We start from the raw sequence: 57388 nt of genomic DNA on the forward strand, positions 1-57388 counted from the left end.
CCGCGATCTTGCACTTGGGGCCCGCGAATCGCGCCTTTTGGCCCCAAATGTCGGGGCCACTACTGCAAGATCGCGGGTGCGGGTGCGGGTGCGGGGTGCGGGGTGCGGGGGTGCGGGGGTGCGGGGGTGCGGGGGTGCGGGGGTGCGGGGGTGCGGGGGTGCGGGGTGCGGGGTGCGGGGTGCGGGGGTGCGGGGTGCGGGGTGCGGGGTGCGGGGTGCGGGCGTGCGGGCGTGCGGGCGTGCGGGCGTGCGGGCGTGCGGGCGTGCGGGCGTGCGGTGGGGGGTGTGGGCCTGGGGGTGGGGGTTAGGGGGTGGGGAGGCGGGAGAGCCAGGTGGTGTGGGGGGAGGGGGCGGCTGGGGGGAGGCGGTGGAGGGTGGTGGGGTCGCCGTAGAGGGTCCAGCGGAGGAAGTCCGTGGTGGCGGCGAGGACCTCGGGGAAGCCGGGGCGGCCGGGGGTCAGGTACGCGCCGTGGTCCCCGGCGGTGACGGTGAGGAAGGCGGCCGGGCCGGGCGTGCGGGCGTACGCGGCCCGGCCGACGGTGACCGGCACCACCGGGTCGGCGTCGCCGTGCACGAACAGCACCGGCGCGGAGGGGCCGGCGAACGCGCCGGCCAGGCCGCCTCCGGCGATCACGATGCCCGCCCGGAGCCGGGGCGGGTGCCCCGAGGTGAGCATCCCGGAGGTGGTGAATCCGCCCGCCGAGTGCCCGGCCGCGGCGAACCGGGCGGTGTCCAGGTGGCCGGCGAACGGGTCGCCCCGCCGGGCGCCGAGGAGGACCAGGTGTCGGATCAGCCGCCAGCCGTCGGCCGGCTGGTTGCGCACGTCGGCCCGGCTGAACCGGGCGGCCCCGCGCCGGGTGTGCGGATACGCCGGTGCGGCCACCACGAAACCGGCGGCGGCCCACCGGGTGGTCAGCGGGGCGTGCAGCCCGGGGAGGCTGTCCAGCCCGTGGCTGAACACCACGACCGGGAAGCGCCCCCGGGCCACCCCGCCCGGGGCAGCCGGGTACCAGACGGTCACCGGCAGCGGGCGTGCGCCGGTGGGATCGAGGGTGAAGGTGCGCACCCCGACCGGGTACGCCCCCGTCGGGGCGGACCGGGCCGCCGAGGCGGTGCCGGGGGCGGCGGGGCTGGCCGTGCCGCAGCCGGCCAGCAGCGTCGCCATCAGCACGGCGAGCAGCCGTCGGACCTTCACGCCTCCACGGTAGGTGGCCCGGGGGTCGGCCCGGCCCCACCGTCCGGACCGGTCGGGAAGGCCACCCGGTGGGAGTGGCTCCGCCGATCCGGCGGTCCTGCGGCGCGTCGCCGGGGCGAACGGTGCGGGGTGGGCCGCCTTGGCTATGGTCAGGCCATGTCTGACAAGTACGTGGACCAGAGCGGCAACACCGAGCAGTTCCGTGCGTTCGCCGACGCTCCGGAGGTCGCCTCCGCGACCGGTCCGGCGGTGTCCCGGACGCCGCTGCTCTTCGGCGCTGCGGTCGTCGTCGTGGTGCTGCTGCTGGCCGTGGTCGCCTGGCTGGCCCTGAGTTAGACCTGGCTGGCCCTGACCTGACCGCACTCCCCGGTCAGGCGGCCGGGGTCACCCGGGTCGCTTCGATGACCGTGCGGGTCTCCCGGGCGATCTCGCGCTCCTCGTCGGTGCCGATCACGCAGACGGCGACCTCCGCGCCGTCCGGGGAGATCAACCGGTCGCCGCTGCCGGCGTTGCGTTCCGGGTCGACGGTGATGCCCAGCCGCTCCAGGCCGGCCAGCGCGGCGGCCCGCACCGCGGCGGCGTGCTCGCCCACCCCGGCGGTGAAGGTGACCGCGTCCACCCGCCCGAGCAGGGCGTAGTACGCCCCGACGTACCCGGTGATCCGGCGGCGGTAGACGTCGAAGGCGAGCACGGCGGCGGCGTCCCCCGCGTCGCGGCGGGCCAGCACCTCGCGCATGTCGTTGACCCCGGTCAGGCCGAGCAGGCCGCTGCGGTGGTTGAGCAGGTCATCGATGTCGTCCACGCTCATGCCGCCCTCGCGACGCAGGTGGAAGATGATCGTCGGGTCGAGGTCGCCGCTGCGGGTGCCCATCACCAGGCCCTCCAGCGGGGACATCCCCATCGAGGTGGCCACGCTTCGCCCGCCGGCCACGGCGCAGGCGCTCGCCCCGTTGCCCAGGTGCAGGGTGATGGTGTTCAGCTTCCCGTACGGCCGGCCCAGCAGCTCGGCGGTACGCCGGGAGACGTACGAGTGCGAGGTGCCGTGGAAGCCGTACCGGCGGATGTCGTACCGCGTGGCGGTGTCCCGGTCGATCGCGTACGTGGCGGCGGCCTCGGGCAGGGTGTGGTGGAACGCGGTGTCGAAGACGGCGACCTGCGGCACGCCGGGCAGCGCCTCGCGGGCGACCCGGATGCCGGCGAGGTTCGCCGGGTTGTGCAGCGGGGCGAGCGGGACGAGGCCCTCGATCGCCGCGAAGACCGGGTCGTCGACGAGCACCGGTTCGGTGAAGCGCCGCCCGCCGTGCACCACCCGGTGCCCGACGGCGGTGAGTCCGGCGAGGTCCAGCCGGTCGAGGATCTCCCGGACCGCCGTCTCGTGGTCGGCCGGGCCGCCGCCGGACTCGCCGATCCGCTCGACGGTGCCACGGCCGCGGACCTCTTCGCCGTCGTAGAGCCGGTACTTCACCGACGACGAACCACAGTTGAGGACCAGCACCCGACTCATGACGACTCCCCGGCGGCGGCCTGGATGGCGGTGATGGCGACGGTGTTGACGATGTCCGGGACGGTGGCCCCTCGGGACAGGTCGTTGACCGGGCGGCGCAGGCCCTGCATCACCGGGCCGACGGCCACCGCCCCGGCCGAGCGCTGCACCGCCTTGTAGGTGTTGTTGCCCGTGTTCAGGTCCGGGAAGATGAACACCGTGGCCTGCCCGGCGACGGCGCTGTCGGGCAGCTTGGTGGCCGCGACCCTCGGGTCGATCGCCGCGTCGTACTGGATCGGGCCCTCGACCAGCAGCTCCGGGCGACGCTCGCGGACCAGCCGGGTGGCCGCCGCGACCTTCTCCACGTCGGCGCCCGCCCCCGACGTCCCGGTCGAGTACGACAGCATCGCCACCCGTGGTTCGATGCCGAACCGGGCGGCGGTGTCGGCCGAGGAGAGGGCGATGTCGGCGAGCTGTGCGGCGTCCGGGTCGGGGTTGACGGCGCAGTCGCCGTACACCAGCACCCGGTCGGCTAGCAGCATGAAGAAGACGCTGGAGGCCACCGAGAGCCCCGGCACCGTCCGGATGATCTCGAAGGCGGGGCGGAGGGTGGCGGCGGTGGTGTGGGTGGCCCCGGAGACCATCCCGTCGGCGTGCCCGGTGTGCACCATCATCGTGCCGAAGTAGTTGGGCTGGGCCACCACGTCGTAGGCCAGGTCGAGCGTGACGCCCCGGTGGCTGCGCAGCTTCGCGTACGCCTCGGCGAACTCGTCGCGCCACTCGCTGGTGGCCGGGTCGAGCACGGCCGCGCCGGTGATGTCGATGCCGAGTTCCCGGGTGCGCCGGGCGACGTCGTCGGCGCGGCCGAGCAGGGTCAGGTCGGCCAGGCCCCGGTGCAGCAGGATCTCCGCGGCGCGCAGGATGCGCTCCTCGGTCCCCTCCGGCAGCACCAGGCGCCGACGGTTGGCCCGGGCGCGGTCGATCAGGTCGTACTCGAACATCAGCGGGGTGACCCGCTCGGAGCGGGTGACCCGCAGCCGGCGGGACAGGTCGTCGGTGTCGACGTTCGCCTCGAACGCGCCGAGGGCGGCCTCCACCTTGCGCGGGTTGGCGACGCTGGGCCGGCCCTCGATCCGGCTGGACGCGGCCACCGTGTCGTAGCTGTCGCTGGGCACCGACAGCACCGCGAGCCCGGTGTTCAGCGCCGCCACCAGCCGCATTGCCCGGGGGTCGGGTTGCTCACCGAGGGTGAGCACCAGCCCGGCGACGGAGACCTGGCCGGCGACGTGCGCGGCGCTCGCCGCCACCAGCAGGTCGGCCCGGTCGCCGGGGGTGATCACCAGCGCACCCTCGGTCAAATGGTCCAGCAGGGTCGGCACGTGCGCCGCGCCGACGACGTAGTCGAGCACGTCGCGGCCGAGCGCGGCATCGTCGCCGGCCAGCAGGGTCGCGCCGAGCGCCGCCGCCACCTCGGCCACCGTCGGCGCCGACACGGTCGGCACCTCCGGGATGGCGTACGTGGGGACGGGCAGGTCGGGCATCGTCATCGGCCCCGGCACCCGGTTGGCGATCACCGCCAGCACCGTCGCGCCCAGGTCCAACAGATCGTGGTACGCCCCGCGCGCCGCCGCCGCGATCGCCTCCGGGTCCTGCCCGAAGCCGTCGATGACCGGCACCACCACGCTGCCGAACTCGGTGGCCAGCCGGGCGTTGAAGGCCAGCTCGCGGGGGCCCGCGCCGTCCCCGCCGTCGGCGAAGTCGCTGCCCACCACGACCATCGCCGGGCAACGCCGCTCCACGTCCCGGTACCGCTCGACGAGCCGGGAGATCAACTCCTGCCGCCGGCCGTCGGCGACCAGCGCGCTCGCCTCCGCGTACGTCGTGCCGTGCAGGTCGGCCATCGGAAGGTCGATCCGGTAGCGCTCGGTGAGCAGGGCAAGGATCGGGTCGGGGCCGGAGCCAACGACCAGGGGTCGGAACGCGCCGATCCGCTCGACCTGTCGGGAAAGGAGTTCGGCGAGGCCGAGCGCGATGGTCGACTTCCCCCCGCCGGAACCCACACTGGTCAGATATACGCTCCGGGCCACGTCCCCACGCTACAAGATCGCCGTCGGTAGCGCCGCCTTCCCCCCGCCGGCCTGGGCGGGATCCTCGTCTCAATCGGGCCGCTGACCAGGGGTTTGGTGACCTCTCGCTCCTAGACTCGGCACTCGTGACCGACCGCCGTACCGCCGTCCCTTCCCCGTCCGAGCAGCCGACCGTGGTGCGGCCCCTGACGGACGGTCCGACCGTGGTGCGGCCCCTGACGGACGGTCCGACCGTGGTGCGGCCCCTGACGGACGGTCCGACCGTGGTGCGGCCCCTGACGGACGGTCCGACGGTGGTGCGGCCCCGCACGGACGGTCCGACGGTCGTACTCTCCGTGACGGAACCTCCGACGGTGGTACGGGCCTCGCCCGGCGACGCGACGGTCCCACTTGTGGTGACGGAGGGTCCGACGGTCGTCGTGCCGTCCGTCACCGACGTGCCGACGACCCTCCTGGCCGCGATTCCCGACCTGCCTCCGGTCTTCGTCGACCCGAGCGGGCGGCGCGGGACCCGGCTGCGGCGGATCGCATACGTCGTAGGACTGGCCGGGCTGGCCTACACCGCGCTGGTCGGGGTGAGCTTTGTCGGGGGGCCGGTGCGCCCGGAGAACGTGCTGCCCTTCGTCGAGTCGACGCAGCGCCCCTGGGAAGCGCCCGCCCCGCCGCCCGTCCAACCGGCAGCCCCGGCGACCGCGAAGCCCACCACGCCCGCCCCCGGCCCGACCCGCGCCACGGTGACCCGGAGCGCGCCGGCCGCCACGGCGTCGTCCCGGCCGTCGTCCCCGGCGGCCGGCACCGGCAGCCCCCGCCCCACCCGGAGTACTCCGCCGCCGGGCACCACCGCGCCTCCGGCGACCGCCCCGCCTCCGGCGACCGCCCCGCCCAGCACCGCGCCGCCCACGACCGTCCCGCCCTCGGCCATCGACCCGCCGGCGCTCCCGGAACCGGACGCATAGCGTGCGGACAGCAGCCAACCCGTCCACCGGTCGGCCCCCGCCGCGGGCCCGCCGTACCCGCCGGGTCCGCCGGCCCGCGCCGCCGCCGAGCTGGGCCCTGCTGGGCATCCTGCTCGTCGTCCTGGCCGGCGTGCTCTTCGTCGGGGCGTACGCGAACGCCGCCTTCGTTCCCGACCGCGCGCAGCACGACGACGGCCAGGACCGGGTGCCCACCGAGGTGGTCAACGGCGGCCCGATCATCAACGCCGCCGACGGCCAGCACCGCTCCTACCGGCTGCCCGCCCGCACCGTCGCGCTCACCTTCGACGACGGCCCCGACCCGAAGTGGACCCGCGAGGTGCTGCGGGTCCTCGACGCCCACCAGGTGAAGGGCACCTTCTTCGTGGTCGGGTCACAGGCCGCCCGGCACCCCGAACTGGTGCGGGATCTCATCGCCGACGGGCACGAGGTCGGCGTGCACACCTTCACCCATCCCGACCTGACCACGCTGCCCGGCTGGCGCCACCGGATGGAGTACGCCCAGACCCAGCTCGCGCTCGCCGGCGCGGCCGGGGTCCGGTCCTCGCTGATGCGCTTCCCGTACTCCTCGCACGCCGACGCGATCGACGACCGGGACTGGCCGCTGGTCACCGAGGCAGGCGCGCTGGGCTACCTCACCGTGCTCAACGACACCGACAGCCAGGACTGGGCGCTGCCCGGGGTGGACGCCACCGTCGCCAACGCCACGCCGGCCGGCTATTCGGGCGCGATCAGCCTGTGGCACGACGCCGGCGGGGACCGGGCCCAGACCGTCGCCGCCCTGGACCGCTTCATCCCGCTGATGAAGGAACGCGGCTACCGGTTCACCACCACGACCGAGGGGCTGAACCTGACACTGGCCGCAGCCGGGGTCGACCACCAGGTGACCGGGAACCCGGTCGCGTCCGGGGCGGACCGGTGGCGGGGCCGGATGCTGGTCTGGGCGGTGCAGGGCGCCGACCGTACGCTCACCGCCTTCGGCGTGCTCTTCGTGCTCGTCGGCGTGCTCACCGTCGGTCGCACCGTCCTGCTGCTCCTGCTCGCCGGGCGGCACGCCCGGCGCCGCCGGGCCCGGGACTGGTCCTGGGGGCCGCCGGTGACCGAGCCGGTGTCGGTGATCGTCCCCGCGTACAACGAGAAGGAGGGAATCGCCGCGGCGGTCCGGTCGCTGGCCACCGGCGACCATCGCGGGGGAATCGAGGTCATCGTGGTCGACGACGGCTCGACGGACGGGACCGCGGAGATCGCCGAGGGGCTCGGCCTGCCGAACGTCCGAGTCGTCCGCAAGCCCAACGGCGGCAAGCCGAGCGCGCTGAACACCGGCGTGGCGCTGGCCCGCCACGAGCTGCTCGTCATGGTCGACGGCGACACCGTCTTCGAGCCGGACGCCGTGCGCCGACTGGTCCAGCCGTTCGCCGACCCGCAGGTCGGCGCGGTCGCCGGCAACGTCAAGGTGGGCAACCGGGACAGCCTGATCGCCAAGTGGCAGCACATCGAGTATGTCATCGGGTTCAACCTCGACCGCCGCCTCTACGAGACCCTGCGGTGCATGTCGACGGTGCCCGGCGCGATCGGCGGGTTCCGCCGGCAGGCCCTCGTCTACGCGGGCGGGATGACCGACGACACCCTGGCCGAGGACACCGACATCACCATGGCCCTGGGCCGGGCCGGCTGGAAGGTGGTGTACGAGGAGAAGGCCCGGGCCTGGACCGAGGCGCCGGCGACGATGGGGCAGCTGTGGAAGCAGCGCTACCGGTGGAGCTACGGCACCATGCAGGCGATGTGGAAGCATCGCCGCTCGCTGCTCGACCGCGGCGCGTCCGGCCGGTTCAGCCGCCGCTGTCTGCTCTTCCTGAGCCTCTTCGGGGTGCTGCTGCCGCTGCTGGCACCGGTGATCGACCTGCTCGCCCTGTACGGCCTGTTCTTCCTCGACCGGACCGCGACGGTGGTGGCCTGGCTGGCCATGCTGGCGGTGCAGTTCCTCACCGCGGTGGTGGCGTTCCGGTTGGACCGGGAGAAGCTGGGCGTGCTCTGGGTGCTGCCGTTGCAGCAGTTCGTCTACCGGCAGCTGATGTATCTGGTGATGATCCAGGCGGTGGTCACCGCGCTGACCGGTGGCCGGCTGGGCTGGCAGAAGCTGCGCCGCACCGGCCTGCGCCCGACCGTCCGCGCCGGCAACGGCTGACGGGCCAGCGCCCGAGCGCCCGGGTCAGCGGGCTCGGCGGGCCAGGTCGAGGGCGTACTCGGGCCACCAGGTGCCGCTCGCCGGCTCGCCGGGGCGGCAGGCACCGTCGGACTCGCCCGGGTACTTGACCCAGAGCAGGGCGTCCACCCGGTCCGGGCCGGGGTCGGCCGCCGGCTCTTCGCCGAGCGCCCGGCCCGGCGGGTTGCACCAGCTCGGCGCGGCGTCCACGGTACGGCCCGGGTGTGGGCCGTTGCCGTTTCGGCTGGTGTCGACGACGAACCGGGTCGCCCCGCCGAGCGCGTCGGAGAGCCGGTGACCGTAGCGGACGCTCTCCTCGGTGCCGACGAAGTTCGCCACGTTCAGGGCGAAGCCGGCCGTGTCGGCGATCCCGGCCCGGCGCAGCGTCGCGGCGAGCCGGTCGACGTCGGTGATCCACCCGGGATGCCCGGCGTCGAGGTACACCCGGGTGCTGCCGGTGCTGGCCAGCACGGAGACCGCGTCCCGCAGCAACCCGAGCCGGCCGGCGACGTCGGCTACACAGCCGGCCACGGCGTCCGGGACCGCGCCGGGTTCGAGGATCACGGTGACCGGTCGGCCGGCCACCCCGGCCGCCAGGTCCCGGATCCAGCGCTGGTAGTCCGCCGCGTTCTCGGCACCGCCGGCGCCCTGCCGGGCGCAGTCGCGGCCCGGCACGTTCTGCACCACCAGCACCGGCGTCTGCCCGGCGACGGCCGCCGCCGTCAGGAAGGCGTCCACCTCGGCGCGGACCGCCGGGGTGCCGGTGAGCCACTTCGCGCTCGGGCGACCGGCGATCGCGCGCAGCGCCTCGGCGTCGGCGGTGCGCCCCTGCGCCGCCCAGCGGTCCGCCTGCGCGCCGGCCGGGTTCGCCGGGTCGACGTAGAAGACGGGGGGTAGGGCCGTCGGCGCGCCCCGGCCGTCGCCGTCCGGCCCGGCCCGGGGCGCGGGGTCGGCGCCGCAGCCGGCGAGCAGCAGCGCCAGGGCGGCACCGGCCGCCCCGGCCGCTCGGCGGCTCAGTCCTCGTCCTCGTCGTCGAGGCGGGCCAGCCAGGTGGCGAACCGCTCGATCGGCGTCTCGAACTCGGGGTTCAGGTCCACGAAGTCGCGCAGCCGCTGGCCGAGCCACTCAACGCTGACCGATTCCTCGCCCCGGCGCTCGACCAGTTCCTCGATCCCGCGGTCGGTGAAGTACATCCGTACGTCCTCATTCCTGGGCCCGGCCGGCGGCCGGGTCGGGTGGTCCGCCGAGACGACCGGGGCAGCGGCCCGTCGTGGTGACGGTCGCTGCCCCGGTGCGCGTCGGTGCGGTCAGGTCACGGGCGGGGCAGGGCCGCCTCGATGAGCGCCTTCTGCTCGACCTCGTGCGTCTTGGCCGAGCCCCCCGCCGGGGCGGCGGCGGCCGGGCGGGAGATGCGGCGCAGCCGGACCTCGCTCAGGTGCTCCAGCAGGTTGAGTGCGACGAAGCTCCACCCGCCCTGGTTGGCCGGCTCCTCCTGTACCCAGGCGTAGTCCTCGGCGTTCGGGTACTGCGCCAGAGCGGCCCGGATCTCCTCGACGGGCAGCGGGTAGAGCTGCTCCATCCGGATGATCGCGGTGTCGGTGACGCCCCGCTCGGCCTGGGCCTGGAACAGGTCGTAGTAGACCTTGCCCGAGCAGAGCAGCACCCGCTTCACCTGCTCCGGCGCGGCGACAGCGGTGTCGACCAGCACCGGCTGGAACGTGCCGGTGGTGAAGTCCTCCACCGAAGAGACGCAGAGCTTGTGCCGCAGCAGCGACTTCGGGGTGAACACCACCAGCGGCTTGCGCTTCGGCGACAGGGCCTGGCGACGCAGCAGGTGGAAGTAGCTCGCCGGGGTGGTCGGGATGGCCACCCGCATGTTGTCCTCGGCGCAGAGCTGGAGGAACCGCTCCGGGCGGCCGGAGGTGTGGTCCGGGCCCTGGCCCTCGTGGCCGTGCGGCAGCAGCAGGGTGACCGCGGAGCGCTGGCCCCACTTCACCTCGCCGGAGGAGATGAACTCGTCGATGACCGACTGGGCGCCGTTGACGAAGTCGCCGAACTGGGCCTCCCAGGCCACCAGCGCGTTGATGTTCTCCACCGAGTAGCCGTACTCGAAGCCCATCGCCGCGTACTCGCTGAGCAGGGAGTCGTGCGCGAAGAACCGGGACCGCTCGCCGTCGGCGGTGAGCGACTTCAGCGGCAGGTGGTCCTCGCCGGTCTTGGCGTCCACCACCGAGGCGTGTCGCTGCACGAACGTGCCGCGGCGGGAGTCCTGACCGGCGAGCCGGACGGTCACCCCGTCGTGCAGCAGCGCGCCGAAGGCGATGATCTCTCCGAAGCCCCAGTCGATGTTGCCCTCGACGGACATCTTGGCCCGCCGGTCGAGCAGTTGCTGGATCCGTTTGTGCGGAGTGAAGCCCTCCGGCAGGTTGACGTGCGCGTCGCCGACGGCCTTGACGACCTCGACGGTGGTGGCGGTCTCCACCTGCGGCTCCGGCTCGTCCTCGCGGCGCTGGCGGGCCGGCTGCTTCGGCGCGGAGGCGGCGTCCCGGGTTGCCTTGAAGACCCGCTCGAGCTGCGCCTGGTAGTCGCGCAGCAGTTCCTCCGCGTCCTCCACGGTGATGTCGCCCCGGCCGATCAGCTCCTCGGTGTAGAGCTTGCGGACCGAGCGCTTCGAGTCGATGATCTTGTACATCTGGGGGTTGGACATCGACGGGTCATCGCCCTCGTTGTGCCCGCGCCGGCGGTAGCAGACCATGTCGATCACGACGTCCTTGTTGAACGCCTGCCGGTATTCGAAAGCCAGCCGGGCGACCCGGACCACGGCCTCGGGGTCGTCGCCGTTGACGTGCAGGATCGGCGCCTCGATCATCCGGGCCACGTCGGTGCTGTAGAGGCTGGACCGGGAGTGCTCCGGGGCGGTGGTGAAGCCGACCTGGTTGTTGACCACCACGTGCACCGTGCCGCCGGTGCGGTAGCCCCGCAGCTGCGACAGGTTGAGCGTCTCGGCGACCACGCCCTGGCCGGCGAAGGCGGCGTCACCGTGCACCGCCAGCGGCAGCACCGTGTACCCCTCCAGCTTGAGGTCGATCCGGTCCTGCTTGGCCCGGACGATCCCCTCCAGCACCGGGTCCACGGCCTCCAGGTGCGACGGGTTCGCCACCACCGACACCTTGACCGCGTGCTCGCCGCCCGGAGCGGTGAACTTGCCGTTCTGGCCGAGGTGGTACTTCACGTCGCCCGAGCCCTGCGTGGAGCGCGGGTCGAGGTGCCCCTCGAACTCCGAGAAGATCTTCTCGTACGGCTTGCCGACGATGTTGGCCAGCACGTTGAGTCGGCCGCGATGGGCCATGCCGATGACGACCTCGTCGAGCCCCGCCTCGGCGGAGGACTCCAGCACCTCGCCGAGCAGCGGGATCAGCGACTCGCCGCCCTCCAGCGAGAAGCGCTTCTGGCCGACGTACTTGGTCTGCAGGAAGGTCTCGAACGCCTCGGCGGCGTTGAGCCGGTTGAGCACGTGCTTCTGCTCGTCCGAGGTGGGCTTCTCGTACCTGCGCTCGATCCGCTCCTGGATCCAGCGCCGCTCCTCCGGGTCCTGGATGTGCATGTACTCCACGCCGACGCGTCGGCAGTAGGAGTCGCGCAGGACGCCGAGGATGTTGCGCAGCTTCATCCGCTGTTTCCCGGCGAAGCCGTTGACCGGGAAGACCCGGTCAAGGTCCCACAGGGTCAGCCCGTGCTGGAGGACGTCCAGGTCCGGGTGCTTGCGGATCTTGAATTCCAGCGGGTCGGTGTCCGCCATCAGGTGGCCGCGCACCCGGTACGCGTGGATCAGCTCGTGCACCCGCGCGGTCTTGTTGATCTGGCCCTCGGAGTTGACGGCCACGTCCTGCATCCAGCGCACCGGCTCGTACGGGATGCGCAGCGAGGTGAAGATCTGGTCGTAGAAGCCGTGCTCGCCGAGGAGTAGTTCGTGCATGACCTTGAGGAACTCGCCGGACTGCGCGCCCTGGATGATCCGGTGGTCGTACGTGCTGGTCAGCGTGATGGTCTTGCTGACGGCCAGCTCGGCGAGGGTGGCCTCGCTCATTCCCTGGTACGGCGCCGGGTACTCCATGGCGCCGACGCCGATGATGGCGCTCTGCCCGGTCATCAGGCGCGGGATCGAGTGCACCGTGCCGATGCCGCCCGGGTTGGTCAGCGAAATCGTGGTGCCGGAGTAGTCGTCCATGGTCAACTCGTTGCGGCGGGCGCGTCGGACCACGTCCTCGTACGCCTGCCAGAACTGCCGGAAGTCCAACGTCTCGCAGCCCTTGATGGACGGGACCACCAGGTTGCGGCTGCCGTCGGGCTTGGCCAGGTCGATCGCGATGCCCAGGTTGACGTGCTCGGGGCGGAGCACCGCCGGCTTGCCGCCGACCTCGGCGAACGAGTTGTTCATCTCCGGGTGCTCGACCAGCGCCCGGACCATCGCGTACCCGATCAGGTGGGTGAAGCTGACCTTGCCACCGCGCCCGCGGGCGAGGTGGTTGTTGACCACGATGCGGTTGTCCACCAGCAGCTTGGCCGGGACGGCGCGCACGCTCGTCGCGGTCGGCACGCTAAGCGAGGCGTCCATGTTCTGGACGATCTTCGCGGCGACGCCGCGCAGCGGGGTGGTCTGCGGGCCTTCGCCGGCGGCCTTCGCCGGGGCGGCCTTCGCGGCGGGCTTCGCCGGCGCGGCCTTCGCGGGGGCCGGCTTCGCGGCGGGCTCCGCCTTCGGCGCGGGTGTCGGCGCGGCCTTCGCGGCCGGCTGGGCGACGGTGGCGGCGGCCGCCTGCTGCCCGGCCGGCTCCGGCGCGGCCTTCGTGGCCTTGGTGCCCGGCCCGTCCGGTCGTGCTGTGGCGGCGCCGGGCGCCGGTCGGTAGTCGGCGAAGAAGTCGTGCCAGGCCGAATCGACGCTGCTTGGGTCGGCGAGGTAGCGCTGGTACATCTCCTCGACGATCCACTCGTTCGGGCCGAAACCCGCCAGTGGGTTCTCCTGCGAAGTCTGCTGGGTCGACACGGCCGGTAATCGCCTCTTTCACGCGGGTTTGTGTGTCACGCGGTGTCCGCCACCGCCGGCGATGCGCGGCGGACGGGGGACGGCTCCCAGGCTACGCCGTAGGAATACGCTAAGCATTTCCGCCTCCGGCGGGTGGTCCGTTTCACAGAAGATGCCGAAGTTCGGTATCGACCGGGTGTCCCGTTGACTTCGGCCTCGAAGCCGGTCTGCCGGGTGCGGAAGAGGCCCGGCCCCGGCTGTGATCACCGATCACACCCGGGGCCGGTGCCCGCCCTTCGACGGCAGCGGTCAGGAGATGTCGCGCCGTCGCATGGTGAGGACGCCGATCACACCGGCGACCACGGCGTACGCGATCAGGACCGCCGCGCCGGCCCAGCGCGGCGGGCTGCCCGGGATCTCGGCCCCGGTGACCATCAGCGACGACGCCAGCGACGGCACCGCCACCTGGAGCTGGTTGATCCAGTCCCCGTACCTGGATGCCAGGACGGCGAGCACGGCGACGGCCCCGATCGAGCCGCCCAGGTAGAGCAGGATGCCGGTGACCGTGGCGCCGATCTGGCTGCGGATCAGCACCCCGATGCCGACGCCCAGCACCGACCAGAGCAGGTACGCCAACGCGTTGAGCCCGATCGCCTGCCAGATCGTGCCGCTGCCGAACTGGGTGCCCACGTCAACGCTGTTGAGGATCAGCACACCGAACACCAGGTTGAGCGCCGTGGTGACCAGCCAGAAGAGCATCGCGACCACGGCCGCGGCGACCAGCTTCGCCATCATCACCGTCGTGCGATGCGGCACCGTGAGGAACGTGGTGGTCACCGTCTGGTGGAAGAACTCGCTGGTCACCACGATGATGCCGAGCAACATCACGATGAGCAGCCCGAAGAACTGGCCGTTGGTGTAGAGGTTGGCGGCCAGGCTGTCGGCGGACTGCACGGCCTGGATCTGGTCGGCCTGGTCGGCCGGCACGTCGCCGAGGTTGCCGCTGGCCAGCGCGTCGGTCTGCAACCAGTTGAACAGCAGGGTGAGGCCCCACAGCGGCAGCGTGATGAGTCCGAAGATCCACCAGGTGCTGGTGGTGCGGATCTTGAGCAGCTCGGATCGGACGAGGTTCATCGGATGCCCGCCTTTCCGGCCGTCAGCTCCAGGAAGACCCGTTCCAGGTCGGGTCGCTCCGGGGTCAGTTCGTGCAGCTCCACCTTCGCGGCCAGGGCGGCCCTGCCGATCGCCGGGGCGTCCGCCCCGCTGACCAGCAGCACACCCTGCTCGTCGGTCTCCACGGTCGCGGACTGCTCGCGCAGCGCCGCCACCAGTTCCTCGGGCTGCGGGGTGCGCACCCGCACCCGGCCGCCCTGCGCCATCGAGCCGAGCACCTGCTCGACCGGGCCCTGCCGGATCAGCTTGCCGGCCGCGATGATCACCACGTCGTCGGCGAGCAGTTGCATCTCCGACAGCAGGTGGCTGGAGACCAGCACCGTGCGGCCCTCGTGGGCCAGGCCCTTGAGGAAGCCACGCATCCACCGGATGCCCTCGGGGTCGAGCCCGTTCGCCGGCTCGTCGAGGACCAGCAGCTGCGGGTCGCCGAGCATCGCGGCGGCGATGCCGAGGCGCTGCTTCATGCCCAGCGAGTAGCCCTTGAACTTGCGCTTGGCCGCCGGGGACAACCCGACCAGGGCCAGTACCTCGTCGGCCCGCTGCTTCGGCAGCCCGGCCGCCGCGCAGATCACCCGCAGGTGGTTGACGCCGGTGCGGCCCTTGTGCGCGCTGGACGCCTCCAGCACCGCGCCCACGTGGCGCAGCGGGTCGGTCAGGTCGGCGTACCGCTGACCGCCGATGGTGGCGCTGCCGCCGGTCGGGGTGACCAGGTTCAGCAGCATGCGCAGCGTGGTGGTCTTGCCGGCGCCGTTCGGGCCGAGGAAGCCGGTGACCCGCCCCGGTTCGACCGTGAACGACAGATTGTCGACCGCCCGGACGCTCTTGTACTGCTTCGTCAGGCCGGACACCACGATCTGACCGCTGCCGGTGGTGGGGCTTCGCTGCCCGTCAGACATCGTTCTCCTCCCGTGCGTGGCGCGTGGACGCGCCGACGTGTGCGGCGCTGTTGCGAGTGCGCCGTGGCACAGCCTGGCAAGACGGCGCAACCAGGTCAATCAGGCTCGGCCCCTACGCCCGTCTCCACCTCAGGCAGGAGGAGCCCTCCCCGGAGGTGGGACGGTCTGGTGCCGTCGGGTCGGTCAGGCCCCGTTGAGCGCGATCCAGGTGGCCCGGGCCCGGCCGAGCAGCCGGCCGTCGGGGCCGTACAGGCAGGTGCGTACCAGCGCCTTGCGCCCCTGCGTGTCGTCCGCCACGCCGGTCACCACGCACTCGTCGCCGGGGGCGGGTAGCGCGTGCACCACGGCGGCGATCCGGCCGAGCACGTACGGGCGGCCGGGGGCGATCACGGCCCAGCCACCGGGGCAGTCGAGCGCTGCCCAGACCGTCGCGGCGGTGACCTCGGCCGGGGCGGTGAAGGGCGCGGCCGTCCGCCCGTCCGGCAGCCGGCCTGGGAAGATCCGTAGCCCGTCGGCCCGGTCGGGGCCGCAGACGTAGCAGCCGGGAAAGGGGTGCTCCACCAGGCCGGGGTACGCCCCTGCGGCGGCCCGCGCCGCGTCGAGGTCCACCGATGGCACCGCGTCCGGCGCCTCCCCGGTCGGCCGCACCTGCGCGATCAGTCGGCCCCCGGGGTCGCGGACCTCCCCGCCGTGCACGGTCAGCGGGGTCTCCAGCGGGGGCGGCTGCCGCAGCGTCACCTCGACGGCCCCGTCGTGCCCGGAGGCGGCGGCGAAGACGCCGGCGCTCCAGCCGCCGTTGCCCGAACCGGGCGGCCCGTTGAACCTCGCCGGGATGATCATGGGTAACCTCCTCGGCCTACCCTTGCACGCTCGCCCGCGAGGGTGCGGGAAGGGCCCTCCCGACCCGTCCGGTGGGGCGACTTCCCGCCCACGGCCGTACCCCCACCGCTGTTCTCAGGGATTTTCCAGGAACCGTCCAGCGCGGGCGCAGCGACAGCGCGGATGATGGTCGGCATGGCCGCTACCCAGACCGAGGCGCGACTGCTCGTCGTCGAGGACGACCCCAACATCCTCGAACTGCTCACCGCGAGCCTCCGCTTCGCCGGCTTCGACGTGGCCACCGCGACCAGCGGGAGCGCCGCGCTGAGCGCCGCCAAAGACCACCGCCCCGACCTGGTGGTTCTCGACGTGATGCTGCCCGACCTCGACGGGTTCGAGGTCATCCGGATGCTCCGGGAGGGCGGCACCCGCACCCCGGTGGTCTTCCTGACCGCCCGGGACGCGACCGATGACAAGATCCGCGGGCTGACCCTGGGCGGCGACGACTACGTCACCAAGCCGTTCAGCCTGGAGGAGTTGACCGCCCGGATCCGGGCCGTGCTGCGCCGCACGGCCAGCGGCGCGCCGACCCCGTCCCGGCTCACCTTCGCCGACCTGGAGCTGGACGAGGAGACCCACGAGGTGCACCGGGCCGGGCAGCGGGTGCAGCTCTCGCCGACCGAGTTCAAGCTGCTGCGGTACCTGATGTTGAACGCCAACCGGGTGCTCTCCAAGGCGCAGATCCTCGACCACGTGTGGAACTACGACTTCCGCGGTGACGACAACATCGTCGAGTCGTACATCTCCTACCTGCGGCGCAAGGTCGACAACACCCAGCCCCGGCTGATCCACACCCTGCGCGGGGTGGGTTACGTCCTACGCAAGCCCGCGGCGTGAAATCCGTCGCGCAGGCGAAGGGGCGGCTGCGGAGCGTACCGCTGCGAGTGAAGCTGGTGGCGGCGGTGCTGACGCTGGTCGCCGCCGCGCTCGTGGTGATCAGCTCGCTGACCACCTTCTTCCTGCGTGACTACCTGGTCGCCCAGGTGGACGGCGAGCTGCACGCCTACGCCGACGACATCCAGACCTTCGTGGTGAGCCCGCGCGCCGTGGACCCGGCCATTCCCAGCGACTACCTGGTCGTGGCGCCCGACCTGACCACCGGCGTGATCGGAAAGATCTACGACACCTCCCGGTTCCGTATCGAAGACCTGCCGACCTGGCCGAGCGACGCGGAGGGCTTCGCCGCCCAGGTCGGCGAGGCACGGACGGTGCGGGCCCGGGACAGCACGATGCGCTGGCGGATCCTCTACACCGAGCTGCCGACCGGGCAGATGCTGGCCGTCGCGCAGAACCTCACCGACGTCGACCAGGCGGTCAAGCGGCTGGTCTGGATAGACCTCCTGGTCGGCGGGGCGGTGCTGATCCTGCTCGCCTCCATCGGCGCGGCGATCGTGCGGACCAGCCTCAAACCGCTGGTCGAGATAGAACGCACCGCCGGTGCTATCGCCGGCGGCGACCTGACCCAGCGGGTGCCCGACCCGGAGGAGGGGCAGGACTGTCCCACCTCCGAGCTGGGACGGCTGTCCCGGGCGCTGAACACCATGCTGGCGCAGATCGAGGCCGCGTTCACCGCCCGCGCCGCCTCGGAGATCGCCGCCCGGTCGGCCGAGGTCGGTGCCCGCGACGCGGCCGCCGCCGCTCAGGCCTCCGAGACCCGGGCCCGGCGCTCGGAGGAGCGGATGCGGCAGTTCGTCGCCGACGCCTCACACGAGCTGCGCACCCCGCTGACCACGATCCGCGGCTTCGCCGAGCTGTACCGGCAGGGGGCCGCCCGAGCCCCGGAGGAGACCGCGGGCCTGCTGCGCCGGATCGAGGACGAGGCCGCCCGGATGGGGCTGCTGGTGGAGGACCTGCTCCTGCTCGCCCGGCTGGACCGGGAGCGGCCGCTCTCGCTCGCCCCGGTGGAGCTGCCGCTGCTGGCCGGCGACGCCATGCAGGCGGCCCGGGTGGTGGCCCCGGACCGGCGGATCGAGCTGGAGGTCGAGCCCGGCTCCGGGCAGCTGGTGGTGCTCGGCGACGACGCCCGACTGCGCCAGGTGATCGGCAACCTGATGACCAACGCGCTCACCCACACCCCGCCGGATGCCTCGGTGACCCTTCGGCTGCGGACCGAACCGGGCAACCTGGCGGTGGTGGAGGTGGCGGACACCGGCCCGGGGCTCTCCCCGGAGCAGGCCGAGCGGGTCTTCGAGCGCTTCTACCGGACCGACGCCGCCCGTAGCCGCCGGGCCGGCGGGGTTACCGGGACCGGACTGGGTCTGGCGATCGTGGCGGCGCTGGTGGCCGCCCACCACGGCAGCGTCGAGGCGGTCGAGACCCCCAGCGGGGGAGCGACCTTCCGGGTCCGGCTGCCCCTGCTGCCGGACATCGACGATCCGGGCGAGTGACTTTCAGGAAACTTCCAGGCTGGATCCAGGATGGTCGCAGTGGCAGGAGAGAGGGTGGACACATGACCGAGTACGAGACCGACCCGCAGCGGCGGCCGGCGCACTCCGACGCCGAGCCGTCGTACCCCACCGCCGACCCGTCCCGCGTCGAGTCCGGACAGTCCGACTCCCCGCCCGTCGCGCCCCACGCTCCGGCCCCGTCGACCGCCCCGGGCGCTGTACCCGCAGCCCCGGCCTCCGGCCCGCAGCCGCCCGCCGGATACGGCCCGGAGGCCGGGTACGGCCCGCCGCCCGTCACCCCGTCCGCGCCGCCCGTCGGGTACGGCCCGCCGCCCGTCACCCCGTCCGCGCCGCCCTACCCGGTGTCGGGGCAGCCGCAGCCGGCCGGGCAGTACCCGAACAGCCCCTGGCAGCCCGGGCAGCAGTCCGGCTGGGCCGCGGGGGGCCAGCACGGGCCGGCGACCCCCGGGTACCCCCCACCCGCGGGAGGGCCTGCGTACCCGGGCGGGCCGGTGCCGCCGCAGGACCCCGCCCAGCCGGTGCCGCCCTGGGCGCAGGCCCCGAAGCCGAGCCGGGTCGCCAAGCTGGCCGGCGCGGGCGTCGCGGTGTTCGCGCTGATGCTCGGCTCCGGCGTCGCGGGCGGCGCGCTCGCGCTCGCCGTGGACGGCGACTCGGGCGGCATCACCCGCACCTACTCCGCCGCCCCGGTGATCAACAGCGCCGATCTGCCGAAGATCGCCGCCGCCGTCCAGGACAGCGTGGTCTCGATCACCACCGGCAGCGGCGAGGGCTCCGGCGTCATCCTCAGCGATGACGGCTACGCGCTCACCAACAACCACGTGGTGGCCTCCGCCGACGGCGGAACGGTGCGGGTGCGATTCGCCGACGGCAAGTCCGCCGAGGCGAAGATCATCGGCACCGACCCGAAGACCGACCTGGCCGTGGTGAAGGCCAGCGGGGTCAGCGGGCTCAAGGCCGCGAAGTTCGGCGACAGCGACGCGATGCAGGTCGGCGACCAGGTCCTCGCCCTGGGCAGCCCGCTGGGCCTGCAGGGCTCGGTGACCTCCGGCATCGTCAGCGCCCGGGACCGCACCATCCAGGCCGGCGAGAGCCAGCGGGAGGCCCCGCAGCAGGGGGTCAGCTCGATCGCCGGGCTGCTCCAGACCGACGCCCCGATCAACCCGGGCAACTCCGGCGGCGCACTGGTCAACACCCGGGGCGAGGTGATCGGCATCAACACCGCCATCGCCACCTCCGGGCAGAGCACCGGCAACATCGGCGTCGGTTTCGCCATCCCGAGCAACAAGGCCAAGGACGTCGCCGGCAAGCTCCAGCGGGGCGAGAAGGTCAGCCACCCCTCGCTCGGGGTGAGCGTGAGCCCGGCCGAGGACGGTGGCGCGGTGGTCGCGACCGTCACCCCGGGGAGCGCCGCCGAGAAGTCCGGACTCCAGCGGGGCGACGTGATCACCAAGTTCGGCGACACGTTGGTCAACGACTCCAACGACCTGGTCGGCGCCGTACAGGCCGGCAAGGTGGGCGACCGGGTCGAGGTGCAGTACCAGCGCAACGGATCGGCGGCGACGGCGACCGTGACGCTCTCCGAGACGTCGTAACACCACAACAGGCCTGCCTCCTGAGGGGCGGCGGGTGGCGGAGCCAAGGGGGTTGGCTCCGTCGCCCGCCGCCCATTTCCTGTTCCACCCCGGTGCGCGTTCCCACCCCATCCGGGTGAGCCGGTCTCACCCCGAGCTGGCGCTCGGCCGGCCCCGGTCCGTCCGTTTGACCGCGGCCCGGCCGGGAAGGCGTCCTGCGCACAGGGACCAACGGGGAGGACTCGTGGCTGTGAACCACCCGCCGTCCGACCGATCGGGGGAGCGGCCGTTGCGGATCGCGATGGTCGTCCCACCGTGGTTGTCCGTGCCGCCACCCGGCTACGGCGGGCTGGAGCAGGTCGTCGCCGGGCTGGTCGACGCGCTGGTCGGACGCGGGCACACGGTGACCCTCTTCGGGGCCGGCCCCCACCACGGCACCCGGGGCAGCTACGTCACCACCTGCCCGGACATCCAGTACGACCGGCTCGGCGAGTCGCTGCCCGAACTGGCCCACCTGGCCCAGGTCAGGCACCTCATCGGCCCGGCGGACTTCGATGTCGTGCACGACCACACCACGATCGGGCCGCTGGTCGCCGGCCGCCGGGCGGTGCCCACCGTGGCAACCGTGCACGGAAACCCGGTCGGCGAGTACGGAATCGTGCTCAGCGACACCGACCGCGGGGTCGGCCTGGTCGCCATCTCGCACACCCAACGTCGGCTGAACCAGGTGCTGCCCTGGGTCGGCACCGTGCACAACGCCCTGGATGTCGTCGACGTCCCGCACAAGACCGAGCCGGGCCGTGGGCCCGTGCTCTGGCTGGCCCGGTTCAGCCCGGACAAGGGCCCGGACCTGGCGATCCGGGCGTGCCGGGCGGCCGGCCTGCCGCTGATCCTCGCCGGCAAGTGCAACGAGCCCGCCGAGCGCCGGTACTACGAGCAGGTGGTCGCGCCGATGGTCGACGAGGACGTCACCGTGGTGCTCAACGCCGACCGGGACGCCGCCCTACGGATGCTCGTCGACGCCCGCTGCCTGATCATGCCGATCCAGTGGGACGAACCGTTCGGCATGGTGATCCTGGAAGCGATGGCGACCGGCACACCCGTGGTGGCGCTCAACCGGGGCGCGGTGCCGGAACTGGTCCTCCCCGGCGTGACCGGGCTGGTCTGCGGTCGCCCCGACGACCTGCCCGACGCGCTGCGCCAGGCCGGCGGCCTGGATCCGGCGGCATGCGTGGCACACGTGGCGGAGAACTTCTCCACCCCTCGGATGGCCCTGGGCTACGAGGCGGCGTACCGGGACTTCCTCAGCGCAGGCGCACCCGCCGCGGCCGGCCGGCCCGTCTCGGTCGCCGCCCGCTGACCCGGGCGTCCCGGCCCGTGCGCTGACCCTGGGCGTCGACTGCCCCGAGCCGTCGGGTCAGACCCTGGCCGCGCCGAGCTGCTGGAACGCCACGTCGAGCTGACGGGCGTATGCGGGGGTGATGCTGCCCTCGCGCTGCCGGTCGGCGACTTTGTCCCGGGCCCGCTGCGCCGCCAGCGCCAGGTCGCCCCGGCCGCTCGCGGCGGTGGCATGGCCCAGCAGGTTGCGCAGGTCGGTGCCGACGTCGACGCGGATCCCGCCGTCGGCCACCCCCGTGTCGATGAGCTGGCCGATCAGGTTGGCCGCCTCGGTCAGACTGCGGCCCTGCGTCGTCGGCGGCGGCGCCGTCGTCGCCGTCGAGGTGGGCCGGAGTTGGCTGGGTGCCGGGGACGTGTCGGCCGGCCCGCTCGGTGAGGGGGCCGCAGTGGCGGTCCTGACCGGCGCTGACTGCGTATTCACCGGCGCGGCGGGCGTCGGCGCGGCCCGGGGCGGCGGTGGGGCCGGGTCCGGAATCAGCGTCGGAACGAGCAGCGCCAGCCCGGCGACCACCACGACGGCCACCGCGACCACCGGCACCGGCCAGCGACGACCGGGTCGGGCGTGTCGCCGCCCGGACCCGGCCGGCGGGGCCGCCGTATCCGCCATCGGCCCGACCGGTACGGCCGCACCCGGGGCGACCGGCGTGCCGGCCGTGTCGCCCGGTCCCGGGGCCACGGCGAGCGGGGCCGGCGGGCCGACGATCGTCGGCAGGGTCACGGTCGGGGAGAGCATGGTGGCGGCCTGCGGGTCGGCCGGCAGGAGCTGGTCGCGCAGCACGAGGGCCACCTGGTGGGCGGTGGGCCGGTCCCGTGGCTCGCGGGACAGGCAGCGCAGGCAGGTGCGGGCCACCTCGGTCGGCAGACCCGGCACCTCCAGCGGGGGAGGGGCAACGCCGGTCCCCAGCGCCACGCCGAGCTGCTCCCAGGTGTCCGCCGGGTACGGCACCCGCCCGGTCAACATCTCGTACAGCAGCACCCCGAGGGAGTAGATGTCGGTGGCGGGCTGTGCCGGTGCGCCGTCCAGCCGCTCCGGGGCGACGTACGCGGGCGTGCCGAAGGTGCCGCCGTCCTCGTCCTCGTCCGGGGCGCCGATGTGGGTGGCGATGCCGAAGTCCAGCACCTTGGCGCCGACCGGGGTCATCATCACGTTGGCCGGGGTGATGTCCCGGTGCACGATGCCGAGCCGGTGCGCCGCCGCCAGTGCCTCCGCCACCTGGGCGCCGATCTCCACCGCGTCCGGCCAGGGCAGCGGCCCCTCGGTCAGCCGGTACTCCAACTCCTCCCCGCTGAGCAGCTCCATCACGACGAACGAGGTGATGCTGCCGTCCGGGGCGAGCGTCTCGCCGTAGTCGTGCACCGAGGTCACGTGCGGGTGGACGAGCTGCGCGGCGGAGCGCGCCTCCTCACGGACCATGCCGCGGAACCGGGCGTCAGCGGCCAGGGACGGTGCGAGCACCTTGACCGCGATCGTCCGGTCGAGCACCTCGTCCCGGGCCCGCCAGATCACCGACATGCCGCCGGCCCCGATCTGGTCGATGAGCCGGTACCTGCGGGCCAGCAGTGCGCCGGGGTGCAGTGTTGCCATCACGGGTCACACCTGTCTGGAGGTCGGGGCCGTATCAGGTTGCGCGAATGTGTCCGGCATGTCAACGGCCGTCCGGTCCCAGCCGACGGCCCCCCGAACAGCGCGGGGCGGGCGGGGGACGGCCGACGGGACGCCCCGTGCCAGGATGAACGGCATGGTCAGCGGTCCGGTGGCGTTCGTGCTCGGCGGCGGGGGAGTCCTCGGCGCGGTCGAGGTGGGCATGCTGCGTGCCCTGTTCCGCGCCGACATCCGGCCCGACCTGGTGCTCGGCACGTCGATCGGCGCGGTGAACGGTGCCCTCGTGGCCGCCGACCCGACCGAGGCGGTCACCGACCGGCTGGTCCGGCTCTGGTCCTCGCCCGAGGCCAGCGAGGTGTACGGCGACTCGATGGCCCGTCAGCTGCGCCGCTTCGCCGCCCGTACCCACCTGCACTCGCCCCGGCCGTTGCGCCGGCTGCTGGAGGCGGAGTTGGGCGAGATGACCACGTTCGCCGACCTGCGGGTGCCGTTCCGTTGCTGCGCGGCGAACATCGAGCGGGCCGCCGAGCACTGGTTCGACAGCGGGCCGTTGGTGCCGGCCGTGCTCGCCTCCGCCTCGGTGCCGGGGCTGCTTCCGCCGACCGAGCTCGACGGGCAGCACTACATCGACGGGGGGATCGTCAACTCCATCCCGATCGGCGAGGCGGTCGCCGCCGGGGCACGGCAGGTCTTCGTCCTCCAGGTGGGCCGCATCGAGCGGGAGTTGACCCCGCCGCGGCGACCCTGGGAGGTGGCCCAGGTCGCGTTCGAGATCGCCCGCCGGCACCGGTTCGCCCGGGAGATGGCGGCGCTGCCCGAGGGGGTGCAGGTGCACGTGCTGCCCGCAGGCGGGCTGGAACCGCGCGACGACAGCCCGTGGGCGTACCGCGACATGGCTGCGGTGGGGCGGCGGATCAGCCGCGCGTACACCGCCTCCCGCCGCTACCTGGCCACCAACCTGGAACGCTGATGCCGCTGCCGCCTCGGTGGGTCCGCCGACTGCTGCTGGCACCCGGCGTGGTGCTGCTCGCCGTCCTGGTCGTGACCACCCTGCCGGTCTGGGCGCTCGGCGCGCTGGTGCTCTCCCCGCTGGTCCCGGGCCGGCTCCGGCCGCTGCGCCTGATCTGGATCGGCTGCGTCTACCTGGTCTGGGACGCGGCGGCGCTGCTCGCCCTCTTCGCCCTCTGGCTGGCCTCGGGCCTCGGGGTGTGGAAGCGGACACCGGCCTTCCAGCGGGCGCACTACGTGCTCGCCGGCCACTTCCTGCGGGTGTTCTTCTGGCAGGCCCGGTGGACGCTGCGGCTGAGCATCGACGTGGTCGGCACCGACCCGGACACGGCGCTGCCCGGCCGGCCCGAGCTGGTGCTCTGCCGGCACGCCGGGCCCGGCGATTCGTTCATCCTGATCCACGCGCTGGTCAACTGGTTCCACCGGGAACCCCGGATCGTGCTCAAGGAGAGCCTCCAGTGGGACCCGGCGATCGACGTGTTGCTCAACCGCCTGCCGAGCCGGTTCATCGCGCCGGCGGCGGACCGGCAGGAGTCGGTGACCGCCCAGATCGGGCACCTCGCCACCGGGCTGGACGACGACGACGCGTTCGTGATCTTTCCGGAGGGTGGCAACTTCACCCCGCGCCGCCGGCTGCGGGCCATCGCCCGGCTCCGCTCCCTCGGCCTGGAGCGGATGGCGCTGCGGGCGGAACGGATGCGGCACGTGCTCGCCCCGCAGCCCGGCGGGCTGCTCGCCGCCCTGGACGCCGCCCCGGACGCCGGCGTGATCTTCGTGGCGCACACCGGTCTGGACCGGATGCTCACCGTCGCCGACGTCTGGCGGGAGCTGCCGATGGACAAGCGGATCGTGATGCGGTTCTGGTCCGTACCGCCCGAGGGGATCCCCGCCGGTAAGCAGGAGCGCATCGACTGGCTCTTCGACTGGTGGGCGCGGATCGACGAGTGGGTCGCAGCCCACCACGACGGCGTCGACGCCGCGTAGGGTGCGCTCGTGGAGCAGATCAGCGTGGTGACGACCGTGGTGGACAGCCGCTCGGTGGCGGACCTGTTGGCGGCCGCCGCGGTCGCCGGCCGGCTCGCCGCCTGCGCGCAGGTGGGCGGCCAGGTGGACAGCACCTACTGGTGGCGGTCCGCGGTGGAGACGAACTCGGAGTGGTCGGTGCTGTTCAAGACCGCGCCGGACCGGGTGACGGCGCTGGTCGACCAGATCCGCGCCAACCACCCGTACGAGGTGCCGGAGATCCTGGTGACCCGGACGGAGAGCGGCAACCCCGACTACTCGGGCTGGGTGCACGAGCAGACCCGTCCCTGAGTACGCGCACTCTGGGTGCGGTGGACCACGGTCACCATGATGGCCGGGTGGACACGATTGGCTACCCCTGCCCGGGGTGCGGCACCCTCGCCGACCTGAGCGTCGGCTGCCGCCGCTGCGGCCGGGCACCCGATCCAGCCGCCGCCGAGGTGATCCGGCTCGGCCGGGAGATCGTCGCGCTCACCGGGCGCGCAGAGCAGGCCCGCCGGGCGTACCTCGAACTGGCCGCAGCGGTGCGCTCGGCGCAGGCCCGCCGGGCGGAGCTGGCGGCCCGGGTGCGGGCGGCGACCCCGGTCGGGATGCCCGGCCCGGCCGGCCCGGTGCCATTTGGGCCCGCCCCCGGTGTTCCGGTCGTCCCCGCCCGGTCCGTGTCGGGTCCGGCGGTGCGGGTCCCCGGCCCGGCGCCGTCCGCGCCGCCCGTCCCGATCGGCGGTGCGGAGACCTCCACCCGGACGGTGCAGGGCCTGCTCTTCGTCCTTGGTGGCCTGCTGCTCGGCACCGCGGCGGTGGTCTTCACTGCGGTCGCCTGGGCCGCCGTGGGGATCGTCGGCCGGGCGCTGATCCTGTGCGCGTTCACCGCGCTCGTCCTGGCCGTGCCGCCGGTGGTGGCCCGGCGCGGGCTGCGCGGCACCGCGGAGACGTTCGCCGCGGTGGGGCTGCTGCTGGTGGTGCTCGACGGGTACGCCGCCTGGTCGGTGGACCTGTTCGGGGTGGCCGGCTGGTCGCAGGCCCGCTACGCCGCGCTGGTCGGGGGGGCCAGCGCGGCGCTGGCGGCCGGCTACGGTCGGCTGACCCGTCTCGCCGTGCCGTGGTTCGCGGCGCTGCTCGTCGTGCAGCCGGTGCTGCCCCTGCTCGCCGCCCCGGCCCGCCCGTCGGGGACCGGGTGGACGCTGGTCTTCCTCGGCGTCGCCGCGCTGAACCTGGCCGTGGTCGCCGCCCTGCGCGGCCGGGGCCCGGCGTCGGCGAGAACGCCGGTCCCGGTGGGCGGGCCGGCTGCGGTGGGAGCACCGCCGCCGGTGGGCGCGACGACGACCGCCGGGGGGTCGGCCGTCGTCGCGGGGCGGGTGCTGTCCTGGCTGGGCCACGGTGTGGCACTGGCCGTGGCGGCGGGGTACGCGCTGGCACCGCTGGCCCTGGGTCGGGCCGTCGGCTCGCCGCTGCTGGCCGGGGCACCGCTGCTGCTGGTGTCGCTCACGCTGCTCGGCGCGGCGCTGGTCGCCGGCGGCCGGGCGTTCCGGGCCGTCGCGGCCGGCGCGGTGGTCCCGGTGCTCGCCCTGGCGCTGCTGCGCCCGGTGGCGGAACTGCGCGCGGGGTGGATGACGGTGGCGACGGCGCTGATCGCGCTCGCGCTGGCCGGCGCGGTCCGGCTGCTGCCCCGCCGGGTCGGGTCCGGCCCGCACCGGGGCGCCCTGGTGGTGGCCGCCGGGTCGGCCCACATCGCCGTGTTCGCCGCCGCCGTCGTCGGCGGGGTCGTGGCGCGTCGGGCGCTGCCACCCTGGCAGGGCGTCGACGCCGGCCCGGACCTGCCGTGGGGGTGGCAGGTCCCGGTCGCGGTGGCAATGTCGGCCGTGGCGCTGGCGGCGCTGCTGCCCCGGGTGCTGTGGCGGGTCATCGGGGCGGTCGCGGTCGCGGTCGGCACGCTCGCCGTCGGGGGCGTCGGGCCGGTGCCGTGGCCGGTGGTTCCGGCCGTCGACCTGGTCGTCGGCGCGGCGCTGCTGTTCCTCGCCGGCGCCCGGGCCCGGCCCTGGTGGGAGGTGCTGACGTCGGCGGTCGCCGGCGCGGTGCTGGTCGGGCACGCACTCCTGATCGGCCTGGCCACCCCGGCGGGGGAGGCGGCGTTGCTCGGCGCGGTCGCATTGCTCGGGGCGGCGGTCGCCGGGCGGGCTCGGGGGGCCACCGGCGTGGGCCGGGGAGTCGCCGGGACGGCCTTGGCCGCCGCGCTGCTGGCCGCTCCCACGGCCGTGACCGTCGCGGTCTTCGCGGCCGGGGCGGCACCCTGGTGGCAGACCCGGGCCGCCCTGGCCGCCGTCGGGCTGCCGCTGGTCGCCCTGCTCGCGGTCCGTCGCCGCTGGCCGGAACTGACCGGGTACGCCTCGACCGCCTTCGCCGTCGGGGCCGTGCTGGGCGGGCTCGCGCCGCTGGTCGTACGTTCCGACGAGCCGGTGGCGCTCTACGCCGCGCTGGCCGTGCTGCTGACGGTGTTCGCCGGGCCGGGTGCCCGCCCGACGGGCGCGCCCCTCGTCACCGGCCTCGGGCTGCTCGTCATCGCGCTTCTCGCCGCGACCCCGGTGATCGTGGTGGCGCTGGTCGCCCCGTACGGCGAGCCCGCTGCGCCCTGGTCCGGCGCGCCGAGCGGCGCAACGCTCTCCGGAGCCACCGCGACCGGCGTGGCCCTGTTGGTGCTCACCCTGGTGGCCGCGCTGGTGGGCCGGACGGTCGGCCCGCAGCCGCCCAATCCCCCGATCCCCTCGGCGACGACGCGACACCCGGCCGACGCTCACGCCGCCGGCGGGCGCCCGCTGCCGGTGGCGGCCGGTCGGGACGGGCCGCAGGCCGCCGGCGGGCACCCGCTGCCGGACCCGCTCGGCGCGTTGCTGGCCGCGCTGCCGTTCGCCGCGGCGGCGCTGCCGGTGCTGCTGGTTGCCGCCGGCGCGCCGTGGCCGGTGGTGCCGGCGTTCCTCCTGTTCATGGGGCTGGCCGCGCTGCTGGCCGCCGCCCTGGCCGCGCCCAGGCGGCTGCTCGTCCCGGTCACCGCTCCGGTGGGGCTGGTGGGCACCGTGTTCGGGCTGATCGGGCTGCTGGCCACCCGCGCCGGTACCCTCACCGGCCTCGGTGCCGTGGTGGTGGTGGCAGTGGTGGTTGCCGTCGCCGGCCGGGTGGGTCAGGTCCGGCTGGGCGGCGCCCTGGTGGCGGTCGGCGCGGCGACCGGGTTCGCGATCACCGCCGCGCTGGCGGCGAGCCTGCCACTGCGCTCGGCCTCGTTCGCCGTGCTGGCCGTGGCGGTGCTGGCCCTGGCCGCCGCAGCCCTGAAGGCCGGGCGTGATCCGGCCCGGGATTCGGCGCTGGACGGCGCCGCCCAGGCCGTCGCCCTGCTCGCGGTGCTGCTGGCCGGCGGGTCGCCCCGGCACGCCGCCGCCGGCTGCGTTCTCTGGGGAGCCGCCGTGGGGTTGCGGCTGCTGCGGCGGGGCGAGTCGACCGGGCGGCGGTGGGCGTTCGCGGTCGTCGCCGGGGGCAGCGAACTCCTCGGCACCTGGCTGCTGCTGAGCGCCGGCGGGGTGATGCTGCTGGAGGCGTACACCCTGCCGGCGGCGGTGCTCGCCCTGGCCGCCGGGGCGGTGGCGTTGCGTACCCGAACGGGCCTGAACAGCTGGCTCGCGCTCGGGCCGGGGCTGGCCGCCGGGCTGCTGCCCGGCCTGGTGTCGGTGTTGTTCGCGCCGGAACCGCAGCCCTGGCGGCGGCTGCTGCTCGGGGCTGGCGCCCTGGTCGCGGTGCTGGCCGGGGCGGGCCGCCGCTGGCAGGCGCCGGTGCTGCTCGGCGGGGCCACCCTGGCCCTGCTCGCGCTGCATGAGTTGGCCCGCAACTGGGACCTGCTGCCCCGCTGGATCTTCCTGGCGGTCGGCGGCCTGGCATTGATCGGCCTGGCCACCACGTACGAGCGGCGTCGGCGCGACCTGGCCCGGCTGCGCGCGGCGGTCGGCCGGATGGGATGAGTGGTGAAGCCAGGGCCGGGGTGGGCGAAGTTTGCCCCGTAAGGGGATTTTCCGGGGTGACTCGCCGTTGCCGATTGCCGCAGACTCGACCCGAGGGCGCGCCGACCGGCGTGACCCGTGAGCCAAGACACGGGGAGCCCTCATGGTGCACACAGCGGCAGTGGACCGACAGACCCAGCGGGGCAGCGACTACGCCCAGCTGTCCCGGCGGATCGGCCAGGCGGCCCTGCTCGACCGGCGGCCCGGCGGGTACGCGGTCCGGATCGGCCTGACCGTGGCCGCCTTCGTCGCCGGCTGGGCGGTGGTGCCGCTGGTCGGCGACTCGTGGTGGCAGCTCGCCGTCGCGGCCGGCCTCGCGGTGGCGACCACCCAGGTGGCGTTCCTCGGCCACGACGCCGGGCACCGGCAGGTGTTCCGCCGCCGTGGGGCCAGTGAGGTGGCCGGGCTGCTCGCCGGCAACCTGGCGGTCGGGCTCAGCTACGGCTGGTGGGTCGACAAGCACAACCGCCACCACGCCAACCCCAACCACGCCGACGAGGACCCGGACGTCGGGGCCGGGGCGCTGGTCTGGACGTACGAGCAGGTTGCTCAGACCCGGGGCTTCGGCCGCTGGCTGGCCCGGCGACAGGCGTGGCTGTTCTTCCCGATGCTGCTGCTGGAGGGGCTGGCCCTGCACGTGTCGAGCGTGCGGGCGCTGATCGGCCGGGGGCCGGACGGCCGGTACGTCACCCCGATGCGGCACCGCGCCGTCGAGGGGCTGCTGCTCGCGTTGCACGCCGTCGGCTACCTCGGCCTGATCTTCGCGGTGCTGCCGCCGGGGAAGGCACTGGCGTTCATCGCCGTCCACCAGGGATTGTGGGGTCTCTACATGGGCTGCGCGTTCGCCCCGAACCACAAGGGCATGCCGATGCCGACGGCCGGCGACAACCTCGACTTCCTGCGCAAGCAGGTGCTCACCGCGCGCAACGTCCGGGGCGGCTGGTTCATCGACGTCGCGCTCGGCGGGCTGAACTACCAGATCGAGCACCACCTGTTCCCGAACATGCCCCGGGGGAACCTGCGCCGGGCCCAGCCGATCGTGCAGGCGTACTGCGCCGAGCGCAGCCTGCCGTACGCGGAGACAGGGCTGTTCGAGTCGTACCGGCAGGCGCTCGCCCACCTGCACGAGGTGGGGCGATCGCTGCGCAGCTGAACGCCGGCCGGACGCCGCCCCGCTCCGTCGCTGGGTCCGTTCCGGTCCGCCCGTCCGTTCCGGTCACCGCCGAGACCGGGGAGGGCGAGCGTCGACGGAGCCCGGTGACCCCTGACGGTAGGGTTCGGGCATGGCAGACGTGCTCACCGCGGAGGCGGTGCGAGACGAGCTGGGCGGGCTGGCGGCCTGGACGGGAACCCCGGCCGGGATCAGCCGCACCGCCGAGCTGGGCAGCTTCCCGGCCGCCATCGCGGTGGTCGACCGGGTCGCCGAGGTGGCCGAGGAGCTTGACCACCACCCCGACATCGACATCCGGTGGCGGACCCTCACCTTCCGCTGCGTCACCCACTCGGCCGGTGGGGTCACCCACCGTGACCTGGAGTTGGCGCGGCGGATCGACGACATCGTCCGGAGTGCCCGATGAGATTCGAGATCAGTAAGGTGCTCGACGCCATCGAGGGGCGGGTCTGCACCGATCCTTCGCTGGCTCGGGCTGTCCTCGACCTGGCCGAGGTGATTCGTTACCAGGACCTCGACAGCGGCCGGCCGGCGAACCTGCTGCGGCTCGGCATGGTGATCGACGCGCTCGCCCGCGAGCTGGAAGAGGACAGCGTCCCGGTCTACGCCATCGTGCACCGGGCGTTGCTCTCCGACGCCGACCTGACGTCCAACGAGCGGATGGTGGTCCGCCGTTGGGCCGATGACGGCCTGGTGGAGGTGCTGGACAACCCGGGCGACCGGATGCTGGAGCTCGCCGACCTGCTCGGGCTGCCGGTGCTCAGTCGGGCCCGCCTGGACGGCCTGCGCAACCGGTTTCCGTGGGTGGCCGATCAGCCCGGTCGGGTGCTGGCCCCGGTGCCCGGCGCGGGCGGGCCGGTGTTCATCGCCCACGTCGGCGGTGGCAACGTGCCGGTCGCCGGCACCCGTTCGGCGACCGGTACGAAGCTGCTCGCCCGGCAGTGGCGCTGCCCCGAGCCGGGCTGCGCCCTGTTCGCCGGCGGCGGGGGCGGCGGGGCGTTCGCCGACCTGCGGGTGGATCGGGCCCCGGCCGGGCAGCCACCGCCCACGCTGCGTAACGGCGTGCCGACCTGCCCGCGGCACAACACCCGGCTCGGCGACGCCGGGCCGCGGCCGCGTACCGAGGTGCTGGCCGTGCGCGTCGGCGGGCTGATCCGCCGCCGATTCGTGCTCACCGAGGGGCAGGCGGTGCTGATCGGGCGCGCGCCGGAGCAGCAGGGCGGAATCACGCTCGGTCAGTGGCTCAACGACGAGGCGCGACGCTGGATCAGCCGCAGCCATGTCCAGTTCGAGCTGCGGGTCGGCGAGGTGATCGTCACGGACGTCAGCACCAATGGGTCGGGCATCCGCCCGTCCGGGTCGATGGCCGAGCCGGACCGGATCCCGCTGAAGCCGCAGCAGTCCCGGGTGCTCGCCGCCAACGACATGGTCGAGCTGTACCCGGGGGTGCAGATCGGCCGCGCCGACGAACTGCCGTCGGGCGCCCCGTTCACCCCCACGTCGGTGATGGCCGAGGCCCCCACCATGGCGATGCGCCTGCCCCGGGTCTGAGCAGGGCCGCCGAGGGCGGGCGAACAACGGCGGGCGCCGGGACCGTGGTCCCGACGCCCGCCGCCGTCGTACGAGAGAATCAGCCAGCCAGCACGGCGGCGAGCTGAGCCACCGCGTGGTCGATCTCCTCGGCGGTGATCACCAGCGGCGGTGCCAGCCGGAGCGTCGAGCCGTGGGTGTCCTTGGCCAGCACGCCCCGCTCCATCAGCCGCTCGCAGGCCTGCCGGCCGGTCATCAGCGCGGGATCGATGTCCAGGCCGGCCCAGAGCCCCCGCCCCCGGACGGCGACCAGCCCCTTGCCGATCAGCCCGCCCAGCCCGGCGTGCAGCCGCTCACCCAGCTCCGCCGAGCGGCGCTGGAACTCGCCGGTGGCCAGCAGCCGGACCACCTCGACCGCCACCGCGCAGGCCAGCGGGTTGCCGCCGAAGGTGGAGCCGTGCTGGCCCGGCTTCAGCACCCCCAGCACGTCGGCGTTCGCGGCGACCGCGGAGACCGGCACGATGCCGCCGCCGAGCGCCTTGCCCAGCAGGTACATGTCCGGCACCACGCCGTCCTGGTCGCAGGCGAAGGTGGCCCCGGTGCGGCCCAGGCCGGACTGAATCTCGTCGGCGACGAAGAGCACGTTCCGCTCGGTGCAGACCGCACGCACGCCCGGCAGATAACCCTCCGGCGGCACCACCACGCCCTGCTCGCCCTGGATCGGCTCCAGCAGCACGGCCACGGTGTTCTCGTCGATCGCTGCGGCCAGCGCGGCCAGGTCGCCGTAGGGAACCACGGTGAAGCCCGGGGTGTACGGCCCGAAGTCGGCGCGGGCATCCTCATCGGTGGAGAAGCTGACGATGGTGGTCGTCCGGCCGTGGAAGTTCCCCTCGGCCACCACGATGTTCGCCTGACCGGCCGGCACGCCCTTGACCTGGTAGCCCCACTTACGGGCCACCTTGATCCCGGTCTCCACCGCCTCCGCGCCGGTGTTCATCGGCAGGACCAGGTCCTTGCCGCACAGCTGCGCCAGCTCCCGGCAGAAGTCGGCGAACTGGTCGTGGACGAACGCCCGGCTGGTGAGGGTCAGCCGGTCGAGCTGCGCGTGCGCCGCGGCGATCAGCTGCGGGTGCCGGTGTCCGAAGTTGAGCGCGGAGTAGCCGGCGAGGCAGTCCAGGTAGCGCCGGCCGTCCACGTCGGTGAGCCAGGCGCCCTCGGCGGAGCTGATCACCACCGGCAGCGGGTGGTAGTTGTGCGCAGTGAAGCGCTCGGCGTCCCGGACCGCGCGCGGCGTCCGCAGCATGTCGTCCACGATCACTTGCTCGCCTTTCCCTGACGGAGCCGCAAGGTGCAGCATTTCGGTCCACCACCGGCCTTGCGCAGCTCGGACAGGTCGACGCCAATGGTTTCGTAGCCCCGGTCGCGCAGCTTCGCGGCCAGGCCGGTGGCCTGCTCGGGCAGCACCACGTGCCGACCGTCGCTGACCGCGTTCAGCCCCAGCACCTCCGCGTCGGCCATGGTGGCGTGGACGGCGTCCGGGAAGAGCCGGCGCAGCACGGCCCGGCTGCCCGGCGAGAACGCCTCCGGCAGGTACGCCACGGTCCGCTCGTCGAGCACGGTGAGCGCGGTGTCCAGGTGGTAGAAGCGCGGGTCGACCAGCTGCATGGTGACCACCGGGTAGCCGAAGACCTCCTGCAGCTGGGCGTGCGCGGCGTGCGCGGTGCGGAACCCGGTGCCGGCCAGCAGGACGTCGCCGGCCAGCAGGACGTCGCCCTCGCCCTCGTTGACGTGCTTCGGGTCGTACATGTCGAAGTCGGCGGCCTCGAACCAGGCCCGGTACGCGGGGGCCTCATCGGCGCGCTGCGGGTCGCGGAACTGCACGGCCATCGCGCGGCCGTCGATCACGGTGCCGCCGTTGGCAGCGAAGACCATGTCGGGCAGGCCGGGCACCGGGGTGATCTCGTCGACCGTGTGGCCCAGCTCGCGGTAGATCCCGCGCAGCCGCTCCCACTGCCGGATCGCCAGGTCGGCGTCGACCGGCCCGGTGGGGTCCATCCACGGATTGATCGCGTAGTCGACGGCGAAGTACGTCGGCCGGCACATCAGAAAGTGCTGGCTGATGGCGTCCATCGTCATTGTCCTGCTCCCAGGGGTCGGACGCGCCCCGGCCACCTTCGGCCCGCGGGGCTGGCGCCGTTGCCCAACCGTATGCGGCCGGTGGCAACGACATCCACCGGTGGAACTTGCGTCCACCGACCGATCATTGCGTATAGCAGGCATACCACGGCGATTCGTTGCGCATCACCGCCCCTTGACGGAACACCCCCACCCTCCCACCCCCACCCCTCGCACCCTCCCGCCCCCACCCCTCCCGCCCCACCCCTCGCACCTTCCCACCCCTCCCACCCCCACCCCTCGCACCTCCCACCCTCCCCGCCTCTCCCACCCCCCACCCTCCCCGCCTCTCCCGCCCCTCCCACGTCGCCCACGTCGCCCTCCCCGCGCCGATCTTGCAGTTTCGGCCCGGGCGAAAGACGCAAAACGGGCATTCTGGGGGCCCGAAGTGCAAGATCGCGAGGGCGAGGGCGGCGAGGGCGAGGGCGGGGGCGAGGGCGGCGAGGGCGAGGGCGGGGGCGAGGGCGGCGGGGGCGAGGGCGGGGGGCGGAGGGGCGGAGGGGTGCGGAGGGGGAGGGGTGGGGGTGGACGTGCTTCGGGGGGCGGCGAATCGCCGCCCCCCGAAAGAGGATGTGCCCGGCTGGTGAACCACCAGACTGGTCGGGCTGGGCCGGCGAACCGCCGGCGGGGACCAAGGTGCCCGTCAGAAGCGGTCGACAAACTGTGAGTCGAGCCACTCGCGGAGCCGCTGCACCCAGTCGCCGTCGGTGGTGGGCCAGTCGAACTGCCCGGTCATCGCCAGCACGCCGAGCACCACAGCCGCGATACCGAAGGTCATGCCGAAGAGTGCGTCGGTCTTGCCTGCGATGTGCCGGCGGCGGGTGGCGAGCAGGCCGAACACGGAGAACACCGCTCCCAGCGCGCCGACCGCGATGCCGTACCCGGCGAGGGTGCCGGTCAGCACCGCGAGCGCCCCGGCCACCCCGACGATCAGGCCGAGGGTGGCGAGCAGGCTCGCTCGTGGCTTCGGCCCGGCTACCACCGGCTCCGGCTCCGGCCGGGTTTCGCCGTCGCCGTCGGTCCGGTCCGTCGGCAGCGGTCGATCCGTGGTGCGGTCCCGGTCACTCGGCAGGGGGCGCTCGGCGGTCCGGTCCGTCGGCTGCCCGAGCGTGGGGTCCGCCGGCAGCGGTCGATCAGTGGTGTGGTCCCGTTCGGTGCTGCGCGCCGGGGCGGGAGCACCGGTCGTGGTGGTGGGGGTGACCGGGGTGGGCCGCAGCTCCCTCTTCGGGGAGCGGGCGGTGGCTGCGCGGGCGGTGGCTGCGCGGGCGAGCGCCTCCCGCTCGGCCATGTTTCGCTCCGGGTCCGCGGCCCGCTCGTTGTCGGTGGCGGTCGCGCTGCTGCGGTACGTCGTCTGCTCCGCGTCGCGGTCGGTGACCACGGGCTGCCCATCCGGGCGGCTGCCGGCGTCCGGCGCGGCGGTCCCGTCGCGCTCGTCGACGCGGCCGTCGCCGTTGCTGTCGTACGTCGCCGCCGGCTCGTTCCGCCGCGACAACAGTGAAGGAATCTTCACCTCATCACCTCCTGGTAAATGCGTGGAGGCCTCGGAAGCGCCGGGCGGTAACCACGCGGTACACCACCCCAGGTACCCATCCGCAGTCTCGCCGACACTCCCGTCACCCGTCACGCGCGATTGATCGGCCGCCGTCGGGAGCTACGGTTGCGGGCGTGCCAGAGGGACATAGCATTCACCGTCTCGCCGCCCGCCACGCCGAGCTGTTCGCCGGCGAGAAGGTGCAGGCCGCCAGCCCGCAGGGCCGCTTCGCCGAGGGCGCCGCCCTGCTCTCCGGGACCGTCCTGGACGACACCGAGGCGTACGGCAAGCACCTGCTGCACCACTACGCGCACGAGCTGACCCTGCACGTGCACCTGGGCCTGTACGGGAAGTTCGCCGACGGGCCGGGCGATCCACCTCCGCCGGTGGGGCAGGTGCGGCTGCGGCTGACCAGCGACGGCTCCGGGTCGCGGCGCGGCGGCAGACGCGCTGAGCTGGAGCCGTCGGACGACGGGCGCTGGCTGGACCTGCGCGGCCCCACCGCCTGCGAGCTGCTCACCCCGCCGGAGGTGGCGGCGCTGCGCGCCCGGCTCGGCCCCGATCCGCTGCGTGCCGACGCCGACCCGGCCCGCGCGTACACCCGGATCTCCCGCAGCCCGACCCCGCTCGCGGCGCTGCTGCTCGACCAGTCGGTGGTGGCCGGCACGGGGTTGATCTTCGTCACGGAGGCGCTGTTCCGGGCCGGCCTGCCGCCGCTGCTGCCCGGCCGGGAGCTCACCCCGGCGCTCTGGGGGGCGCTCTGGGCGGACCTGGTGGGCCTGATGACCCTCGCCGTCGAGGTGGGCCGGATCGACACCGTCCGGGACGCCCACCTGCCGGAGGCGACCGGCCGGGCACCCCGGGTGGACCGGCACGGCGGCGAGGTGTACGTCTACCGCCGCCCCGGCCAGCCCTGCCACGTCTGCGGCGCCGAGGTGCGTCGGGGCGTGCTGGCCGGCCGTAACCTCTACTGGTGCCCCACCTGCCAGGGCTGACCGGCGCGGGTCCGCGAGTCAGCCCAGGGTGGCGAGCCGGCGGGCCGTCTCGATCTGGTGGGCGAACACCGTGTCCTCGGCGATGCTCCAGGCCAGGGTCTGCCCGATCGCCCAGCCCAGAACCCGTTCCCGGTCCAGGCCCAGCTCGGCGGTGAGCCGGTCCAGCCGGTACCGCATCGCCGTCGGCGAGTGTCCCAGTTCCTGACCGCGGACGATCGCCACCACGCCGAACTCGCGCTCGCCGACCAGCGGTTTCGGGTCGATCACCAGCCACGGCTCGCGGGTTGCCCGTAGCACGTTGCCGGCGTGCAGGTCCTGGTTGACCAGTACCTGCTCGCCCTGCGTCCCGACCAGTTCGGCGAGCCGGCCCAACGCGGTGTCCAGCAGCCGCCGCTCGTACGGCCGGCCGGCCCGCTCCCAGGAAACCGGCATCCGCTCCAGCCAGCCCGCCGCCTCCTCGGCCAGCGGGGTGAACGGTGCGCCGGCCGGCAGCCAGAGCCGGGGCAGCAGCGCGGCGATCACGTCCAGCGCTTCCTCCGTAGGCGCGGCGTGCAGCGGCGTGCCCGGGTCGCAGCGCTCCACCAGTAGGGCCCGCCGGTCCGGGTCGTGCGCGAGCAGCCGGGCCGCCCCGTCGCCCGCCCAGTGCGCCAGCGCCGTGGCCTCGTACTCGCTGTCGGCGTCCGGGTACTGGAGCTTGAGCACCGCGCGGGTGCCGTCGGGCAGCTCCGCCGGCAGCGCCAGCGAGGCGAACGCGTGCGGGAACGGCCGTCCCAGCCGCAGCCCCCACGCCTCGACGCACCCGGCCAGCCGGCCGGGCAGCGCCGCCAGCCACTCCCGGCCGGTGGGCACCCGCCGCACCCAGCCCAGCCCGTCGGGGATCTCCACCGTCGTCTCCATCGGACCATCCTGGCCCCAGCCGCTGGGCCGGACGGTGTGGGCCCCGACGCGTCGTCCCCCGGTATCCCCACCGCACCACCACGCCAGCGATCTGACCATCTCGCGCACCCGGAACCGGGTTTCGGGTGCAGCTGTTGTCGCTGGGGCGACAAGAAGTGCACCCGGAGCCGACGGGGTCAGCGGGCCAGCGCGTCGACGGCCTTGCGAGCGGCGATCAGCACCGGGTCCCAGACCGGCGCGTACGGCGGGGCGTAGCCGAGGTCGAGGGAGGTCATCTCGTCCACCGTCATGCCGTTCCAGAGCGCCACGGCCAGGGTGTCGATCCGCTTCGCGGCCTCCGACCAGCCGACGATCTGCGCCCCGAGCAGCCGCCCGCCGGGGCGCTCGGCGATGAGTTTCACCGTCATCGGCCGCGCCCCCGGGTAGTAGCCGGCCCGGTTCGTCGACTCGGCGACCACCGAGACGAACTCGAAGCCGGCGGCTGCGGCGTCGCGTTCGCGCAGGCCGGTGCGCCCCACCTCCAGCTCGCAGACCTTCGTCACGGCCGTGCCGATCACCCCGGGGAAGGTCGCGTACCCGCCGCCGAGGTTGATCCCGGCGACCCGGCCCTGCTTGTTGGCGTGGGTGCCCAGCGGCACGTGCACCGGCTGCCCGCTGACCCGATGCAGGGTCTCCACGCAGTCGCCGGCTGCCCACACCCCCGGCACCCCGACCACCCGCATCCGCCGGTCCACCCGGATCCCACCGGAGGGGCCGATCGGCAGGCCGGCTGCCTCCGCGAGGGCGGTGTTGGGGCGTACCCCCAGGCCCAGGACCACGACGTCGGCGGGCACCGGCCCGTCGGTGGTGACCACCGCGGACACCCGGCCGCCGCGCTGGTCGATGCCGGTGACCGTGACGCCGGTACGGATGTCGATGCCGAGGCCACGCATCGCCTCGGCGACCAGCGCGGCCATGTCGGGGTCGACGGTCGCCATCGGCTGGTCGGCCTGCTCGACCAGGGTGACCGAGAGCCCGCGTTGGACCAGCGCCTCGGCCATCTCCACCCCGATGTAGCCGCCGCCCACCACCACCGCGTGGTGGGGCGTCGGGTCGGCGTCGAGCCAGTCGCGCAGCGCCGCACCGTCGTCGAGCGTCTGCACACCGAAGACGCCGCGCACGTCCGGGTCGGCCCAGTCGGGCATCTTCGGCACCGCTCCGATGGCGTACATCAGGTCGTCGAAGCGCTCGCGGACCTCGCCGCCGCCCTCCAGGTCGCGGGCGACGACCTCGCGGCGCTCCAGGTCGATCGCGGTGACCTCGTGCCGCAGCCGGACGTCGATGTCGAAGTCGTCCCGGAAGGCCGCCGGGGTGCGGGCGATGAGCTGGTCCCGTTCCGGGACCACCCCGCTGATCCAGTACGGGATGCCGCACGCCGAGTACGACGTGAAGTGCCCCCGCTCGAACGCGATGATCTCCAGGTCCGCGCGGTCGCGGCGGCGTCGCGCCTGGGAGGCCGCCGCCATGCCTGCGGCGTCTCCGCCGATGACGATCAATCGTTGCGCCACGCCGGTCATCCTGCCATCCCGCGCCTGTCGGCGGGCCCGTCCGGCCGGGACGCCCGCGCGGCTGCGGGGGGCTCAGCCACGGGTCTGCCGCGCCACGTCGTGCACCACGTCCACCAGGTTCCCGGTACGCGCGAAGACCGCCCGCTGCCGGGCCGCCCCGGTGCCGTGCCGGCGCAGCCCGCCCAGCAGGTCGGTCACCTCGGCCAGGTCACCGTGCCGCTCCAGCTCCGGCCGGAGCCGTTCGACGAGCCGGTCCAGCAGCTCCCACGCGGGGCGCAACTCGCCGTCGGTGAGGTCCACGGCGTCGCCCTCCAGCCCGTCGTGGGCGGCCCGCCAGTGCGCGGCGACCAGCAGGTGGTGGTCGGTGCGCACGGGCGGGCGGCCCTCGACGATGTCGGTCATGGCGGTGGCCACCAGGGCCCGGACCAGGGCGGCGATCAGCACCGCGTCGTCGACCGACGGGCAGACGTCGCCGATGCGCAGCTCCACCGTCGGGTACTTCGCCGACAGCCGGGCGTACCAGTAGAGCATCCCCTCGTCGAGCATCACGCCGCTGGCGATGAGCTGTCGGATCAGCCGCTCGTAGTGCTCGTGCGACTCCAGGAACGGCGTCGGCGCCACCGACGGCCAGCGCTCCCACTCCACGGAGCGCCAGCTCGCGTAGCCGGTGTCCTCACCCGCCGAGAAGGGGGAGTTCACGGTCGCCGCGTGCAGGATGGGCAGCCAGGGCCGGACGTGGTTGAGCACCTGCACCCCGGTCTCGGGGTCCGGCACCCCGACGTGCACGTGCATCCCGTTGTTGCCGGGGCCGGGCACCAGCAGCCGGAACCGCTCGATCATCCGGTCGAAGCGGGGCTTGTCGACCACCGGCGGCACCGGGCCGTCGACCGGGCCGGTGCCGATGGCCAGCACCCGTACGCCGGCGGCCTCGGCGGCCTCGGAGAGCGCCCGGCGCAGCATCCCGAGGGAGTGCCGGATCGACGACAACTCCAGCCCGGGCGGGCTGCCGATCTCGATCTGGCTGGTCTGGAACTCGCGCTCCACCTGCCCGCGCAGCTCGGCCGGCACCTGCTCCATCACCAGGTCCACGGCCGGCACGGCGGTTCCGGTGTGCGGGTCGACGAGGAGGAACTCCTCCTCGACGCCCACGGTGAGCAGGTCGGTGCCGCTCGGGGTCGCGCCTCGTTCCCGCTGCGCCACTGGACCACTCATCGTTGTCACCGTCCGTTCCGTACCGGTCGTGGCGTTGTGCCACGATGTCTTCCGGCCATTACCCCCAGTGTCGGGCCGGGGAAACTCCACCGCCCGCGTGTCGCCGTCAGCCGCGCCGTTCGGATTCGCTCGCGCCGCGCGGCGGCCGCCGGCACCGTCGCCGGCACGCCGACCGAGGGGCCGGGGGCGGCCACCCTGGGCCGGGCTGATCCCGCTGCTGCCGTACCTGACTGTGGCGGTGGCGGTGGTGGTGCCGCTGGCGGCGGTGCTCTACCTGGTGACCACCACCGCGTGGACCGTGCTGGAGCAGGCGGTGCTGCGCCGCCCGCAGGAGAGCGCACCCGTCGACGTGCGGTGACCGATCACTGAAGGGGTGGAAGGGGCCCTGCCCGTGGGCTACGGCGACGGGCGGGGCCCCTGTTCGCGGGCCCGTCGCGAGTCGTTTCCGTTCATCCCCTGGACAGAAACAGTTAACAGTCCTAATAATAATGGCCAACGTTGATGTCTATGGATGCCCGTCCGGGTGTGGAGGGTTGCATGAAGCGTTCCCGATCCCTTGTCCTGGCACTGGTGACGGCGCTGGCCGCGACCGTCGGGGTGGCCTGGGCGGCCCTGCCGGCGTTCGCCGCCGGGGCCACCGCCAACTTCGTGAAGACCGCCGACTGGGGGACCGGCTGGGAGGGGAAGTACACGATCACCAACGGCGGCGCGACCGCCCTCTCCGGCTGGACCGTCGTCTTCGACCTGCCGGCCGGCACCTCCCTCGGCAGCTACTGGGACGCGTTGCTCACCTCGTCCGGCCAGCGGCACACCTTCACCAACCGGTCCTGGAACGGCAGCGTCGCACCGGGCGCGTCCGTGTCGTTCGGCTTCCTGGCCACCGGCTCCGGCAGCCCCACCAACTGCCAGCTCAACGGGGCACCCTGCGGCGGCGGCCCCACCCCGACCACCGCACCGCCGACCACCGCACCTCCGACGACCCCGCCTCCGACGACCCCGCCTCCGACGACCCCGCCTCCGACGACCCCGCCTCCGACGACCCCGCCCACCGGCGGTCTGCCGAAGCACCTGCTCACCGGCTACTGGCACAACTTCGACAACCCGGCCGTCGAGCTGCGGCTGCGTGACGTCCCCGCCGAATACGACCTGGTCGCGGTCGCCTTCGCCGAGGCCACCAGCACCCCCGGTGCAGTCACCTTCGCCGTCGACCCCGGCCTGTCCGCCTCCCTCGGCGGCTACACCGACGCCGACTTCACCGCCGACGTGCGGACGCTGCACTCGCGCGGCAAGAAGGTCATCCTCTCCGTCGGCGGCGAGACCGGCCGGGTCGCCGTCAACAGCTCCGCCTCGGCCACCGCGTTCGCCGACACCACGTACGCGCTGATCCAGCGGTACGGCTTCGACGGCGTCGACATCGACCTGGAGAATGGCCTCAACCCGACGTACATGGCCCAGGCGCTGCGCGCCCTACGAGCCAAGGTCGGGGCCAACCTGATCATCGCGATGGCCCCGCAGACCATCGACATGCAGTCCCCGACCGGCGGCTACTTCAAGCTCGCCCTGGACATCCGGGACATCCTCACCGTGGTCAACACCCAGTTCTACAACTCCGGGGCGATGCTCGGCTGCGACCAGAACGCCGCGTACGGCCAGGGCACTGTGAACTTCATCGTCGCGCTCGCCTGCATCCAGTTGGAGGCCGGCCTGCGCCCCGACCAGGTCGGGCTCGGCCTGCCGGCCGGCCCCGGCGCGGCCGGCGGCGGCATCGTCGCCCCGAGCGTCGTCAACGCCGCCCTCGACTGCCTGGCGAAGGGCACCAACTGCGGCAGCTTCCGCCCGCCGCGCACCTACCCGGGCATCCGGGGCGCGATGACCTGGTCGATCAACTGGGACGTCAGCAACGGCAACGGCTTCGCCCGCACCGTCAAGCCCCACCTATCCACCCTGCCCTGACCTGCCCCGTCCTGCCCCGTCCGCACCGCCCTGCCCCGTCCGCACCGCCCTGCGCCACCGTCGGCCCCCTGCCCCCTCGGGCGGGCCGGCGGCCACCCGCCCCCACCCCCTCGGGCGGGAAACCCCCACCACACCGGTCCCTGGAGGCCTCCGTGAAACTCCGCTCCCCCCGCGTGGCGATGTTCGCCGCCGCGCTCGCCGCTGCCGTCGTCGCGGCCACAGTCGTAGCCCCGCCGCCCGCATCGGCGGCGACCGCAGCCTTCGTCCGCACCTCGAGCTGGAGCAGCGGGTACGAGGCCAAGTTCACCGTCACCAACAACACCTCGGCCAGCATCGGCTCCTGGAACGTCCAGTTCGACCTGCCCTCCGGCAGCACGCTCGGTGCCTTCTGGGACGCCGCGATGACCACCTCCGGTCAACACGTCACCGCGCTCAACATGTCCTGGAACGGCGCCCTCGCCCCGGGCGCCACCACCTCGTTCGGGTTCGTCGTCGCCGGCACCGGTGACCCGACCAACTGCACCGTCAACGGAGGCTCCTGCACCGGCGGCGGCAACCCCTCCGGCCCGGCCACCCCGGGCGGACTGCGGGTCACCGGCACCACCGCGTCGGCGATCTCGCTGGCCTGGAACGCCGTCGGCGGCACGGTCACCGGCTACCGGGTGTACGAGGGCGGCACCGTGAAGGCCACCGTCACCGGCACCTCGACGACGGTCTCCGGGCTGGCCGCCTGCTCCGGGCACAGCTACACCGTGGCGGCGTACAACTCCTCCGGCGAGTCGGCGAAGTCACCCGCCGTCTCCGCCACCACCACCGGCTGCTCCGGTGGGAACGCCCCGATGGCCGCCGCGCCGTACCTCTACCCGGGCTGGGGTGACCCGCCCGCGCCGTCGACGGTGATGGGTGCGACCGGGATCAAGTGGTTCACCATCGCGTTCGTCCTCTCCGGCGGCGGCTGCACCCCGGCCTGGGACGGCAGCGGCCCGCTCACCGGCGGCGCGCACGCCAACACCATCGCCGCGATCCGGGCCGCCGGCGGCGACATCATCCCGTCCTTCGGTGGGTGGAGCGGCAACAAGCTCGGCCCGAACTGCTCCTCGGCCAGCGCGCTGGCCGGCGCGTACCAGCAGGTGATCAACGCGTACGGGCTGAAGGCGATCGACATCGACATCGAGAACAGCGACGAGTTCGAGAACGAGGTGGTGCAGGACCGCATCCTCGGCGCGCTGAAGATCGTCAAGCAGAACAACCCGGGGATCAAGACCATCGTCACCTTCGGCACCTCGACCACCGGGCCGTCGTACTACGGCATCCGGCTGATCAACCAGGCCGCCGCGCTCGGGGCGAACATCGACACGTTCACGATCATGCCGTTCGACTTCGGCGGCGGCGCGAACATGTACCAGAGCACCGTCAATGCCTCCGAGGGGCTGAAGACCGCGCTGAAGAACGCCTTCGGCTGGTCCGACGCCGCGGCGTACACGCACATGGGCATCTCCGGCATGAACGGCCTCTCCGACCAGCAGGAGCTGACCACCGCGGCGACCTGGACGCAGATCCGCGACTGGGCGAAGGCCCGTGGCCTGTCCCGGTTCACCTTCTGGGCCGTCAACCGCGACCGGCCGTGCCCCGGTGGGGGAGTGGTGTCGAACTGCTCCGGCATCGCCCAGAACACCTGGGAGTTCACCAGCATCACCGCCCAGTACAGCTGAGCGGGACCGCGCGCGGTCAGCGACCGGCGGTCACGGACTGTCGGTCGCGCCGCGCGCGGCGGCGGCGGCGTACCTTCTTCACCACCCAGCTCACGATCATGAGCCCGAAGATCGCGAAGATCGCGTAGTTGAACCAGTTGCTGTACCGGTCGACCTCCTGCCAGCGCGACCCGAGCGCGAAGCCGGCGCCGACGATCAGCGTGTTCCACACCCCGCTGCCCAGCGTGGTCAGCAGGATGAACTCACCCAGCGGCATCCGGTTCGCCCCGGCGGGGACCGAGACCAGGCTGCGGACCACGGGCACCACGCGGCCGATCAGCACGGCCCACCGGCCGTGCCGCTCGAACCAGCGGTCGGCCTTCTCCAGGTCGTCCCGTTCGACCAGGGGAATGTGGTCCAGCCACCGCTTCAGCCGTTCCTCGCCGAGGGCCGCGCCCAGCCAGTAGAGCACCAGCGCGCCGACCAGCGAGCCGACGGTAGCGGCGGCCACGATCAGCACCACGTTGAACCGGCCCTGGGAGGAGAGGTAGCCGGCCATGGCCAGCACGACCTCGCTCGGGATCGGCGGGATGATGCTCTCCAGCGCCACCAGGGCGGCCACCCCGACGGAGCCCAGCGTGTCGATGACGCTGGCCACCCACCCGGTCAGGCCGGTGAACTGCGACGGGTCGACGTTCTGGGCCTCAGCCATTGGGGTCCTTCCTCGAATAGCCGACGGGGGATCGGAAGGTGGTACCCCCATCCGACGTGCTCACACCTGCCGGCGACCCCTCCGGGCCCGACACGGGCGGCGCTCGCGTTTGGCGGCGGGCGGAATCGGAGAAGGAATGCCGGCATGGGTGACAGGTGGTATTCCGAGGCCGTTGTGTACTGCCTCGACATCGACACGTACGCGGACTCCGACGGTGACGGTGTCGGCGACATCCGCGGCCTGATCGGCCGGCTCGACTATCTGGCCCGGCTCGGGGTGACCTGCCTGTGGCTGCACCCCATCCACCCGTCGCCGAACAAGGACGACGGCTACGACGTCACCGACTTCTACAACGTGGACCCGCGCTTCGGCACCCTCGGCGACTTCGCGGAGCTGCTGCACCAGGCGCAGAACCGGGGCATCCGGGTGATCATCGACCTGGTGGTCAACCACACCTCGGACCAGCACCCCTGGTTCCAGTCCGCCCGCTCCTCGCCCGACTCGCCGTACCGGGACTGGTTCGTCTGGGCCGACCACGAGCCCGACGACCGGCACCAGGGCATGGTCTTCCCGGGCGAGCAGAAGGAGACGTGGAGCTACGACCGGACCGCCAAGGCCTGGTACTACCACCGGTTCTACAAGTACCAACCCGACCTGAACTTCAACAACCCCGAGGTCCGCGCCGAGGTCAAGAAGATCGTCTCGTTCTGGCTCCAGCTCGGCGTCTCCGGGTTCCGGATGGACGCGGTGCCGTTCATCATCGAGCTGACCGAGCCGGGCAACCCGAACTCGCCGAAGGACTTCGAGTACCTCACCGAGCTGCGCCAGCACGTGCAGTGGCGGCGCGGTGACGCCATCCTGCTCGCCGAGGCCAACGTGGAGCCCGACCAACTCCCCGCCTTCTTCGGCGACGGCAGCGGCTCCGGCAACCGCATCCACATGCTCTTCGACTTCATGCTCAACGGCCGGCTCGTGCTCGCCCTGGCCCGCCAGAACCCGGAGCCGGTGATCGAGGCGCTGCGGGACACCCCGGTCCTGCCCACCGGCGGGCAGTGGGCCACCTTCCTGCGCAACCACGACGAGATCGACCTCTCCCGGCTCACCACCGAGCAGCGCAACCAGGTGTACGCCGAGTTCGGCCCCGACGAGAACATGCGCATCTACGACCGGGGCATCCGCCGCCGGCTCGCCCCGATGCTCGGCAACGACCGGCGGCGCGTCGAACTGGCGTACGCGCTCCAGTTCTCGCTGCGCGGCACGCCGGTGCTGCGCTACGGCGAGGAGATCGGCATGGGTGAGGACCTGTCGCTGGCCGGACGGGAGGCGATCCGTACCCCGATGCAGTGGTCGTACAAGCCGAACGCCGGCTTCTCCACGGCCGACCCGGAGAAGCTGATCCGCCCGGTGATCGACAAGGGCGACTTCTCGTACGAGAAGGTCAACGTCTCCGCCCAGCGCGGCGACCACAAGTCGCTGCTGTCCTGGTTCGAGCGGATGATCCGGACGCTGCGTGAGGCCCCGGAGATCGGCTCCGGCTCCACCACCCACATCGACGTGCCGATGCCGCCCGGGGTGCTCGCCCACCGCGCCGACGGCGCGACCGGGACGATGGTCTTCCTGCACAACCTCGGCACCGACGACGTCGAGGTCGACCTCGGCACGCTCGCCGGCGAGGCGGACCTGCCGACGGACATCCTCGCCGACCGCACCTACGACGAGGTGGGCAAGCTCGACTCGCTCAAGCTCGCCGGATACGGCTACCGCTGGATCCGCCTCTGTCGCGGGGCCGCCTACTGACCCCGGCGGTCGGCTAGGCTCCGATGGTCGCCGTAAGTTACTGGGAGGTAGGCATGTCTGAGGAGCAGCGGGTCGCGATCGTCACCGGGGCCGCGCGGGGGATCGGGGCGGCCACCGCCCGCCGGCTCGCCGCCGACGGCCTGGCGGTCGCCGTGGTCGACATCGAGGAGTCGGCCACCAAGGACACCGTGGACGCGATCGTCGCGGCCGGGGGCCGGGGAATCGGCGTCGGCGCGGACGTGGCCGACCGGGCCCAGGTCGAGGCCGCCGTGGAGCGGGTCGCCGCCGAGCTGGGCGGGCCCACCGTGCTGGTCAACAACGCCGGGGTGCTCCGGGACAACCTGCTGTTCAAGATGACCGACGCCGACTGGGACACGGTCATGGGCGTGCACCTGCGTGGCGCGTTCCTGTTCAGCCAGGCCACCCAGAAGCACATGGTCGATCGGAAGTGGGGCCGGATCGTCAACCTCTCCAGCACCTCCGCGCTGGGCAACCGGGGCCAGGCCAACTACTCGGCCGCGAAGGCGGGTATGCAGGGCTTCACCAAGACCCTCGCCATCGAGCTGGGCCCGTTCGGGGTGACTGTCAACGCCGTCGCGCCCGGCTTCATCGTCACCGACATGACCGCCGCGACCGCCGCCCGGATGAAGGTGGACTTCGAGGCCCTGCAGAAGCACGCCGAGTCGGAGATCCCGGTTCGCCGGGTCGGCCGCCCCGAGGACGTCGCCCACACCATCGCGTTCCTGACCAGCGAGGGCGCCTCGTTCGTCTCCGGCCAGGTCATCTACGTAGCCGGCGGCCCCAAGTCCTAACCCCCACCCCCACCTTCCACCCCACCCACCCCACGAGCGACCGCACATTCACGGAAAGAGTGGCCATTCCGCGTCCCATGGCCACTCTTTCCGTGAATGTGTCGGGGTGGGTGGGGGTCAGGGGTGGGGGTGGCGGGTGCGCCAGAGCCAGAGCAGGCCGAGCACCGGGAGCACCAGGGGGATGTAGCCGTAGCCGCTGCCGAACTGCGACCACACCGTCTCGTCCGGGAACAGTTCGGCGTCGACCAGGCTGAGGACGCCGACGCCGAGCACCCCGACCAGCTCCACCGAGCAGCAGGCCAGCGCGATTCGTCGCCCCGCCTGACCGGCCCGGGCCAGCCCCACGGCGGCCACGATGTAGATCAGCGCGGCCAGCGCCGAGAGCAGGTACGCCACCGGTGCCTCGTCGAACTTCGTGGCAAGCTGCAACCCGGCCCGGGAGGTCGCGGCGATCGCGAAGATCAGGTACACCGCGATCAGCAGCCGGCCCGGCCCACTGTTCGTGACCCGCCCGGGGGTCTCCGTCTCAACCACCGAGCACCTCCCAGGTCTGCTGAAGCCGGACCACCACGACCGGGGTCACCAGGCAGACCGCGCAGATGATCGCCGACCCCCACCGGGTCGGCTCCATCCGGGCCAGCACCCAGGCCAGCGGCGGCAGACAGACCAGCGTCACCAGGTAGCCGAAGAACGCGCCGGGTTCGTCCGGCCGCTCGCCGCCGCCGAGGGCGACCAGCGCCACCACCGTGAGCGCGAGCAGGCCCAGCTCGAGCACGGCCAGGCCGGCGAGCTGCACACGGTCCGGCGGCCGGTTGCGCACCGCCGCCGCCAGCGCCCATGCCGCGAGTACGAGCGACAGCACGATCGTCGCCGTCGCGAGGGTCCCGTCCACCGGCGAGCCGGCGGCGGCCACGCTGGTCATCGACGGCACCGGAGTCGGAGTCTCGATCACCGGAACAGCCTACTAACCCCCGTAGTACTCGTCCCCGCCCCGCCCCGCCGTCCGCCCCGTCGTTCGTCGTCCGCCCCGTCGTCCGTCGTTCGTCGTCCGCCCCGCCGTCCGTCGTGCTGTTCGTCGTCCGTCGGGCCGGCGGATGTAGGTTCGCAGCCCTGGTCGGCGGCCTCGGTCAGCCGGGCGTCGGCCCACAGCCTCGGGCGGCCCGTTGCGGGCCCGCTGCCCGCACGGGACGGGCGAGGCGACTAGCGTGGATCACGGCCACCGGAATTTGCCGTGGCCGGCGACGACACCGGGAGTTCACGTGCTGCGGTTCGGCTTGTTCGGCACCGGCCACTGGGCGGCGGAGACCCACGCGGCGGCGATCGGCGCGCATTCCCGCGCCGAACTGGTCGGGGTCTGGGGCCGCAACCCCGACCGGGCGGCCGAGTTGGCGCGGCGGCACGGAGTGCCCGCCTTCACCGAGGTCGACGCGCTGATCGATGCCTGCGACGCGGTCGCCGTGGCGCTGCCTCCGGACGTGCAGTCCGACATCGCCGTCCGGGCCGCGTCGGCCGGCCGGCACCTACTGCTGGACAAGCCGCTGGCGCTCAACCTTGCCGACGCCGACCGGGTGGTCGCCGCCGCCGGGCAGTCCGGCGTCGCCTCCGTGGTCTTCTTCACACAGCGGTTCCACCCGAACGTGACCGGCTTCCTCGCCGCGACCGCCGCGGCCGGGGGCTGGCAGCACGCCCGCGCGACGATGTTCACGTCCATCTTCCAGCCCGGCAACCCGTACGGCGGGTCGCAGTGGCGGCGGGACCGGGGCGCGCTGTGGGACATCGGCCCGCACGCCCTGTCGATCATCCTGCCGGTGCTCGGCCGGGTGAGCCGGGTCGCGGCCGCCGACGGCCCGAGCGGCCTGATCCACCTGCTGCTCACCCACGACGGCGGGGCGACCAGCGTCGTGTCGCTCACCCTCGACGCCCCGCCCGGGGCCGCCACCCGCGACTTCGTCTTCTTCGGGGAGAACGGCGTCACGGAGGTCCCGCCCGGGGACGGCAACGCGCAGAGCGCGTTCTCCACCGCGATCGACCAGCTCATCGAGGAGATCGACGCCGGCATCCGGGACCACCGTTGCGACGTCCGGTTCGGCCGGGAGGTGGTGGCCGTCCTCGACGCCGCCGAGACCGCCCGTGCCGAGGGCCGCACCGTCACCCTCCCGGGCTGACCGACGAATCCAACGCCCCCGACTGCCGGTCGGCTGCGTCGCTCTTCGGTTTGCCGGGCGGTCGGGACGGCGATCCGGGTGCCGGATTAATTCGATCGCCGGGGGAGTCCGTTTCGGTTACCTTCGCGCCATGTTTACGAACGCCCTGATCGACGTGGTCGGTACGCCGGCCGCGTGGGCCCCGCTTCTGGTGGCCCGCCCGCGAGTCCGGCGTCCGGCCCCGGCCGGCCGGGACGCGACCCGCGCCTGATCGCCTCCGTCGATCCGACCCGCCTCCGGTGCGGCACAGCCGCGCCGTGATGTGATCGAGCCCGACCCGACCCGCCCCACCCGCGGCCCAGCCGCTGAGGGCACCTGCGGTCGGGCGGTGACCGCTGTTCGCGTACCTCCGTGCCGAGGGCCGTCCGAGTCCCCTTCCACTCGGACAGGCCCGCTCGCCGGCTGCCCGCCGGCCGCCTGTCCGTGCCCGTCGCCGCCCGGCGACAGACAGGACGACGACCCATGGCGCCCCGCCGTACCCGTGCCACCGAACGCGACCGGTCCCGTCGCGTGCTGTCCCAGAATTTCCTCGCCGACCCGGCCGCCGTCGCGCGGATCGTCGGGGCGGCCCGACCTGATCGCGACGACCTGCTGCTGGAGGTGGGCGCCGGCCAGGGCCGGCTGACCCGCGCGCTGGCCGCCCGGTGCGGCCGGCTCGTCGCGTACGAGATCGATCCCGTCGCCGCCGCGGAGCTGGCGGTGACCTGCGCCAACCTGCCCGGGGTGACCCTGCGGCGGGCCGACTTTCTGGCGGCGACCCCACCGGCGGAACCGTTCGCCGTGGTCGGCAACATCCCGTGGTCGCTGACCGCCGCCGTGGTCCGCTGGTGCCTCGCCGCCGACGGGCTGCGCTCGGCCACCCTGCTGACCCAGCTCCAGTACGCCCGCAAGCGCACCGGCCACGGCGGCCGGTGGAGCCGGCTGACCGTGCTGACCTGGCCGGAGTACGCGTGGCGGCTGGCCGGCACGGTGTCCCGGACCGCGTTCCGCCCGGTGCCGGGCGTGGACGCCGGAATCCTGCGCCTGGAGCGGCGTACCGAGCCGCTACTGCCGCCCGGCGACCTGCCGGCGTACCGGAGGCTCGTGGAGGCCGGGTTCGGCGGAGTCGGCGGGTCGCTCGCGGCCTCGCTGCGCCGGCACCGCCCCCGGGCCCGGGTGGACGCCGCCCTGCGCGCGGTCCGCCTGGACCAGGATGCCCTCGTCGGCGAGGTCTGGCCCGAGCAGTGGATCACCCTGCACCGCCTGCTCCGCTGAGGGCAGCCGTCCAGTCGAGCCGCCGGCTGGCGCGGGGCGCCTCAGGCGAGGCTGCCCAACGCCTCGGTCAGCTCGGCGGGGGAGTCGAATGACTCCGCCGGTAGTGCGCGCAGCATCTGCAACGTCTCGGTGCTGACGCCGTTCTCCTGGCCCCAGCGGACCAGGTCGGCGCGGGAGGCCGGGTAGTCGAGCCCGGCCAGGTACTCCCGTAGCTCGTTGGCACTGATCGTCATGCCCGCCGGCTACCCGCTGCGCCGCCGCCCATGCGTCGGGGGGATCCCCACCCGGTCGCGGGGGGGGCCCCCCCCCCCCGGGGGGGGGGGGGCCCCCGGCCGGGTTTGCCCGCAACGGGGTCGGGTAGCCGCGAACATGCTGGTACAGCGGCTCGGCGCACCGAGTGACTTCGATCCGTTGCTGGAGCGGGTTCGGGACGCCCGGATCGTCATGATCGGCGAGGCGACGCACGGCACCCACGACTACTACCGGCTGCGCGAGCAGCTCACCCGGCGGCTCATCGCCGAGCAGGGCTTCTCCTTCGTCGCGGTGGAGGGGGACTGGCCGGACTGTGAGCGGGTGCACCGCTCCGTCACCGCCGCCGCGGGTGGCCTCGCCGATCCGCGGGCCGCCCTGGAGCGGTTCGAGCGTTGGCCGACGTGGATGTGGGCCAACGCCGAGGTGGCCCGGTTCTGCCGGTGGCTGCGGGCCTGGAACCTGGAACGGCCGGAGCAGGAGCGGGCCGGCTTCCACGGGCTGGACGTCTACAGCCTCTGGGAGTCCATGCAGGCGATCTTCGACTACCTGGGTGAGGAGGATCCGTCCTCCTTGGAGGTCGCGCAGGAGGCGTACCGCTGCTTCGAGCCGTACGGGCGGCGGATCGAGGAGTACGGCGCGGCGAGCCGGTTCGTCTCGGCCCGCTGCGAGGACGAGGTGGTGCGGATGCTGGCGCGTACCCGCGAATGCGCCGCCTCGGACGGCCCGGACCGCTTCTCGGCCTGGCAGAACGCGGAGGTGGTGGCCGGCGCGGAGCGCTACTACCGGGCGATGGTCGCCGGGGGGCCCGAGTCGTGGAACGTGCGGGACACCCACATGGCGGACACCCTGGACCGGCTGCTGAACTTCCACGGGCCGGACGCCCGGGGCGTCGTCTGGGCGCACAACACCCATATCGGGGACGCTCGGGGCACCGCCATGACGGCCGCCGGGATGATCAACATCGGCCAGCTCGGGCGGGAGCGGCACGGGGCGGACGACGTGGTGCTGATCGGCTTCGGCGGTTACCGGGGCACGGCCCTGGCGGCACCGAGCTGGGGGTCGCCGGCCGAGGTGATGGTGGTGCCGCCGGCCCGGCCGGGGTCGGTGGAGCGGCTGCTGCACGAGCTGCTGCCGGAGCGGGCGGTGCTGGTCTTCGACGGCCCGGATCAGCCCGGCTGGGTAACCGACGAGCACGACCACCGGGCGATCGGCGTGGTGTACGACCCGAGCTTCGAGTCCTGGGGCAACTACGTGCCGACCCGGCTGGGTGAGCGCTACGACGCCTTTGTCTGGTGCGACGACACCACCGCCCTGCATCCGTTGCCCGCGCTCACCACGTTCGGCGAGTTGGAGACGTACCCGGCGGGGGTGTGACGCGCGGGGCCCCGCCCGCCGACGCAGCGGCGGAACGGGGCCCCGGGGCCGGCTGGGTCAGGCGTCGGCCGGCTTCTTCTCGGCGAGGTGGGTGCGCAGGCCCTCGCCCTCGATGTCCACGTTGGGCAGGATCTTGTCCAGCCAGCGGGGGATCCACCATGCGGCGCTGTTGAGCAGCGACATCACCGCCGGAACGATGGTCATCCGGACCACGAAGGCGTCGATGGCCACGCCGATCGCCAGCGCGAAGCCCATCGACTTGATGACCGGGTCGTCGAGGAAGACGAAGCCGCCGAAGACCGACATCATGATCAGCGCGGCGGCGGTGACCACCCGGGCACCGTGCCCCATCCCGTTGACGGTGGCCTGCTGTGCGGTGTCACCGTGCACGAAGTCCTCCCGCATTCGGGAGACCAGGAAGACCTCGTAGTCCATGGCCAGGCCGAACAGGATGCCGATGAGCAGGATCGGCAGGAAGCTGACCAGCGGGCCCGGAGAGTCCAGGCCGACCAGGTCGGCCAGGTGCCCCTGCTGGAAGATCGCGACGGTGATGCCGAACGTCGCCGCGACGGTGAGCAGGAAGCCCAGGGCGGCCTTGATCGGCACCAGGATCGACCGGAACACCAGCATCAGCAGCAGGATCGACAGGCCGACGACGAGCAGCAGGTAGACCGGGAGCGCGTCGGAGAGCTTCTCCGACACGTCGATGCCGATCGCCGTCGCGCCGGTCAGCAGCACCTCCGCGCCGGTGACGCCGGAGACCTGCCGGCGGATGTCGTGCACCAGGTTCTCGGTGGCCTCGTCGGTCGGACCACTCTTGGGGATGACCCCGAGCAGCGCGGTGCGCCCGGTCCGGTCGGTCTGCGCCGGGGCCACCGCGAGCACCCCGTCCGTCTGCTGGACGAGCTGCGCGACCTGTGGTGCGGCGGCGGCCGTGGCCTGCGGCGAGTCGGACGTGACGAGGACCGCGAGCCGGCCGGTGAAGCCCGGCCCGAAGCCCTCCCGGACCAGGTCGCTGTTCACCCGGGCCGGCGAGCCGGCCGCGGCGGTGCTGGCGTCCGGCAGGGCCAGCCGCATGTCGGGGGCGGGCAGCGCGAGCAGGCCCAGGCCGAGCAGGGCGACCAGGATCACCGGTACGCGCAGCCGGGTGACCAGGCGCGCCCAGCGGAAACCGAAGCCGCTGCGGTCCTCGGCGGCGGCGGCAGCCTCGGGCGTGTCGGCCACTCCGGCCCCGGGGGTCGCCGCCCCGGCCTTGCGCAGCTTGCGGGGGAGTACCCGGGAACCGGCGAAGCCGAGCAGGGCCGGGGCGAGGGTGATCGCGACCAGCACGGCGATGGTCACCGTGCTGGCGGCAGCCAGGCCCATCACGGTCAGGAACGGGATCTGCACCACCGCCAGGCCAGCCAGTGCGATGACCACCGTGGTGCCGGCGAAGACCACCGCCGAGCCGGCCGTTCCGACGGCCCGGCCGACGGCCTCCTCCGGGGGTAGCCCTTCCAGCAGGTTCTGCCGGTAGCGGGAGGTGATGAAGAGCGAGTAGTCGATGCCGACCGCCAGGCCGAGCATCAGGGCGAGGATCGGCGCGGTGCTGGTCAGCTCGATCGCGCCGCTGAGCGCGAAGAGTCCGGCCATGCCGACGCCGACGCCGATCAGCGCGTTGAGCATGGTCATCCCGGCCGCGACCAGCGAGCCGAACGTGATGACCAGGACGACCGCCGCCACCAGGACGCCCAGCGCCTCGGTCGAGCCGATCTCCGGCTCACCGCTGAGCACCTCGCCGCCCGGGGCGACCTGCCAGCCCTGCGCCTCGGCCTGCGCGCCCACCTTCTCGTATGCCTCACGCTGGGAGTCGGTGACGTCGTCGGCGCGGCCGGCGAACTGCACCTGGATCAGCGCGTACCGGCCGTTCGGGGAGATCGCCTGGGACTGGTACGGGTCCACCGCGCCGACCACGCCGGGAAGGGTGGCTGCCTCCTGGGTGACCTGCTTGACCAGAGCCTGCCCCTCGGGCGTGGTGAGCTGGCCGTCCGCCGGAGCCTTCACGGCGATGGTTCCGGTGGCCCCGCTGGCCTCTGGGAAACGCTCGCCGAGCAGATCGATCGCCTGCTGCGACTCGGTGCCGGGCATGGTGAAGTTGCTTGCCGTCGGGCCGCGCAGCGTCGCTGCGGCGATGCCGAGGCCGACGAGCACGACGAGCCAGATGACGGCGACGAGCCGTCGGCGGCGCAACGAGGCTCGGCCGAGCCGGTACAACAGGGTCGCCATCAGATATTTTCCTCGATCGTTGGGGAATCGGACGGTGGTGGAGTCGGTTGAGGGGTTTCCAGCGCCCGCCGGATGAAACCGAGCAGGGCTTCGCGTAGCTCGTCGTCGGCGATGTCGTCGAACTCGCCGCACGTCTCGGCGATCCCGGCGAGAACGACCAGCGCCGTGACCCGGGCCGCCGGACGCGTCGAGTGGCCGGCCAACGCCGTGATCAGCCGTTCGGAGATCTGGTGCACGGATGCGAACGCCGGGTGCTGGAGCAGGTTGGGGAACTCCCCCCGGAGCAGCGCGATCTCCCGCCGGAAGTGCACCGAGAGGTCCACGAAGCCCTCGCCGGCGACCCGTTGGGCGTCCGTGCCCCTCAGCCCGGTGAACCGGTCGTCCAGCTCGCGCAGCGCCGCGATCGCCGGGGCCATCAGCTCGCCGAGCAGGGCTTCCTTGTTGGCGAAGTGGTAGAGCACGGTGGCCTTGGAGACGCCGACCTCGCGGGCGATGTCCTGCAACGAGGTGCCCTTGTAGCCGGTCACGGCGAACCGCCGGCCGGCTGCGGCGAGGATCTCGGCGGGTGTCTCCGGTTGCGCTCGTGCCATGCCAAACAGCATGCCTGACCGATCGGTCAGGGGCTGACCGATCGGTCAGAGAAGTGGTGCTTGCCACAGCCGGCTCAGCCGCAGCCGCCGTGTTCTCGGTCGTACGCCCGACACGGCTCTTTCGAAGAACAGGCTTTGCCCACGGACTGCCATGATGCGGTGATGACCGAAAACTCATCGACTCTCGTCGAGCGCGCGGACGTGCTGCGTGCCCTACACAAGACCGGCGACCCGCTGGTCCTGCCCAACGCCTGGGACGCCGGGTCCGCCCGGGCCGTCGCCGCAGCCGGCTTCCCGGTCGTCGCCACCAGCAGCGCCGCAGTCGCCGAGTCCCTCGGGTACGCCGACGGCGAGGCGACCCCGGTCGACGAGATGTTCGCCGCCGTCGCCCGGATCGCCCGCGCCGTGCCGGTCCCGGTCACCGCCGACCTGGAGCGGGGATACGGGCTGAACCCGGCCGAGTTGGTTGAGCGGATGCTCGCCGCCGGGGCGGTCGGCTGCAACCTGGAGGACTCCGACCCGCGCACCGGCACGCTGTACGACGCCGAAAAGCAGGCCGGCCTGCTCGCCGCCGTCCGGGCGGCGGCCGACGCGGCCGGGGTGCCGCTGGTGCTCAACGCCCGGATCGACCTGTACCTGCTCGAGGCCGGCGACCCGGCCGGTCGCACCGCCGAGGCGGTCCACCGGGCCCGGCGCTACCGGGCCGCCGGGGCGGACTGCGTCTACCCGATCTTCCTGGCCGACCCGGAGCAGATTGCGGAGTTCGTGGCCGGCGCGGACGCCCCGGTGAACCTGCTCTTCAAGCCTGGCGCCCCGAGCCTGGCCGAGCTGGCCCGGCTCGGCGCGGCCCGGGTCAGCTACGGCGGCGGCCCGTACACGGCGGTCAAGGCGCGGACCGCCGCGCTGCTCGACGCGGTCCGGGCCGGCAGGAACCCGTACGCCCCGCCCCTGGGGTAAGGCCCTTGTCGACGCCCACGTCCCGGTTCCCCGCAGGAGAACCCTGCTGGGGCATACGAAGAAGGCCGCTGCCCAAATTCTCCTTGGGTAGCGGCCTTCTGTAGTGCTTATCGGCGGTGCCCCCGGCAGGATTCGAACCTGCGCCACCGCCTCCGGAGGGCGGTGCTCTATCCCCTGAGCTACGGGGGCTCAGCGACTCGAGAAGACTAGCAAACGCCTCCACCGATCATCGAATCGGTATCCGATGACCGGCTCCGTGTCACCGACGTGGCGGTCCCGGCGCTGACCAGCCGCCGGGCCAGGGCCGCCCCCGCGGCTTCAGGCCGCGACCGCGCGCCCGCAGCTCGGCAGCGGGTGCAGCGCGATGCGTCGGGGCAGTCGGCGCGGCCACTCGTTCTTCGGCCAGGAGCCGTCGATGATGAGGTGCACCGAGCGCTCCTCGGCACCGCTGAGGCGCAGCACGAAGTCCCGGGGCAGCGGCGGGTCGACCGACGGCGTGGTCACCATGAAGCGGACCCGCCCCCGGGAGGAGACGGCCGAGATCACGTCGGCCGCCGGCATGGTCCCGCGCAGCCGTACCCGGCCGATCCAGTAGACCTCGGAAAGGTGCTCCTGGGCGGCCCGGGTGATCGCCGGGTACTCCAGGCGCACCCAGCGTTCGACCGCGCCGACGCAGAGCCCGCAGGCGCGCTCGCGCGGCTCGCGCGGCCCCAACCCCCAGGCCCGCAGGTACGCCCCGACGGCGCCGACGTCCATCGCCGGGTCGAACCGGCGCTGGATGAGCGTGGTGAGGCTCTGCCGCGTCCACAGCTTCTCGTCCAGGCCGAACTCGTCGGGGTGGACGCCCCGCAGGACGTCGATCAGTTCCAGCTCCTGTTCGCGGCTGAGCGTTCCCGGCTCGCCCTGCCGCTGTCCGCGACGGACGGTTGCCACCGTTCCGTCACCGCCGATGGTGTGGCGCCGGCACCAGCTGGTGACCGAGCGCCCTGCGACTCTGAGTGCAACCCCCACGTACTGCGCAACGAGCACGAATCGCTACTGGTCACGATATGTGGGTAGAAAACTCCATCAACCGCAGTATTCGGTCGTGAAGCCCGCCAAAGTGGCTAATCGGACACTGGCTCGGGAGGGGAGTGGGCGGACGGCGAAAGCCCGCGCCCCGCCGTGTCGGCGTCGGACGCGGGCCTCCCGGCTCGTGCGGGGGTGCTCTCAGCCCTTGAGTCGGTCGCGGGCGAGCCGCAGGTTGGTGAGGTCCGTCTGCTGGGTGTTCTTCATCGTCTGGGCGGTGCGCACCACGTCGGGCTCGTCGCTCACGTCGAGGATGCCGTCGATCATGTGGACGCCGCCGAGGTGATGGTCGATCATCAGCTCCAGGAAGAGGACGTCCAGCTCCCGGCCCTGGGCGGTGCGCAGTTTCGCCAGCTCCTCGGGGGTGGCCATTCCCGGCATCAGCCCGTCGCGGACCGTGGCCTCCCCGCCCGGCATCCACGCCATCCGGGGCTGCGAGC

48 protein-coding genes and 1 tRNA gene (1 of these 49 cut by a window edge) are annotated in these 57388 nt (G+C 73.4%); 23 read left to right on the top strand and 26 right to left on the bottom strand.

Going from position 1 to position 57388, the window contains the following annotated elements:
* Window positions 1-304 precede the first annotated feature (304 nt).
* On the bottom strand, window positions 305-1195 hold the full coding sequence (locus SNR22_RS16590) for an alpha/beta hydrolase family protein (RefSeq protein WP_320067487.1): 891 nt from the start codon (window positions 1193-1195) through the stop codon (window positions 305-307).
* A 156-nt stretch (window positions 1196-1351) separates the two neighbouring features.
* Between SNR22_RS16590 and SNR22_RS16595 the strand changes: the two genes are divergently transcribed.
* On the top strand, window positions 1352-1531 hold the full coding sequence (locus SNR22_RS16595) for a hypothetical protein (RefSeq protein ID WP_320067488.1): 180 nt from the start codon (window positions 1352-1354) through the stop codon (window positions 1529-1531).
* A gap of 34 nt (window positions 1532-1565) precedes the next feature.
* On the opposite strand, the gene SNR22_RS16600 is transcribed toward SNR22_RS16595, so the two are convergent.
* The 3 genes from SNR22_RS16600 to SNR22_RS16610 form a co-directional block, all read right to left on the bottom strand.
* The gene (locus SNR22_RS16600) at window positions 1566-2699 is read right to left on the bottom strand and encodes an acetate kinase (protein ID WP_320067489.1); all 1134 of its coding nucleotides are present in this window, start codon (window positions 2697-2699) and stop codon (window positions 1566-1568) included.
* The gene (pta, locus tag SNR22_RS16605) at window positions 2696-4765 is read right to left on the bottom strand and encodes a phosphate acetyltransferase (RefSeq protein WP_320067490.1); all 2070 of its coding nucleotides are present in this window, start codon (window positions 4763-4765) and stop codon (window positions 2696-2698) included. Before pta ends, SNR22_RS16600 begins: the two co-directional genes overlap by 4 nt.
* Window positions 4766-5321: 556 nt before the next feature.
* The gene (locus tag SNR22_RS16610) at window positions 5322-5687 is read right to left on the bottom strand and encodes a GTPase (protein WP_320067491.1); all 366 of its coding nucleotides are present in this window, start codon (window positions 5685-5687) and stop codon (window positions 5322-5324) included.
* A gap of 35 nt (window positions 5688-5722) precedes the next feature.
* Here SNR22_RS16610 and SNR22_RS16615 point away from each other — a divergent pair, with 35 nt between their 5' ends.
* On the top strand, window positions 5723-7924 hold the full coding sequence (locus SNR22_RS16615; RefSeq protein ID WP_320067492.1) for a bifunctional polysaccharide deacetylase/glycosyltransferase family 2 protein: 2202 nt from the start codon (window positions 5723-5725) through the stop codon (window positions 7922-7924).
* 24 nt (window positions 7925-7948) lie between these two features.
* Here the strand turns inward: SNR22_RS16615 and SNR22_RS16620 are convergent, their stop codons facing one another.
* The 6 genes from SNR22_RS16620 to SNR22_RS16645 form a co-directional block, all read right to left on the bottom strand.
* On the bottom strand, window positions 7949-8992 hold the full coding sequence (locus SNR22_RS16620) for a glycoside hydrolase family 6 protein (protein ID WP_320067675.1): 1044 nt from the start codon (window positions 8990-8992) through the stop codon (window positions 7949-7951).
* Entirely contained in the window at window positions 8956-9135 is a 180-nt protein-coding gene (locus SNR22_RS16625) for a DUF6104 family protein (RefSeq protein ID WP_320067493.1), read from the bottom strand. Before SNR22_RS16625 ends, SNR22_RS16620 begins: the two co-directional genes overlap by 37 nt.
* Window positions 9136-9254: 119 nt before the next feature.
* On the bottom strand, window positions 9255-12983 hold the full coding sequence (locus SNR22_RS16630) for a multifunctional oxoglutarate decarboxylase/oxoglutarate dehydrogenase thiamine pyrophosphate-binding subunit/dihydrolipoyllysine-residue succinyltransferase subunit (protein ID WP_320067494.1): 3729 nt from the start codon (window positions 12981-12983) through the stop codon (window positions 9255-9257).
* A 288-nt stretch (window positions 12984-13271) separates the two neighbouring features.
* Window positions 13272-14096 (bottom strand): ABC transporter permease, encoded by an 825-nt coding sequence (locus SNR22_RS16635; RefSeq protein WP_320067495.1) that lies wholly within the window; start codon window positions 14094-14096, stop codon window positions 13272-13274.
* Window positions 14093-15031 carry an ABC transporter ATP-binding protein gene (locus SNR22_RS16640; RefSeq protein WP_320067496.1) on the bottom strand — a complete coding sequence of 313 codons (939 nt, stop codon included), beginning with the start codon at window positions 15029-15031 and terminating at the stop codon, window positions 14093-14095. The genes SNR22_RS16635 and SNR22_RS16640 overlap by 4 nt, the downstream gene beginning before the upstream one ends.
* A gap of 183 nt (window positions 15032-15214) precedes the next feature.
* Window positions 15215-15871: a hypothetical protein gene (locus SNR22_RS16645; RefSeq protein WP_320067497.1), complete on the bottom strand. Its 657-nt coding sequence runs from the start codon at window positions 15869-15871 to the stop codon at window positions 15215-15217.
* Between the two features lie 174 nt (window positions 15872-16045).
* On the opposite strand from SNR22_RS16645, the gene SNR22_RS16650 reads away from it, so the two are divergent.
* From SNR22_RS16650 to SNR22_RS16665, 4 genes are all read left to right on the top strand, one after another.
* Window positions 16046-16747, top strand: a complete 702-nt coding sequence (locus tag SNR22_RS16650; protein ID WP_320067498.1) for a response regulator transcription factor — start codon at window positions 16046-16048, stop codon at window positions 16745-16747.
* Window positions 16744-18297 carry a sensor histidine kinase gene (locus SNR22_RS16655; RefSeq protein WP_320067499.1) on the top strand — a complete coding sequence of 518 codons (1554 nt, stop codon included), beginning with the start codon at window positions 16744-16746 and terminating at the stop codon, window positions 18295-18297. The genes SNR22_RS16650 and SNR22_RS16655 overlap by 4 nt, the downstream gene beginning before the upstream one ends.
* 62 nt (window positions 18298-18359) lie before the next feature.
* Window positions 18360-19910 (top strand): S1C family serine protease, encoded by a 1551-nt coding sequence (locus tag SNR22_RS16660; protein ID WP_320067500.1) that lies wholly within the window; start codon window positions 18360-18362, stop codon window positions 19908-19910.
* Between the two features lie 280 nt (window positions 19911-20190).
* On the top strand, window positions 20191-21249 hold the full coding sequence (locus SNR22_RS16665; protein ID WP_320067676.1) for a glycosyltransferase: 1059 nt from the start codon (window positions 20191-20193) through the stop codon (window positions 21247-21249).
* A 57-nt stretch (window positions 21250-21306) separates the two neighbouring features.
* Here SNR22_RS16665 and SNR22_RS16670 read toward each other — a convergent pair whose 3' ends face one another.
* Window positions 21307-22872: a serine/threonine-protein kinase gene (locus SNR22_RS16670; RefSeq protein WP_320067501.1), complete on the bottom strand. Its 1566-nt coding sequence runs from the start codon at window positions 22870-22872 to the stop codon at window positions 21307-21309.
* Window positions 22873-23026: 154 nt separating this feature from the next.
* Between SNR22_RS16670 and SNR22_RS16675 the strand changes: the two genes are divergently transcribed.
* From SNR22_RS16675 to SNR22_RS16705, 7 genes are all read left to right on the top strand, one after another.
* Window positions 23027-23860: a patatin-like phospholipase family protein gene (locus SNR22_RS16675; RefSeq protein WP_320067502.1), complete on the top strand. Its 834-nt coding sequence runs from the start codon at window positions 23027-23029 to the stop codon at window positions 23858-23860.
* Entirely contained in the window at window positions 23860-24882 is a 1023-nt protein-coding gene (locus tag SNR22_RS16680; protein WP_320067503.1) for a 1-acyl-sn-glycerol-3-phosphate acyltransferase, read from the top strand. Before SNR22_RS16675 ends, SNR22_RS16680 begins: the two co-directional genes overlap by 1 nt.
* 9 nt (window positions 24883-24891) lie before the next feature.
* On the top strand, window positions 24892-25212 hold the full coding sequence (gene cutA / locus SNR22_RS16685) for a divalent-cation tolerance protein CutA (RefSeq protein ID WP_320067504.1): 321 nt from the start codon (window positions 24892-24894) through the stop codon (window positions 25210-25212).
* Window positions 25213-25259: 47 nt separating this feature from the next.
* Window positions 25260-28922 carry an SCO7613 C-terminal domain-containing membrane protein gene (locus tag SNR22_RS16690; RefSeq protein ID WP_320067505.1) on the top strand — a complete coding sequence of 1221 codons (3663 nt, stop codon included), beginning with the start codon at window positions 25260-25262 and terminating at the stop codon, window positions 28920-28922.
* A gap of 142 nt (window positions 28923-29064) precedes the next feature.
* Window positions 29065-30114, top strand: a complete 1050-nt coding sequence (locus SNR22_RS16695) for an acyl-CoA desaturase (RefSeq protein ID WP_320067506.1) — start codon at window positions 29065-29067, stop codon at window positions 30112-30114.
* A gap of 130 nt (window positions 30115-30244) precedes the next feature.
* Complete coding sequence (locus tag SNR22_RS16700) at window positions 30245-30538, top strand: 4a-hydroxytetrahydrobiopterin dehydratase (protein WP_320067507.1); 294 nt, start codon at window positions 30245-30247, stop codon at window positions 30536-30538.
* Window positions 30535-31683, top strand: a complete 1149-nt coding sequence (locus tag SNR22_RS16705) for an FHA domain-containing protein (RefSeq protein WP_320067508.1) — start codon at window positions 30535-30537, stop codon at window positions 31681-31683. The genes SNR22_RS16700 and SNR22_RS16705 overlap by 4 nt, the downstream gene beginning before the upstream one ends.
* A gap of 79 nt (window positions 31684-31762) precedes the next feature.
* Here the strand turns inward: SNR22_RS16705 and rocD are convergent, their stop codons facing one another.
* The 3 genes from rocD to SNR22_RS16720 form a co-directional block, all read right to left on the bottom strand.
* A complete protein-coding gene (gene rocD / locus SNR22_RS16710; RefSeq protein ID WP_320067677.1) occupies window positions 31763-32977 on the bottom strand; it encodes an ornithine--oxo-acid transaminase in 1215 nt (404 codons plus the stop codon).
* The gene (gene ddaH, locus SNR22_RS16715) at window positions 32977-33792 is read right to left on the bottom strand and encodes a dimethylargininase (protein WP_320067678.1); all 816 of its coding nucleotides are present in this window, start codon (window positions 33790-33792) and stop codon (window positions 32977-32979) included. Before ddaH ends, rocD begins: the two co-directional genes overlap by 1 nt.
* 688 nt (window positions 33793-34480) lie before the next feature.
* Window positions 34481-35347: a DUF308 domain-containing protein gene (locus tag SNR22_RS16720; RefSeq protein ID WP_320067509.1), complete on the bottom strand. Its 867-nt coding sequence runs from the start codon at window positions 35345-35347 to the stop codon at window positions 34481-34483.
* Window positions 35348-35502: 155 nt separating this feature from the next.
* Here SNR22_RS16720 and SNR22_RS16725 point away from each other — a divergent pair, with 155 nt between their 5' ends.
* A complete protein-coding gene (locus SNR22_RS16725) occupies window positions 35503-36363 on the top strand; it encodes an Fpg/Nei family DNA glycosylase (protein WP_320067510.1) in 861 nt (286 codons plus the stop codon).
* Between the two features lie 18 nt (window positions 36364-36381).
* Here the strand turns inward: SNR22_RS16725 and SNR22_RS16730 are convergent, their stop codons facing one another.
* From SNR22_RS16730 to SNR22_RS16740, 3 genes are all read right to left on the bottom strand, one after another.
* Window positions 36382-37260, bottom strand: coding sequence for an aminoglycoside phosphotransferase family protein (locus SNR22_RS16730; RefSeq protein ID WP_320067511.1), 879 nt, complete (start codon window positions 37258-37260; stop codon window positions 36382-36384).
* A gap of 176 nt (window positions 37261-37436) precedes the next feature.
* The gene (locus tag SNR22_RS16735; RefSeq protein ID WP_320067512.1) at window positions 37437-38807 is read right to left on the bottom strand and encodes an FAD-dependent oxidoreductase; all 1371 of its coding nucleotides are present in this window, start codon (window positions 38805-38807) and stop codon (window positions 37437-37439) included.
* Between the two features lie 72 nt (window positions 38808-38879).
* A complete protein-coding gene (locus SNR22_RS16740) occupies window positions 38880-40028 on the bottom strand; it encodes a glutamate--cysteine ligase (protein WP_320067513.1) in 1149 nt (382 codons plus the stop codon).
* Between the two features lie 88 nt (window positions 40029-40116).
* On the opposite strand from SNR22_RS16740, the gene SNR22_RS16745 reads away from it, so the two are divergent.
* From SNR22_RS16745 to SNR22_RS16755, 3 genes are all read left to right on the top strand, one after another.
* Complete coding sequence (locus tag SNR22_RS16745; protein ID WP_320067514.1) at window positions 40117-40377, top strand: hypothetical protein; 261 nt, start codon at window positions 40117-40119, stop codon at window positions 40375-40377.
* Between the two features lie 179 nt (window positions 40378-40556).
* Entirely contained in the window at window positions 40557-41972 is a 1416-nt protein-coding gene (locus SNR22_RS16750; RefSeq protein WP_320067515.1) for a chitinase, read from the top strand.
* 152 nt (window positions 41973-42124) lie between these two features.
* The gene (locus SNR22_RS16755) at window positions 42125-43684 is read left to right on the top strand and encodes a cellulose binding domain-containing protein (RefSeq protein ID WP_320067516.1); all 1560 of its coding nucleotides are present in this window, start codon (window positions 42125-42127) and stop codon (window positions 43682-43684) included.
* Window positions 43685-43700: 16 nt separating this feature from the next.
* On the opposite strand, the gene SNR22_RS16760 is transcribed toward SNR22_RS16755, so the two are convergent.
* The gene (locus SNR22_RS16760; protein ID WP_320067517.1) at window positions 43701-44375 is read right to left on the bottom strand and encodes a DedA family protein; all 675 of its coding nucleotides are present in this window, start codon (window positions 44373-44375) and stop codon (window positions 43701-43703) included.
* A 144-nt stretch (window positions 44376-44519) separates the two neighbouring features.
* Here SNR22_RS16760 and SNR22_RS16765 point away from each other — a divergent pair, with 144 nt between their 5' ends.
* Window positions 44520-46172 carry an alpha-amylase family protein gene (locus tag SNR22_RS16765; protein ID WP_320067518.1) on the top strand — a complete coding sequence of 551 codons (1653 nt, stop codon included), beginning with the start codon at window positions 44520-44522 and terminating at the stop codon, window positions 46170-46172.
* A gap of 53 nt (window positions 46173-46225) precedes the next feature.
* On the top strand, window positions 46226-46984 hold the full coding sequence (fabG, locus tag SNR22_RS16770) for a 3-oxoacyl-ACP reductase FabG (protein ID WP_320067519.1): 759 nt from the start codon (window positions 46226-46228) through the stop codon (window positions 46982-46984).
* Window positions 46985-47101: 117 nt separating this feature from the next.
* Here fabG and SNR22_RS16775 read toward each other — a convergent pair whose 3' ends face one another.
* Together SNR22_RS16775 and SNR22_RS16780 are read right to left on the bottom strand one after the other, a co-directional pair.
* Window positions 47102-47518, bottom strand: a complete 417-nt coding sequence (locus SNR22_RS16775; RefSeq protein WP_320067520.1) for a hypothetical protein — start codon at window positions 47516-47518, stop codon at window positions 47102-47104.
* Window positions 47511-47906 (bottom strand): hypothetical protein, encoded by a 396-nt coding sequence (locus SNR22_RS16780; RefSeq protein WP_320067679.1) that lies wholly within the window; start codon window positions 47904-47906, stop codon window positions 47511-47513. Before SNR22_RS16780 ends, SNR22_RS16775 begins: the two co-directional genes overlap by 8 nt.
* A 340-nt stretch (window positions 47907-48246) precedes the next feature.
* On the opposite strand from SNR22_RS16780, the gene SNR22_RS16785 reads away from it, so the two are divergent.
* Together SNR22_RS16785 and erm are read left to right on the top strand one after the other, a co-directional pair.
* Window positions 48247-49149 carry a Gfo/Idh/MocA family oxidoreductase gene (locus tag SNR22_RS16785; protein WP_320067680.1) on the top strand — a complete coding sequence of 301 codons (903 nt, stop codon included), beginning with the start codon at window positions 48247-48249 and terminating at the stop codon, window positions 49147-49149.
* Between the two features lie 501 nt (window positions 49150-49650).
* Window positions 49651-50442 carry an ErmE/ErmH/ErmO/ErmR family 23S rRNA (adenine(2058)-N(6))-methyltransferase gene (gene erm / locus SNR22_RS16790; RefSeq protein WP_320067521.1) on the top strand — a complete coding sequence of 264 codons (792 nt, stop codon included), beginning with the start codon at window positions 49651-49653 and terminating at the stop codon, window positions 50440-50442.
* Window positions 50443-50483: 41 nt separating this feature from the next.
* Here erm and SNR22_RS16795 read toward each other — a convergent pair whose 3' ends face one another.
* Window positions 50484-50675 (bottom strand): DUF2795 domain-containing protein, encoded by a 192-nt coding sequence (locus tag SNR22_RS16795; RefSeq protein WP_320067522.1) that lies wholly within the window; start codon window positions 50673-50675, stop codon window positions 50484-50486.
* A 136-nt stretch (window positions 50676-50811) separates the two neighbouring features.
* Between SNR22_RS16795 and SNR22_RS16800 the strand changes: the two genes are divergently transcribed.
* Window positions 50812-52068 (top strand): erythromycin esterase family protein, encoded by a 1257-nt coding sequence (locus tag SNR22_RS16800; RefSeq protein WP_320067523.1) that lies wholly within the window; start codon window positions 50812-50814, stop codon window positions 52066-52068.
* Between the two features lie 57 nt (window positions 52069-52125).
* Here the strand turns inward: SNR22_RS16800 and SNR22_RS16805 are convergent, their stop codons facing one another.
* Together SNR22_RS16805 and SNR22_RS16810 are read right to left on the bottom strand one after the other, a co-directional pair.
* Complete coding sequence (locus SNR22_RS16805) at window positions 52126-54333, bottom strand: MMPL family transporter (RefSeq protein WP_320067524.1); 2208 nt, start codon at window positions 54331-54333, stop codon at window positions 52126-52128.
* Complete coding sequence (locus SNR22_RS16810) at window positions 54333-54923, bottom strand: helix-turn-helix domain-containing protein (RefSeq protein ID WP_320067525.1); 591 nt, start codon at window positions 54921-54923, stop codon at window positions 54333-54335. Before SNR22_RS16810 ends, SNR22_RS16805 begins: the two co-directional genes overlap by 1 nt.
* Window positions 54924-55085: 162 nt before the next feature.
* Here SNR22_RS16810 and SNR22_RS16815 point away from each other — a divergent pair, with 162 nt between their 5' ends.
* Entirely contained in the window at window positions 55086-55880 is a 795-nt protein-coding gene (locus SNR22_RS16815; protein WP_320067526.1) for an isocitrate lyase/phosphoenolpyruvate mutase family protein, read from the top strand.
* A 117-nt stretch (window positions 55881-55997) separates the two neighbouring features.
* On the opposite strand, the gene SNR22_RS16820 is transcribed toward SNR22_RS16815, so the two are convergent.
* The 3 genes from SNR22_RS16820 to SNR22_RS16830 all read right to left on the bottom strand — a co-directional run.
* Window positions 55998-56069 (bottom strand) — tRNA-Arg (locus tag SNR22_RS16820).
* A gap of 129 nt (window positions 56070-56198) precedes the next feature.
* Complete coding sequence (locus SNR22_RS16825; protein ID WP_320067681.1) at window positions 56199-56891, bottom strand: winged helix-turn-helix domain-containing protein; 693 nt, start codon at window positions 56889-56891, stop codon at window positions 56199-56201.
* Window positions 56892-57089: 198 nt separating this feature from the next.
* Window positions 57090-57388, bottom strand: partial view of a DUF305 domain-containing protein gene (locus tag SNR22_RS16830; protein ID WP_320067527.1) — the 3' portion only. 370 nt of this gene lie beyond the right edge of the window; only the last 299 of its 669 coding nucleotides appear in the window; its start codon lies off the right edge, out of view — the gene reads right to left on this strand; it ends in the stop codon at window positions 57090-57092.

It is taken from the genome of Micromonospora sp. RTGN7, from assembly GCF_033804645.1.
In the GTDB taxonomy this organism is placed as follows: domain Bacteria; phylum Actinomycetota; class Actinomycetes; order Mycobacteriales; family Micromonosporaceae; genus Micromonospora.

Bases quoted from the DNA above. Each gene is read 5' to 3' on its own strand.
- SNR22_RS16810 (WP_320067525.1), bottom strand. From the start codon at position 54,923: ATGGCACGAGCGCAACCGGAGACACCCGCCGAGATCCTCGCCGCAGCC.
- SNR22_RS16815 (WP_320067526.1), top strand. From the start codon at position 55,086: ATGACCGAAAACTCATCGACTCTCGTCGAGCGCGCGGACGTGCTGCGT.
- SNR22_RS16795 (WP_320067522.1), bottom strand. From the start codon at position 50,675: ATGACGATCAGTGCCAACGAGCTACGGGAGTACCTGGCCGGGCTCGAC.
- SNR22_RS16705 (WP_320067508.1), top strand. From the start codon at position 30,535: ATGAGATTCGAGATCAGTAAGGTGCTCGACGCCATCGAGGGGCGGGTC.
- SNR22_RS16780 (WP_320067679.1), bottom strand. From the start codon at position 47,906: ATGACCAGCGTGGCCGCCGCCGGCTCGCCGGTGGACGGGACCCTCGCG.
- fabG (WP_320067519.1), top strand. From the start codon at position 46,226: ATGTCTGAGGAGCAGCGGGTCGCGATCGTCACCGGGGCCGCGCGGGGG.
- SNR22_RS16600 (WP_320067489.1), bottom strand. From the start codon at position 2,699: ATGAGTCGGGTGCTGGTCCTCAACTGTGGTTCGTCGTCGGTGAAGTAC.
- ddaH (WP_320067678.1), bottom strand. From the start codon at position 33,792: ATGGACGCCATCAGCCAGCACTTTCTGATGTGCCGGCCGACGTACTTC.
- SNR22_RS16805 (WP_320067524.1), bottom strand. From the start codon at position 54,333: ATGGCGACCCTGTTGTACCGGCTCGGCCGAGCCTCGTTGCGCCGCCGA.
- SNR22_RS16730 (WP_320067511.1), bottom strand. From the start codon at position 37,260: ATGGAGACGACGGTGGAGATCCCCGACGGGCTGGGCTGGGTGCGGCGG.
- SNR22_RS16660 (WP_320067500.1), top strand. From the start codon at position 18,360: ATGACCGAGTACGAGACCGACCCGCAGCGGCGGCCGGCGCACTCCGAC.
- SNR22_RS16750 (WP_320067515.1), top strand. From the start codon at position 40,557: ATGAAGCGTTCCCGATCCCTTGTCCTGGCACTGGTGACGGCGCTGGCC.
- SNR22_RS16595 (WP_320067488.1), top strand. From the start codon at position 1,352: ATGTCTGACAAGTACGTGGACCAGAGCGGCAACACCGAGCAGTTCCGT.
- SNR22_RS16670 (WP_320067501.1), bottom strand. From the start codon at position 22,872: ATGGCAACACTGCACCCCGGCGCACTGCTGGCCCGCAGGTACCGGCTC.
- SNR22_RS16610 (WP_320067491.1), bottom strand. From the start codon at position 5,687: ATGGCCGAGGGCGGGACGGTCGTGGGCGGCGCGGTGCTGGGCGGGGCG.
- SNR22_RS16760 (WP_320067517.1), bottom strand. From the start codon at position 44,375: ATGGCTGAGGCCCAGAACGTCGACCCGTCGCAGTTCACCGGCCTGACC.
- SNR22_RS16625 (WP_320067493.1), bottom strand. From the start codon at position 9,135: ATGTACTTCACCGACCGCGGGATCGAGGAACTGGTCGAGCGCCGGGGC.
- SNR22_RS16700 (WP_320067507.1), top strand. From the start codon at position 30,245: ATGGCAGACGTGCTCACCGCGGAGGCGGTGCGAGACGAGCTGGGCGGG.
- SNR22_RS16645 (WP_320067497.1), bottom strand. From the start codon at position 15,871: ATGATCATCCCGGCGAGGTTCAACGGGCCGCCCGGTTCGGGCAACGGC.
- SNR22_RS16665 (WP_320067676.1), top strand. From the start codon at position 20,191: ATGGTCGTCCCACCGTGGTTGTCCGTGCCGCCACCCGGCTACGGCGGG.
- SNR22_RS16765 (WP_320067518.1), top strand. From the start codon at position 44,520: ATGGGTGACAGGTGGTATTCCGAGGCCGTTGTGTACTGCCTCGACATC.
- SNR22_RS16675 (WP_320067502.1), top strand. From the start codon at position 23,027: ATGGTCAGCGGTCCGGTGGCGTTCGTGCTCGGCGGCGGGGGAGTCCTC.
- erm (WP_320067521.1), top strand. From the start codon at position 49,651: ATGGCGCCCCGCCGTACCCGTGCCACCGAACGCGACCGGTCCCGTCGC.
- SNR22_RS16800 (WP_320067523.1), top strand. From the start codon at position 50,812: ATGCTGGTACAGCGGCTCGGCGCACCGAGTGACTTCGATCCGTTGCTG.
- SNR22_RS16640 (WP_320067496.1), bottom strand. From the start codon at position 15,031: ATGTCTGACGGGCAGCGAAGCCCCACCACCGGCAGCGGTCAGATCGTG.
- SNR22_RS16680 (WP_320067503.1), top strand. From the start codon at position 23,860: ATGCCGCTGCCGCCTCGGTGGGTCCGCCGACTGCTGCTGGCACCCGGC.
- SNR22_RS16635 (WP_320067495.1), bottom strand. From the start codon at position 14,096: ATGAACCTCGTCCGATCCGAGCTGCTCAAGATCCGCACCACCAGCACC.
- SNR22_RS16695 (WP_320067506.1), top strand. From the start codon at position 29,065: ATGGTGCACACAGCGGCAGTGGACCGACAGACCCAGCGGGGCAGCGAC.
- SNR22_RS16650 (WP_320067498.1), top strand. From the start codon at position 16,046: ATGGCCGCTACCCAGACCGAGGCGCGACTGCTCGTCGTCGAGGACGAC.